The sequence below is a fragment of the Porphyromonas endodontalis ATCC 35406 genome (assembly GCF_000174815.1).
Lineage (GTDB): Bacteria > Bacteroidota > Bacteroidia > Bacteroidales > Porphyromonadaceae > Porphyromonas > Porphyromonas endodontalis.
In genome coordinates this window covers 1-57,671 of the sequence record NZ_ACNN01000018.1, presented here as the reverse complement: position 1 = coordinate 57,671, position 57,671 = coordinate 1, and the positions used below count along the sequence as shown (strand labels likewise).

43 protein-coding genes and 2 pseudogenes (1 of these 45 running past the window's edge) are annotated in these 57,671 nt (G+C 48.3%); 19 read left to right on the top strand and 26 right to left on the bottom strand.

Translation table 11 applies throughout. The features are described 5' to 3' along the window. Both POREN0001_RS04280 and POREN0001_RS09675 read right to left on the bottom strand, forming a co-directional pair. Positions 1–208, bottom strand: the 5' portion of a protein-coding gene (locus POREN0001_RS04280; protein WP_004333378.1) for a DUF3784 domain-containing protein. The gene continues 92 nt to the left of window position 1, outside the view; 208 of the gene's 300 nt are visible here — the first part of the coding sequence; it begins with the start codon at positions 206–208; its stop codon lies beyond the left edge, outside the window. 61 nt (positions 209–269) lie between these two features. Beyond that, positions 270–620, bottom strand: a pseudogene (locus tag POREN0001_RS09675) (helix-turn-helix domain-containing protein); the annotation flags it as partial. Between the two features lie 344 nt (positions 621–964). On the opposite strand from POREN0001_RS09675, the gene POREN0001_RS04270 reads away from it, so the two are divergent. The 14 genes from POREN0001_RS04270 (at position 965) to POREN0001_RS04205 (ending at position 21,959) form a co-directional block, all read left to right on the top strand. Then, a complete protein-coding gene (locus POREN0001_RS04270) occupies positions 965–1,360 on the top strand; it encodes a T9SS type A sorting domain-containing protein (protein ID WP_004333422.1) in 396 nt (131 codons plus the stop codon). A gap of 144 nt (positions 1,361–1,504) precedes the next feature. Beyond that, complete coding sequence (locus tag POREN0001_RS04265; protein WP_004333411.1) at positions 1,505–2,437, top strand: dimethylarginine dimethylaminohydrolase family protein; 933 nt, start codon at positions 1,505–1,507, stop codon at positions 2,435–2,437. Between the two features lie 31 nt (positions 2,438–2,468). Continuing rightward, positions 2,469–3,860, top strand: coding sequence for a DNA repair protein RadA (gene radA, locus POREN0001_RS04260; protein WP_004333395.1), 1,392 nt, complete (start codon positions 2,469–2,471; stop codon positions 3,858–3,860). A 4-nt stretch (positions 3,861–3,864) separates the two neighbouring features. After that, positions 3,865–4,737 (top strand): 5'-nucleotidase, lipoprotein e(P4) family, encoded by an 873-nt coding sequence (locus POREN0001_RS04255; protein WP_083797836.1) that lies wholly within the window; start codon positions 3,865–3,867, stop codon positions 4,735–4,737. A gap of 51 nt (positions 4,738–4,788) precedes the next feature. Next, positions 4,789–7,488: a DNA gyrase/topoisomerase IV subunit A gene (locus POREN0001_RS04250; protein WP_004333377.1), complete on the top strand. Its 2,700-nt coding sequence runs from the start codon at positions 4,789–4,791 to the stop codon at positions 7,486–7,488. Between the two features lie 21 nt (positions 7,489–7,509). Beyond that, a complete protein-coding gene (locus tag POREN0001_RS04245) occupies positions 7,510–8,379 on the top strand; it encodes a hypothetical protein (protein ID WP_004333453.1) in 870 nt (289 codons plus the stop codon). Between the two features lie 29 nt (positions 8,380–8,408). Continuing rightward, complete coding sequence (locus tag POREN0001_RS04240) at positions 8,409–9,470, top strand: S41 family peptidase (protein WP_040580711.1); 1,062 nt, start codon at positions 8,409–8,411, stop codon at positions 9,468–9,470. A gap of 25 nt (positions 9,471–9,495) precedes the next feature. After that, positions 9,496–11,439 carry an NAD(+) synthase gene (locus POREN0001_RS04235; protein ID WP_004333414.1) on the top strand — a complete coding sequence of 648 codons (1,944 nt, stop codon included), beginning with the start codon at positions 9,496–9,498 and terminating at the stop codon, positions 11,437–11,439. Between the two features lie 436 nt (positions 11,440–11,875). Continuing rightward, positions 11,876–13,837: a DNA topoisomerase (ATP-hydrolyzing) subunit B gene (gene gyrB / locus POREN0001_RS04230; protein ID WP_004333436.1), complete on the top strand. Its 1,962-nt coding sequence runs from the start codon at positions 11,876–11,878 to the stop codon at positions 13,835–13,837. After that, the gene (locus tag POREN0001_RS04225) at positions 13,818–15,617 is read left to right on the top strand and encodes a membrane dipeptidase (protein ID WP_169307829.1); all 1,800 of its coding nucleotides are present in this window, start codon (positions 13,818–13,820) and stop codon (positions 15,615–15,617) included. Before gyrB ends, POREN0001_RS04225 begins: the two co-directional genes overlap by 20 nt. 74 nt (positions 15,618–15,691) lie before the next feature. Next, positions 15,692–17,734: an ATP-dependent zinc metalloprotease FtsH gene (gene ftsH / locus POREN0001_RS04220; RefSeq protein ID WP_004333404.1), complete on the top strand. Its 2,043-nt coding sequence runs from the start codon at positions 15,692–15,694 to the stop codon at positions 17,732–17,734. A gap of 111 nt (positions 17,735–17,845) precedes the next feature. Beyond that, the gene (locus tag POREN0001_RS09025) at positions 17,846–18,769 is read left to right on the top strand and encodes a phosphatidate cytidylyltransferase (RefSeq protein WP_004333409.1); all 924 of its coding nucleotides are present in this window, start codon (positions 17,846–17,848) and stop codon (positions 18,767–18,769) included. Then, on the top strand, positions 18,770–20,641 hold the full coding sequence (locus POREN0001_RS04210; protein ID WP_004333425.1) for an ABC transporter ATP-binding protein: 1,872 nt from the start codon (positions 18,770–18,772) through the stop codon (positions 20,639–20,641). A gap of 22 nt (positions 20,642–20,663) precedes the next feature. Continuing rightward, positions 20,664–21,959: a 3-phosphoshikimate 1-carboxyvinyltransferase gene (locus POREN0001_RS04205; protein ID WP_004333420.1), complete on the top strand. Its 1,296-nt coding sequence runs from the start codon at positions 20,664–20,666 to the stop codon at positions 21,957–21,959. A 102-nt stretch (positions 21,960–22,061) separates the two neighbouring features. Here POREN0001_RS04205 and POREN0001_RS04200 read toward each other — a convergent pair whose 3' ends face one another. The 10 genes and pseudogenes from POREN0001_RS04200 to POREN0001_RS09670 form a co-directional block, all read right to left on the bottom strand. Then, complete coding sequence (locus POREN0001_RS04200; protein WP_004333412.1) at positions 22,062–23,441, bottom strand: tryptophanase TnaA; 1,380 nt, start codon at positions 23,439–23,441, stop codon at positions 22,062–22,064. Between the two features lie 12 nt (positions 23,442–23,453). Then, positions 23,454–23,966 (bottom strand): HU family DNA-binding protein, encoded by a 513-nt coding sequence (locus POREN0001_RS04195; RefSeq protein ID WP_004333380.1) that lies wholly within the window; start codon positions 23,964–23,966, stop codon positions 23,454–23,456. 351 nt (positions 23,967–24,317) lie between these two features. Then, positions 24,318–26,771 (bottom strand): replication restart helicase PriA, encoded by a 2,454-nt coding sequence (priA, locus tag POREN0001_RS04185; protein WP_004333457.1) that lies wholly within the window; start codon positions 26,769–26,771, stop codon positions 24,318–24,320. Between the two features lie 6 nt (positions 26,772–26,777). Then, positions 26,778–28,247 (bottom strand): NADPH-dependent glutamate synthase, encoded by a 1,470-nt coding sequence (gene gltA / locus POREN0001_RS04180; RefSeq protein WP_004333442.1) that lies wholly within the window; start codon positions 28,245–28,247, stop codon positions 26,778–26,780. A 19-nt stretch (positions 28,248–28,266) separates the two neighbouring features. Then, entirely contained in the window at positions 28,267–29,061 is a 795-nt protein-coding gene (locus tag POREN0001_RS04175) for a sulfide/dihydroorotate dehydrogenase-like FAD/NAD-binding protein (protein WP_004333448.1), read from the bottom strand. Between the two features lie 39 nt (positions 29,062–29,100). Beyond that, complete coding sequence (locus tag POREN0001_RS04170) at positions 29,101–29,964, bottom strand: DNA/RNA non-specific endonuclease (RefSeq protein ID WP_004333388.1); 864 nt, start codon at positions 29,962–29,964, stop codon at positions 29,101–29,103. 171 nt (positions 29,965–30,135) lie between these two features. Continuing rightward, positions 30,136–31,074, bottom strand: a complete 939-nt coding sequence (gene nadA, locus POREN0001_RS04165; protein ID WP_004333401.1) for a quinolinate synthase NadA — start codon at positions 31,072–31,074, stop codon at positions 30,136–30,138. Positions 31,075–31,103: 29 nt separating this feature from the next. Beyond that, positions 31,104–31,949: a carboxylating nicotinate-nucleotide diphosphorylase gene (nadC, locus tag POREN0001_RS04160; protein ID WP_004333430.1), complete on the bottom strand. Its 846-nt coding sequence runs from the start codon at positions 31,947–31,949 to the stop codon at positions 31,104–31,106. Further along, on the bottom strand, positions 31,946–33,559 hold the full coding sequence (gene nadB, locus POREN0001_RS04155; RefSeq protein ID WP_004333440.1) for an L-aspartate oxidase: 1,614 nt from the start codon (positions 33,557–33,559) through the stop codon (positions 31,946–31,948). Before nadB ends, nadC begins: the two co-directional genes overlap by 4 nt. A gap of 95 nt (positions 33,560–33,654) precedes the next feature. Then, a pseudogene (locus POREN0001_RS09670) lies at positions 33,655–33,819 on the bottom strand (IS30 family transposase); the annotation flags it as partial. Between POREN0001_RS09670 and POREN0001_RS04150 the strand changes: the two are divergent. The 5 genes from POREN0001_RS04150 to POREN0001_RS04130 all read left to right on the top strand — a co-directional run bounded on the left by POREN0001_RS04150 (position 33,812) and on the right by POREN0001_RS04130 (position 41,981). Then, complete coding sequence (locus tag POREN0001_RS04150; protein ID WP_040580685.1) at positions 33,812–34,072, top strand: hypothetical protein; 261 nt, start codon at positions 33,812–33,814, stop codon at positions 34,070–34,072. The pseudogene POREN0001_RS09670 and the gene POREN0001_RS04150 overlap by 8 nt on opposite strands. Before the next feature lie 210 nt (positions 34,073–34,282). Beyond that, the gene (locus POREN0001_RS04145; RefSeq protein ID WP_040580704.1) at positions 34,283–34,969 is read left to right on the top strand and encodes a M48 family metallopeptidase; all 687 of its coding nucleotides are present in this window, start codon (positions 34,283–34,285) and stop codon (positions 34,967–34,969) included. 1 nt (position 34,970) lies between these two features. Further along, positions 34,971–38,213, top strand: coding sequence for a type I restriction endonuclease subunit R (locus tag POREN0001_RS04140; protein WP_115321347.1), 3,243 nt, complete (start codon positions 34,971–34,973; stop codon positions 38,211–38,213). Between the two features lie 21 nt (positions 38,214–38,234). Continuing rightward, positions 38,235–40,706 carry a type I restriction-modification system subunit M gene (locus POREN0001_RS04135; RefSeq protein ID WP_004333415.1) on the top strand — a complete coding sequence of 824 codons (2,472 nt, stop codon included), beginning with the start codon at positions 38,235–38,237 and terminating at the stop codon, positions 40,704–40,706. 12 nt (positions 40,707–40,718) lie between these two features. Next, positions 40,719–41,981, top strand: coding sequence for a restriction endonuclease subunit S (locus POREN0001_RS04130; protein ID WP_004333456.1), 1,263 nt, complete (start codon positions 40,719–40,721; stop codon positions 41,979–41,981). 338 nt (positions 41,982–42,319) lie between these two features. On the opposite strand, the gene POREN0001_RS04125 is transcribed toward POREN0001_RS04130, so the two are convergent. The 14 genes from POREN0001_RS04125 to thrS form a co-directional block, all read right to left on the bottom strand. Continuing rightward, complete coding sequence (locus tag POREN0001_RS04125; protein WP_004333437.1) at positions 42,320–43,126, bottom strand: hypothetical protein; 807 nt, start codon at positions 43,124–43,126, stop codon at positions 42,320–42,322. A 53-nt stretch (positions 43,127–43,179) separates the two neighbouring features. Next, the gene (mnmE, locus tag POREN0001_RS04120; RefSeq protein WP_004333439.1) at positions 43,180–44,586 is read right to left on the bottom strand and encodes a tRNA uridine-5-carboxymethylaminomethyl(34) synthesis GTPase MnmE; all 1,407 of its coding nucleotides are present in this window, start codon (positions 44,584–44,586) and stop codon (positions 43,180–43,182) included. Further along, positions 44,583–45,071: a 2-amino-4-hydroxy-6-hydroxymethyldihydropteridine diphosphokinase gene (gene folK / locus POREN0001_RS04115; RefSeq protein ID WP_004333451.1), complete on the bottom strand. Its 489-nt coding sequence runs from the start codon at positions 45,069–45,071 to the stop codon at positions 44,583–44,585. The genes mnmE and folK overlap by 4 nt, the downstream gene beginning before the upstream one ends. 18 nt (positions 45,072–45,089) lie before the next feature. After that, positions 45,090–46,139, bottom strand: a complete 1,050-nt coding sequence (gene queA / locus POREN0001_RS04110) for a tRNA preQ1(34) S-adenosylmethionine ribosyltransferase-isomerase QueA (protein WP_004333381.1) — start codon at positions 46,137–46,139, stop codon at positions 45,090–45,092. Between the two features lie 87 nt (positions 46,140–46,226). Then, positions 46,227–47,012: a tRNA pseudouridine(55) synthase TruB gene (gene truB, locus POREN0001_RS04105; RefSeq protein WP_004333417.1), complete on the bottom strand. Its 786-nt coding sequence runs from the start codon at positions 47,010–47,012 to the stop codon at positions 46,227–46,229. A gap of 18 nt (positions 47,013–47,030) precedes the next feature. Then, positions 47,031–47,873, bottom strand: coding sequence for an undecaprenyl-diphosphate phosphatase (locus POREN0001_RS04100; RefSeq protein WP_004333374.1), 843 nt, complete (start codon positions 47,871–47,873; stop codon positions 47,031–47,033). After that, positions 47,870–48,115, bottom strand: coding sequence for a DUF3098 domain-containing protein (locus POREN0001_RS04095; protein WP_004333434.1), 246 nt, complete (start codon positions 48,113–48,115; stop codon positions 47,870–47,872). The genes POREN0001_RS04100 and POREN0001_RS04095 overlap by 4 nt, the downstream gene beginning before the upstream one ends. A gap of 124 nt (positions 48,116–48,239) precedes the next feature. After that, positions 48,240–49,112, bottom strand: coding sequence for a cell division protein FtsX (locus tag POREN0001_RS04090; RefSeq protein WP_004333455.1), 873 nt, complete (start codon positions 49,110–49,112; stop codon positions 48,240–48,242). A 327-nt stretch (positions 49,113–49,439) separates the two neighbouring features. Next, a complete protein-coding gene (gene htpG, locus POREN0001_RS04085; protein WP_004333379.1) occupies positions 49,440–51,509 on the bottom strand; it encodes a molecular chaperone HtpG in 2,070 nt (689 codons plus the stop codon). Positions 51,510–51,546: 37 nt separating this feature from the next. After that, positions 51,547–53,724 carry an ATP-dependent Clp protease ATP-binding subunit gene (locus POREN0001_RS04080; protein ID WP_224208844.1) on the bottom strand — a complete coding sequence of 726 codons (2,178 nt, stop codon included), beginning with the start codon at positions 53,722–53,724 and terminating at the stop codon, positions 51,547–51,549. Positions 53,725–54,045: 321 nt separating this feature from the next. Further along, the gene (gene rplT, locus POREN0001_RS04075) at positions 54,046–54,390 is read right to left on the bottom strand and encodes a 50S ribosomal protein L20 (protein ID WP_004333375.1); all 345 of its coding nucleotides are present in this window, start codon (positions 54,388–54,390) and stop codon (positions 54,046–54,048) included. A gap of 142 nt (positions 54,391–54,532) precedes the next feature. Then, entirely contained in the window at positions 54,533–54,730 is a 198-nt protein-coding gene (rpmI, locus tag POREN0001_RS04070) for a 50S ribosomal protein L35 (RefSeq protein WP_040580681.1), read from the bottom strand. Between the two features lie 134 nt (positions 54,731–54,864). After that, the gene (gene infC / locus POREN0001_RS04065) at positions 54,865–55,476 is read right to left on the bottom strand and encodes a translation initiation factor IF-3 (RefSeq protein ID WP_004333444.1); all 612 of its coding nucleotides are present in this window, start codon (positions 55,474–55,476) and stop codon (positions 54,865–54,867) included. A 114-nt stretch (positions 55,477–55,590) separates the two neighbouring features. Beyond that, complete coding sequence (gene thrS, locus POREN0001_RS04060; RefSeq protein ID WP_040580680.1) at positions 55,591–57,543, bottom strand: threonine--tRNA ligase; 1,953 nt, start codon at positions 57,541–57,543, stop codon at positions 55,591–55,593. Positions 57,544–57,671 lie beyond the last annotated feature (128 nt).

Sequence of the window (57,671 nt, the reverse complement as noted above, 5' to 3'; positions counted from 1 at the left end):
TAGCCCCCTCGGGCAGAAGACCAAAGAGCATCGTAACTATTCCCCATATTGCCAACCCTCCTGCGGCATATGTTTTGAGGCGTTTCTCATCAATCTTTGCACGCTCTTTCTTAGACATGGTATTATAGCCGGCAAGTAGCATAGGGAAGCGGTATATAACTGGGGATAATATTAGCACAATCAAACCTAGGATAAAGAATGTATTCATAATGCTTGTCCTCTTTTGTCTTTTTGCGAAGGTACATTATTTTTACGAATAAAATTGTCTAATAACAAAAATGTGCAGTTTTGCTCACAATGGGAATTCCCTCCAATCGAAAGCGTCCTACAATTTGCTCGGGCGACCATTGTTGCTGCCGGATAATTTGTTCGACATCGTGTCGCATCTTCGAGTTGAATTTGCGCGGATAATAGCGCCATTCCTTGCGTTCCGAGGCATATATCTCCGCCTGCCGAAAGGAATATCTTCCGCGAGGGGTTTGATTCCTTCGGATCTCTCTAGAGACAGTACTAGTGGCCACTCCAATGGCTCCTGCCATGAAAGAATAGGACTTACTTTACTTCAGAAGTCGATCAATTGTGTATCTTTGCTCTCGGCTCAAGTGGTTGTATTTTTTCATATTCAACGCAAATATAAACTTTTTGAGTCCAACCACCCTGGGGCTAGCCCCGGGGTGGTTTTTGTTTATCTAAGCGTTGCACTTACAACTGGAAAATACAAGAAAAAGCAAGTAGGGGTAGAGCCTATGAGTGGATGTTTTTGTCCGTGATTTTTGAAGAATAGAAGGGCTGGATTTGGAAAGATCTCAGGTAGAAACAAATCTGTTTTTAGCCTCTACTTTTCTTTTTACTAGCTGGAGATTGCTGTATTACTTCCGCTTATGGGATTGAAGAGACTCCTCAAATGTGGTGGAGTGTGTGAGGAAAATTGTATATTTGCAAGAGATATAGTAAATGCAGAAGTATGAGCAAACAGACTACTCCATCTTTTTGTAGAACGTTGATTGGCTGCCTATTTGCGGCTTTTACTTTGGTTGCATCCTCTCAAATGATGGCTGCTGCCGACTTGTCGGAGCCTATTGCCCAAGAGCAAAAACTAGTCGTGGATTTTGATGCTCCGGACGATGACTTTGCATTGGTACGTGCCTTTAGCACTTCGTCTGATCTTGTGATAGAGCTGCCGACTCCCAATGTACAGCTAGTAACTATTTACGATATAACGGGTCGAGTATGGTACAAGGCCTCCCCACAAGGTGAGGGGGTACTGCGTATTGGTCATGACCAGCTCCCTTCGGGCTTACTACTTGTAGAGGTTATCAGCAAGGAGGGGCATCGCAAGACCTTTAAGGTGAAGTTGTAAGATACTCCTATTGCGGAGCGTAATAAACTCACCTAGAGCCTAGGGTGGTATCCTACCTATTTCTCCTCGGTGAGGTGCGGATGGGGTCTACTCTAGAGGTACATACACCCGCCAAATAATTACGGCTACATATTTGTAAACAATATGGATATGACAGCACAACTGACCCCACACGCGGCCAACGAAACTGCTACATTGCGTACAGTGGTACTTGGGTTGCCGGATTCTCCCGGAGCTACTCCCTCTCTTGAGGAGGCCTATGATGCAACAAGTTATCGCAGTGTGGAGTTGGGTATTTATCCCCAAGAAAAAGACATAAAAAGGGAGATGGATGCATTACTCTCCGTTTTGGAGAGGTATCAAGTGGAGGTACTTCGCCCTACGTTCATCCCCAACTACAACCAAATATTTGCGCGAGACGTTGCCTTTACCATAGAGGACCGTTTCTTTGTTGCCAATATGATAGAGGATCGGATGCGAGAGGTAGAGGCTTTTCGTTCCATCTTCGATCGCATTGCTCCCGGGCACTTGGTAGAGATGCTAGAGGAGGTACACGCTGAGGGCGGAGATGTACTTTTGTACAATGATTATCTATTCATCGGAACCTGTGGGGAGGATGAATTTGATCGATATAAGACAGCACGTACGAATCGTGCCGGTATAGAGTTTTTCAAAAAGCAATTCCCTAATAAAAAGGTCGTCCCGTTGCATTTGAGAAAACACGACACAGACCCAACTCAATCTATTCTGCACCTCGATTGCACTTTTCAACCGGTTGCCGAAGGGAAAGCCGTAGTTTATCCCGGAGGCTTTGTGCGAGAGGAAGAGTACCAACTTATCGAGCGCATTTTTGGTCGTGAGAATCTTTTTGTTGTAACTCAAGAGGAGGCTATGAGTCTTTCGACGAATCTGTTTTCTCTTTCTCCTCGGGCTATTATTTCGGAAGAACGCTTTGAGCGTTTGAATCATCACTTGGCAACCGAATGGAATATGGTGGTAGAGGCGATTCCCTATCACGAAATTTCTAAGGAGGGAGGGCTGCTGAGGTGTTCTACTTGTCCCATTGTTCGTGATTAAATAGCTCTAGATCCTATCCCTCTCGAGAGCTATGGCTGTACGCGTCAAGGTTTCATTTGTTTGTAGTGAATGCGGAGCTTCTTACCCCAAGTGGCAAGGGCAGTGTACAGTTTGTAAGGAGTGGAATACGCTAAAAGAAGAGGTCGAGCGTCCCTCTTTGCCTAAGGGAGGGAGCGTAGTGGAGCGTATTACGGGGTATAAACCATCCGTTGCGCGACCTCTGCATAGCATAGAAGCCTCCGAAGAGGCTCGCTGGGATCTGTTGGATGGCGAGTTCAATCGCGTATTGGGCGGGGGGCTGGTTCGAGGTTCTTTTACTCTACTAGGGGGAGAACCCGGCATTGGTAAGTCTACCTTGCTCTTGCAGACGATGCTTCGGCTCCAGACCCTTCGTATCCTCTATGTCTCCGGGGAAGAGAGTGAGCAGCAGCTCAAAATGCGCGCAGACCGCCTCAGCCGCGAAAAGAGTAACTGCTTGATTTACTGTTCGACTTCCATAGAGGAAATTTTGGCAACAGCTCAAGAAGTACATCCGGATTTACTCGTTATTGACTCCATTCAGACGGTGGCAACGTCATCGTCGGAGAGTAGCCCCGGTACGCCATCTCAGATCAAAGAGTGCGCAAATCTCCTCCTCCAGTATGCCAAGACACAGGGCGTCTCGATTATTGTTGTTGGGCATATCACAAAGGATGGTTCTATTGCAGGCCCAAAAGTTTTAGAGCATACCGTAGATACCGTATTGCAGTTTGAGGGAGACAAGCACTTCCTCTATAGGATACTGCGAGCCAGCAAGAATCGTTTTGGTAGTACCCACGAAATAGGAATTTACGAGATGCGCAACGAGGGGCTTATGGCCGTGGAGAATCCTTCGGAACATCTAGTCTCAAAAGATATGGAGGCTCTTAGCGGAAGAGCCGTGGCTGTTGCTTTGGAGGGAGCCCGCCCCCTACTTATAGAAACTCAAGCTCTCGTCAGCAGTGCCATCTATGCCAATCCGCAGCGGAGTGCTACAGGATTCGACCTCAGGCGGCTCAATATGTTGCTTGCGGTACTGGAGAAGCGCGCCGGATTCAAGCTCATTAAGCAAGATGTCTTCTTAAATATCGCAGGAGGTATACGCATCAATGACCCGGCTGTAGACCTGGCTGTATTGTCCGCCGTGCTTTCTTCGGGATTGGATCGAGCCATACCCTCTACTTTTTGCATCGCAGGAGAGGTGGGGCTATCTGGGGAGATTCGAGCCGTTCAGCGTATCGAACAACGCATCGCGGAGGCAGAGCGTATAGGATTCAAGGATATTATTATTCCGAGAAGCAATGACTCCTATCGTCTACATCCTCCCGGGAGAGCGATTCGTATTCACCTTTGCAGTGGAGTGGAGGAGGCTTTTCGTATTCTATTTTCATCAACTAATCAATAGCAGTATGCGTCGTCATATTTCTCTATTTTCACTCACTGTACTTTCTCTCTTGCTCTGTGGTTGCATCGTTTCTAATGTCTCAAGGCATTGTGAGCCTACCACACAAGGTGCCGTCATGATAGGAGGTAAGCTCTACACTTCTGCATGGATTCAGCACTCGGCAGAGTACAAAGCGCTTTGCCAGCAAGCCTATAATATTGCAACGGATCGGGTACTCGAAGCAACTCGTTCGCCTCTAGCTCCCGGGGCTAAGCCTTGGGCCGTTGTTACAGATATTGACGAAACCATTTTAGATAACACTCCCAATGCTGTGCATCTAGCTCTTCGAGGAAAAGAGTTTACGTCCGAATCTTGGAATAAATGGTGCGAGTTGGCCGAGGCCGATACCCTAATGGGAGCTTTGGATTTCTTTTGTTTGGCTCAGGATCGAGGTGTGGAGATTTTTTATGTCTCCAATAGAGATCCCGAGAGTAGGGTTGCAACCCTTGCTAATCTACAGAAGTTTGGGTTCCCTCAAGCCGATGAAGAGCATCTTCTCTTGCGTGAGCAGACGTCCGATAAGAGCTCTCGCCGTGAAAAAATCCTCTCTAAATACAATATTTTACTCCTCTTGGGGGACAATTTAGGAGACTTCGATCATATTTTTGATCGCTTGAATGCTAAAGATCGAAGGGAGGCTGTCCAAAAATTCAAGAGCGAGTTTGGCAAGAAATTTATCGTATTGCCCAATCCTAATTATGGTACTTGGGAGCGAGTCCTCTTGCATGAAGCCTCCTCGAATGCGGAGAAAGAGCATCTTTTGATGCATCAACAACACCTCCTGATGCACCAAGAACACCTTTTGATTCATTCCCTACACTCCCAAAGCGGAGAGTAATTCTTTAGTCATACCCTTTGGTAATTCTATACAAAGACCTTTTGCAAACAGATGAGCGACTCCTTAGAAGATCTAGAGAACTCCTCCCAATCTCACGAAGTGAGTTTGTCTGAGAATAACGATTCTACACCCCCTCAAGAGGGAAGTGAGGTTACTCGCCCCCAGCCTACTGATGTGGTGCGATTGCATTCGTTGCCACAGATGTATCGGACTTGGTTTTTAGACTATGCTTCGTATGTGATCCTAGAGCGTGCTGTACCTCATATTGAGGACGGACTCAAGCCCGTACAGCGTCGTATCTTGTATGCTATGCAGCTCTTTGAGAATGGGCATCTTCACAAAGTGGCGAAGATCGTGGGACAAACTATGGCGTTTCATCCCCACGGAGATGCTTCGATCAACGATGCTCTCGTGCAATTGGGGCAGAAGGGATTTTTGATAGATACCCAAGGAAACTGGGGGAATACACTCACAGGTGACGAAGCTGCTGCAGGACGATACATCGAGGCCAAGCTATCATCCTTAGCCTTAGAGGTTCTTTTTGATTCTAAACTCACGGAATGGAAGCGCACGTACGATGGTACTGCGGATGAGCCGGTAGCCCTCCCTGTTCGCTTCCCTCTCCTCTTGGCGCAAGGGGCTGAGGGTATTGCCGTCGGGCTTTCTTCAAGGATCTATCCTCACAATCCCAAAGAGCTACTCGAAGCTGCCATTGCTTACCTCCGAGGAGAAAGCTTTGAGTTGTACCCGGACTTCCCTACGGGCGGTCTTCTCGACGTGGATAAGTACAACGATGGTCACCGAGGTGGAGCCTTGAAGTGCAGAGCCAAGATTGAGAAAATAGACGATCGTGTCCTCAGCATTACGGAGCTTCCCTTTGGGAAAACAACCACTTCTCTTATCGAGTCTATCCTAAAGGCAAATGAAAAGGGGAAGATAAAGATCAAGCATATTGATGATATGACCGCAGCAACAGCAGATATTCGTATTCAGCTACCTGCAGGCGTATCTACTGACAAAACAATAGATGGACTTTATGCTTTTACCGATTGCGAAGTAGGGCTTTCGCCCAATGCCTGTGTAATCAAGGAGGGGACCCCTGTATTTTTGGGCGTCTCGGATCTCCTCAAATATAGTGCCGATAGAACAAAGGAACTACTTGTCGCTCAGCTCAATTATCGCCTAGGCGAGGTGCAAGATGCCCTTGTAACGGCTAGCTTAGAGCGTATTTTCATCGAGAATCGTATCTATAAGGACAAGCCTTTTGAAGAAGCAGCTTGTGAAGCTGATGCCCTAGATCATGTGCGTAAGCGCATCGAAGCCATGGAAGATCTTGTCTTTGTGCGTCCTATTACAGAGGCTGATCTTAAGCGTCTTCTCGAGATCAAGATGGCTCGAATACTGCGTTTTAATATCGAAAAACACGAGGAGCGTATTGCTCAATTGATGCGCGATGCGCGAACGATAGAGAAGCATCTAGCTCATAGTACTCAATACACCATCGATTACTACACTCGCCTCCTCAAGGAGTTTGGAGCAGGCTGGACGAGAAAAACCACCATAGCTCGTTTTGGTACGATTGAGGCGACCAAGGTAATAGAAGCCACAGAAAAACTTTACTTCGATAGAGAGGGTGGGTTTGCAGGAACAGGTCTCAAGAATGCCGAATTTGTGGCTGAGTGCTCCCTGCTCGATGAGATGATTGTTATCTTCAGGAATGGTACATATCGGATCTCGAAGATAGAGGAAAAGAAGTTCATCGGAAGGGGAGAGGTACTCTACATTAATCGCTTCCGTCGCAACGATAACCGCACTATCTATAATATAATTTATCGCCAGGGAAAGAGAGGTCCTTGGTTGATAAAACGATGCAGCATCACCGGGATTAGCCGAGACAAAGACTATAATCTTATCAGTGATGAGGAAGGTTCTCGTATTACTTACTTCTCTGCCAACCCTAACGGAGAGGCAGAAACCGTGCGGATTGCCCTCAAACCGCAACCTCGAATGCGTGTGCTGACCTTCGAAAAGAGCTTTAGTGAGGTGCCCATCCGTGGGCGAGGCGCAAAAGGAAATCTAGTGACTCGTGCAGAAGTACAGCGCATTACGCTAAAGCAACGAGGGGCATCTACTCTTGGGGGGCGCAAGATTTGGTTCGACCGAGACGTGATGCGGATAAATTACAATGGGCAGGGCGAGTTTATCGGCGAGTTCGAAGCCGAAGACAGACTCCTTGTTTTTGCTAAAGACGGAAGTGTCTACACCACCGATTTTGGGGAGTCGAACCACTTCCCCGGAGGCACAACCCGAGTTGAGAAATTCGATGCCAATAAGGTGTGGTCTGTTGTGTATTTTGATAAAGAGCAGGACTATTACTATCTCAAACGCTGCCAGATAGAAGACTCAAAGAAGCCAATTTTACTCCAAGGGGAGGGCAATGATCTCGTTGCTTATAGTGATGTGCCCTATGCTCGGTTCGCTTTGATTTTTGGAGGGCGAGACGAGGATCGACCCAGTGAAGAGATTGAGGCTGTAGACTTTATCGGGGTAAAGAGCATCAGGGCTAAGGGCAAGCGTCTGACCACTAGAGAGGTGGCCAAAATAGAAGAATTGCCTCCTCTACGAGAGCCGGAACCTACTTCGGATACCTCATTAGAGAGCGATGAATACGATTTTTCTATGTCCCAAGAAGAGGAGATGGAGGAAGAGGGCTTGAAACAGACCTCTCTCTTCGACCACGAACTCGAATAATCACTTTGTTTTCTTCCCTAGATGAGACTTTGTTATATCACTGCCGTTTTGCTACTCCTTAGAGTACTATCTCTTCCCCTTTCTGTAGCTCAGGAGCAAGATAGCTCTGCACTGCCCATAAGCACTTATACGGCTATCACTGTCGGATTGGGGGGAATGTACAATACCGATCAGTTTTTGTCCCCTCTTCCCTATGGGGGGAGTGCTTATGAGATTGGGGTACATACAGAGACCCCTTTGGGTACTAAACCTTGTATGATCATGGTAGATGGTACTTTTGATTACTCTGTAACCCTCAATCCGGCGCGCAATGCCAGTATGACCTACTACCGAGCCGAAGTGCACCCTCAGCTGATGTACCTATGGCGTTTGCCTCTCGATATAAGATTCTCTTTGGGGCCTGGGCTTCGTTTGGGAGGAGGCGGAAGACTTCACTCTCGCAATGGCAATAATCCCGGATCCATAGACGCAAAAGGGGATCTTACGGTGAGTGCTCTTGTGGCATATCACTTGCCTAGTGAGCATTGGCCCATTGCCATACGGCTAGGAACTACCTGTGGATTGTTAGGCTTCGCCAATAGTATCGGCTATGGTCAGAGCTACTATGAACAAGAGTTTTTGGCTGGGGGTGTGATCAAATCTTTTTCCTTTACAGCTCCCCATAATACCTTTTATTGTACTTCCCAAATGCGTGTTGATATTCCTCTTTGGAATGTGTGTACATTGCAGTTGGGGTATCGTTTGCAGTACGATTACACCCATCTCAAAGGGTTAGAACGTAGGCATATTCAGCATATAGGCATGCTGGGATTCAGTTTTGAGACCCTATCTTTTGTGGGTAGGAAGGCTGCCCGAGGGGCTTCTCATCGTCCATTCCTTTTTGGTAATTGATGCTAACTTTTATTCCCTTTCTTCGGTATATGAAACGAGTTCTGAGTTTTTTCTTTCTCTCTCTACTAGCTCTTAGCTGTACTACCAAGGGGCATTATACCTCCTCACCCATAGCCAATTATAGAGCTCTTTGGGAGGTGCTTGATAAGGGGTATTGTTACTTCGACGAGAAGCTCCCGCAAGACTCTTCTTGGTATGATATGTATAATAAATATCTGCCTCTTATAGCTAACGATATGGGGCAAGACTCTCTGTTTGATGTGATGGGGATGCTCCTCTCTGAGCTAAAGGATGGGCATGTGAATATCATTGCGCCGTTCGATGTTAGTCGCTACTCACGTTGGCGCAGCGATTATCCTCCCCATCTAGATGCCTCCATTCGCAGTCGTTATTTGGGAGGATCCTACCGGATTGCAGGGGGGCTTTACTACACTCCCATATCTTATCTAGACCATGCAAAGGATAGCATTGGCTACATTGTCTACACTAGTTTCTCCAATTCTCTTTCGGAGTCGGGTATATCTTCTGCTTTTGCTCGCCTAGCGCGGTGTAAAGCCCTAATCATAGATATTAGGGGCAATGGGGGAGGATATGTTTCCTATTCCACACTTTTTTCTTCTCACTTTACGGATAAGCGTGTACTGACAGGCTATATGCGCCATAAGACCGGCCCCGGGCACAGAGAGTTTTCTGCCCCTGTCCCTGTCTATCTTGATACTCTAAAGATGGGGATAAAGTGGTTGCGCCCTGTCGTTGTCTTGACCAATAGGGGAGTGTATAGTGCTGCCAACGATTTTACCATGAATATGAAAAATCTACCACTGGTTACCATCATGGGGGATCAAACCGGCGGAGGTGGTGGGTTGCCTCGTAGTAGCGAGTTGCCTAATGGGTGGGCCGTGCGTTACTCGGCCTCTATGATGACCGATGCCGATGATCGGCAGGTAGAGCACGGTATTCTCCCTCACTACAAGGTGGCACTAACGCCCGAGGATGTGGCCGATGGGAAGGATACATTGATAGAAGAGGCGATTGCCTACCTCAATCGTACTACAAAGGAATACCGCTTGACGGGTGTATACAAGAAGTGATAATAACTAAGCAATAACAATAGATATGAAGCAAGGATATGTAAAGGTGGCAGCTGCCGTACCTTACGTTAAGGTGGCAGATTGTTACTACAACGTGGAGCGCATCAGCGAGATGGTGCATCAGGCGGATGCTCAAGGGGTGGAGATTGTCACCTTCCCCGAGTTGTCCGTTACGGGGTATACATGTGGGGACCTTTTTTTGCAACCTTTCCTCCTAGACGAGGCCAATGCAGCTCTTTGCCAATTGGTGCGAGACACGGCCGATACCCGTACGCTTGTAATTGTGGGGATGCCCGTGCGAGTGGAAGAAAAACTCTTCAATAGTGCCGTGGTTTTCCAGCAAGGTCATATCTTGGGTGCTATACCCAAGACCTATCTTCCCAACTATAGGGAGTTCCAGGAGAAGCGTTGGTTCTCCCCTAGTGATGTGCTCCAATATAAGACCGTAAGGATAGGCGAGCATACTGTACCCATAGGTCGTAATATCCTTTTCCGATCGGGGAGAGTGGGAATTGGTATTGAGATATGCGAGGATATGTGGACGCCTTACACCCCCGGGACTCGCCTCAGTCTCTATGGTGCACACATTATTTTCAACCTATCGGCAAGCAATGAGAATGCCGGTAAGCACAACTATTTGCGCTCCATTATCAGCGGATTGTCTTCCCAAGGGTTGTGTGGTTACGTCTATGTTTCGTGTGGATATGGAGAGAGCTCTACTGACCTCGTTTATACAGGCAAGGCATTCATTTCTGAGATCGGGAAGATTGTAAAGGAGATGAAACGCTTCGAGTATTGCGAGCGAATGATCGTGAGCGATATAGACGTATCTCACGTACAGACGGAGCGTCTTCTCAATAGTAGTTTCAAGTCGGCTGTCTCCCATTTTACACAAGAAGAGCTAACGGAAATTCCTTTCGCCCTCAGGAGCGAAGAAGAGTCCGCTCCCGTAGATCGTCCCATTGAGCGCAATCCCTTTATGCCCACTGGTGTAGACCCCGACGAGCGTTGCGAAGAGATGTTCCAAATACAAGTTTGTGGGTTGGTACAGAGGTTGCGTCACATGAAGGCAGAGCATGCTGTAATTGGGATCTCCGGAGGTCTTGATTCTACGTTGGCTCTACTTGTTACAGTAAGAGCTTTTGACATACTCGGATTACCCCATAGTAATATAATTGGGGTTACGATGCCCGGCTTTGGCACTTCGACCCGTACCCGAGAGAATGCGCACAAGATGATGAGGCATTTGGGTGTTACGCTGCAAGAAATTGATATTACGGAGGCATGTATGCAACACTTCGCTGCCATTGGGCATGACCCCGAAGTGCATGATACCACCTACGAAAATGTGCAGGCTCGCGAGCGTACCCAACTGCTAATGGATATCGCCAATCGCTACAATGCCCCTGTGATTGGTACGGGAGACCTCTCCGAGATTGCCCTCGGTTGGTGTACCTACAATGGGGATCATATGTCGATGTACTCGGTCAATGCAACCGTTGCCAAAACCTCTGTTGCGCTCATTATCGATTGGCATGCTCGAGTGCTTTCGCACGGAGATGAGGTGTTGAAAAAGACGCTTCTTGATGTGGTAGATACCCCCATTAGCCCCGAGTTGATACCGGGAGTTAATGGAGACGAGCCGCATCAGAAGACGCAGGAGGCAATTGGCCCCTACGAGTTGCACGACTTCTTTATCTACCACTTCCTCTTCAAGAAAAATCAGCCAAGTAAGATATTCTATCTTGCACGTGTAGCGTTTGAGGGCATCTATCCTCCCTCGGTGATTAAGCGTTATATGCTGCTTTTCTTCCGTCGCTTCTTTAGTCAGCAGTACAAACGTAATTGTATGCCCGATGGACCTAAGGTGGGAGCGGTAAGTCTCTCTCCTCGAGGGGAATGGCGTATGCCTAGCGATGCTGTTAGCTCGATGTGGATTAGAGAGATTGAGCAGCTCCCCGAGGATTAATCCTCCACACCCTATCACCCCGAGAGTAACTCGCCTTTTTGAGTTTGCTCTCGCCGAGTGGTGAGTTTACTCCGCAGCCTATTCTCAAAAGGGAAATAGGCTGCGGATTTTCTTTTTCTTGGGTAGTAAATTTTCTTTTTTCAGCCAGTTTCCCCCTCTGTTTCTGGCTAGATTCTTTAGCGTTTTAGGCCTGTTTTCTCCATGGAGCTTGAGGGGGATGGATATACTCCTCCTTTGGAGGTAGGGGATGTATTGAGTAGCTGTGGTGCCATGTTTTGTGGCGCGTAGAATAGGAGCGAATGCGGGATTTTTCACTTGTAATCATTTGCCAGAATAGTAATATTTCGCTATCTTTGTAGGGATATTGATGGGTGTGCCTATGCGTAAGAAATAGGGTATAGAGCACCTTTTTTGAAGAAGAAAGCAAGAGAGCACTATGAGCGACGAAAATAATAAGTCAACGGAGCAGCAAGAGTATTCTGCCGGTAGTATTCAGGTCCTTGAAGGGTTGGAGGCCGTGCGCAAACGCCCTGCCATGTACATTGGCGACATCAGTGAGAAAGGGTTGCATCACCTTGTTTATGAGGTGGTAGACAACTCCATTGACGAAGCTCTCGCAGGGTATTGTACGGATGTTAAGGTAACGATCCTTGAGGACAATTCGATCTCTGTAGAGGATAACGGCCGTGGTATCCCTGTGGATATCCATCCCAAAGAAGGACGTAGTGCCCTAGAGGTGGTAATGACCGTATTGCATGCCGGGGGTAAGTTTGACAAAGGTTCCTACAAGGTGTCGGGCGGTCTCCATGGAGTAGGGGTCTCTTGCGTAAATGCTCTATCTACGCATCTTAGAGCCGATGTTTACCGAGATGGTAAGCATTTTGTACAAGAGTTTTCTAAGGGCAAGCCGCTCTACTCTGTAAAAGAGGAGGGAGAAAGCGACCGCACAGGTACTACGGTTACCTTTACTCCGGATAATTCCATTTTTACGGTTTCTATCTATCAGTTTAAGATCTTAGCGCACCGCTTGCGAGAGTTGGCCTTCTTGAATGCCGGCCTTCGCCTTTCCCTTACCGATTTGCGAGAGCGTGATGAGGAAGGAAATCCCTTGACGGAGGTTTTCTATTCGGAGGATGGTCTCAAGGAGTTTGTGCGTTTCATTGATCAGAGTAAGGTCAATTTGCTAGACGATGTTATTCATATCAAGAATGACAAAGGAGAGGTGCCCATTGAGGTGGCAATGACCTATAACCAAGACTATCAGGAGAATGTATACTCCTATGTTAATGATATTAATACCATAGAGGGAGGGACACATCTAACCGGTTTCCGCCGTGCCCTCACTCGTACTCTCAAGCAATACGCTACAGATTCTAAGATGCTTGAGAAGGTAAAAGTAAACGTGGAGGGCGACGACTTTCGCGAGGGGCTTACGGCCGTAATCAGCATTAAGGTGGCAGAGCCTCAGTTTGAGGGACAAACAAAAACTAAGTTGGGCAATAGCGAGGTAATCGGTATTGTAGAGAGTGCTGTAAGCGAAGCTCTTGCTATCTACCTAGAGGAGCACCCTCAGCAGGCTAAGGCAATTGTTGATAAGGTAGTGCTTGCCGCTCAGGCTCGTCATGCCGCAGCGAATGCTCGTAAATTGGTGCTTCGCAAAAGCCCGCTAGCCGCAGGCGGTCTACCTGGTAAGCTCTCGGACTGTACAAGCAAAGACCCTGCCAAGTGTGAGATATTCCTAGTGGAAGGGGACTCGGCAGGTGGAACGGCAAAGCAAGGTCGTGACCGTATGTACCAAGCTATCCTACCCTTGCGAGGGAAGATCCTCAATGTGGAGAAAGCCATGCAGCATAAAGTACTCGATAGTCAAGAGATTCGCAATATATATACTGCTCTTGGGGTTACGATTGGTACAGAAGAGGATAGCAAAGCTCTCAACCTATCGAAACTTCGTTACCACAAGATCATTATTATGACCGACGCCGATGTGGACGGCAGTCATATCGCTACTTTGATCCTAACCTTCTTCTTTCGCAATATGCGCTCCCTCATAGATAATGGATATGTCTATTTGGCTACTCCTCCTCTTTACCTCTGTCGTAAGGGTAAGGAGCAGGCTTATTGCTGGACGGAGCAGCAGCGTAGGGCTTTTATTGATAAGTATGCCGATGGCAACGAGAGTCGCGTGCATGTACAGCGTTACAAAGGTCTTGGGGAGATGATGGAAGAGCAACTTTGGGAAACAACCATGAATCCCGACAATCGCATTCTAAAGCAGATCACCATAGAGAGTGCGGCGAGTGCAGACCGCACGTTCTCGATGCTCATGGGAGAGGATGTACCTCCTCGTCGAGAGTTTATCGAAGATAACGCTACCTATGCTCGCATCGACGCTTAGTTCATCTTCTTGGACTGACCTATCTCCTATGCTTCGCTCCTTGTACGAGACGGCTGATAGTAGTCCGTCTCTCAGGGAGCGAAAGCCTTTGATTGGGCTAACTTGTCACCATACGGAGGCAGGTAACTCTGTAAATGAAGCTTATTCTGAGGCTATATTGCAGGCAGGAGGGCTCCCCGTATTGCTGCCAACAGAGCATACAACAGAGCATGTGGGAGAGCTGCTCGACTCCTTAGATGGCTTATTGCTTACGGGGGGAGGCGATATTCACTCTCCCTTTATGGGAAGGGAACTCACGCGTGAGGTCGGATCAATAGATGTCTGGCGCGATCGTTTTGAGTTAGTTTTGATATTAGAGGCTTCACGTCGTAATATCCCTATTCTTGGGATCTGTCGAGGCTTACAAATATACAATGTAGCAATGGGGGGAACCCTAATCCAAGATATTGCTACAGAGTACCCCAAACCATCTATTGGGCATGATCCTAAGATGGATAAAGAGGTGGGGTGTCATACTATTCGCCTTGCAGAAGGGGACAACCCATTAGTGCAGGTCTTGGGTGTTGTACCCGGCGACGAGCTGATGGTGAATAGTCTGCACCATCAAGCTTTGGGCGAATTGGCCACAGGCTTGCGAGCTTTGGCTCACTCCTCGGATGGGATAGTAGAGGCTGCTACAGCCCTCCCTCACAAAAATTTCTTGGGGGTGCAGTGGCATCCTGAGCATCTTGTACGTCAGCCCGAGGGGGCGTGTATGCGTGGCCTATTCACTTACTTAGTGCAAGAAGCTCGCCTTTACGCTCAAGCCAAAGCACTCCACCAATCGACTATTGTGCTTGATTCGCACACCGATACACCCATGTTTTTTACCCCAGATACAGATCCATCGCATTGGGGAGATACCCTGGTTGATTTGCAAAAAATGAGGGTGGGTAAGGTGGCTTCTACGATTATGGCAGCCTATTTGCCTCAGGGAGAATGTACTGAGGAGGGGCATACGAGAGCACAGCAGTATGCGCTCCAAAAGCTCGAGGAAATACATAAGTATGGTTCGGCTCATCCCTCTTTGGCCAGAGTAGTTAGTTCTTTAGAAGAGATCACATCTTGCCATAAACAAGGGCTTGGCAGCCTAGTCCCCGCTATAGAGAATGGGTATGCGATAGGTCGAGACCTATCTATTATTCAGCGTTTTAGAGACTTAGGAGTTTGCTATATCACGCTGTGCCATAATGGAGATAACGAGATTTGCGACTCCGCACGGCATAGCGAGCACCGCCATCATGGGCTGAGTGTCTTTGGTCGAGAGGTGGTGCTAGAAATGAATCGTCTCGGTATTTTGGTGGATATTTCGCATGCAGCTCCCGAGACTGTGGCGGATGTCTTGGCACTATCTTCGCAGCCTATTATTGCAAGTCACTCATCGTGCTACGCCCTTTGCCCCCATCCTCGCAACCTTAGCGACGAGCATATCAAGGCAATTGCTGCGGCCGGTGGTGTAGTACAGGTCTGTCTCTATGCAGGGTTTATTGCAGAAAAAGAAGAGGAGGCAACGGTACAGAGAGCTGTCGATCACATTGAGCATATTATAGAGATTGCAGGAGTACAAGCCGTAGGTATAGGTTCCGATTTTGATGGAGACGGCAGACTTATAGGGTGCCAAGGAAGTCATGATCTAATCAACTTGACGCTTGAACTATTGCGCCGAGGGCATACAGAAGAAGAGTTACGTGCCATTTTGGGAGGCAACTTCCTCAGAGTGTTGGCGTCCGTAGGGCGTTAAACATATTGGCATGGTATTTGTTTTACTGAGTGAGTATGCTAGGTGCAACGAATAAAAACGAGAGATAACGAAAGATGGCAAAAGGAAATAATAAGCGCAAAATGGGGTTTAACCCCTTGTGGATATATCTCTTGGTAGCAATTTCGCTACTTGGGATTTTCTTTATGCGCTCATCCGATAGCAGCAAAGAATTGAGTTGGAATGAGTTCCAACGAGTTGCTAAAGAAGAAGTTTTTGAGAGTATTACGGTACATCGAGAAGGGAATAAAGTAGAGGCTGTTGTGAAGAAAGACAAACTGTCTCTAGTCTATACGAAGCAAGAACTCGTTGCTTTGCGGAAGTCCTATCTTCCCGGTTTCCAGCAAAACGATCGGTATATTGTATCAACCCAGATACCCTCTGTTGATAACTTTGCGGACTTCTATGAGAAGGCAGGGCTCAAGGCAGAGGTGAAATATGCAAGCCGAGGATTCAGTTTAACCTCCTTCCTTCTCAATTGGTTCCCGATGATTATCCTCATCGTCTTTTGGGTCGTGATCATGCGCAGAATGAATGCCGGAGGCAAAGGTGGCGCCGGTGGAGGTGGTATTTTCAACGTGGGTAAGGCAAAAGCCCAGCTCTACGATAAGACAAATATCGATGTAACCTTCAAAGATGTAGCTGGGCTACACGAGGCAAAGCAAGAGATCGAAGAGATTGTGCATTTCCTCAAAGACCCGAGTAAATACACAGCTCTAGGAGGTAAGATCCCTAAGGGTGCCCTTTTGGTTGGCCCCCCGGGAACCGGGAAAACTTTGCTCGCCAAAGCAGTGGCCGGAGAGGCGCACGTGCCCTTCTTCTCCATGTCGGGTTCCGACTTTGTGGAGATGTTTGTGGGAGTGGGGGCTAGCCGTGTGCGCGACCTCTTTGCTCAGGCTAAGAGCAAGGCTCCTTGTATTGTTTTTATCGACGAAATTGATGCCGTGGGGAGAGCTCGTGGGCGCAATACCAATATGGGCGGTAATGATGAACGGGAGAGCACGCTCAACCAATTACTTACCGAGATGGACGGGTTTGGTTCGAATAGTGGAGTGATTGTCTTGGCAGCTACCAACCGAGTAGATGTACTCGATAGCGCCTTGCTCCGTGCAGGACGCTTCGATAGACAAATCTCTGTAGACCTCCCCGATATAAACGACCGTAAGGAGATCTTCGCCGTCCACATGCGTAGTTTGCGATTAGACCGAGATTGTGATATAGAGCAATTGGCTCGCCAAACTCCGGGCTTCTCGGGTGCCGATATTGCCAATGTGTGCAACGAAGCCGCCCTTATTGCAGCGAGACACGAAAAGAGCGTCATCACAAAAGAAGACTTCATGAGCGCTGTCGATCGTATTATCGGTGGCTTAGAGAAAAAGAATCGTATTGTAACGGAAGAGGAGCGATTGAGTATTGCCATCCATGAGGCTGGTCATGCTACTATCAGCTGGCACCTCCAATATGGCAATCCTTTGGTCAAAGTTACCATTGTACCCCGAGGGAAAGCCCTTGGTGCAGCTTGGTATATGCCGGAGGAGAGACAGATTACACATACTCAAGTGTTGCTTGATGAGATTTGTAGTCTCTTGGGCGGACGTGCTGCCGAAGAGCTCTTTTTGGGACGCATCTCTACGGGTGCTGCCAACGACTTGGAGCGTGTAACACGTATCGCCTACGCCATGGTTGTGTACTATGGTATGAGCGAGAAACTACCGAATATAAACTATCATGAGCAGGGTGGGGATTACTCATTCCAGAAGCCATATAGTGATAATACAGCAGAAGTAATTGACCAAGAAGTCTCTCGCATCATTGCAGAGCAATACGAGAGAGCTAAGCAGTTGCTTCGAGAAAAAACAGAGGGGCATCATCGTCTCTATCAGCAGCTACTGGAGCGTGAGGTCATCTACACTGAGGATGTAGAAGCAATCTTTGGCAAACGCCTTTGGGCTTCTCGTTCGGACGAATTGTTGCTCGCTGCAAAATCCACAGAGTCTCCGTCTGAGGCCCCTGAGGGGGAGAAAGCAACCGAAGGTGGAGGTGAACATCCCTCCGAAGGAGAAGAAACAGACGCTGTTCCGCCTCCTTTTCATCCCTAATTAGCATCTCTAAAAAGTCGATAGTGAGTTCTTTTCAGCCTTGTTGGAGCTTACTATCGGCTTTGATTATGAATAAGTAAATATATCGTACCGCTCAATAGACCTCTATATATGGCTCTTGATAAGAAAAATCTCCTCATCCGATCCCTTTCCGGATTGGTCTATGTCGCTCTCATCGTCTCTTCCCTTTTGTGGGAGAATCCCCTGTTGCGCATCTTGCTCTTTTCCTTCTTTACAGGAGCAATGATTGTAGAGTACAATTTGCTGACTAAGGTCAATCGTCTCCATCCCTTCCGCACGACTTTGGATGTGATTGCCTCGGTATGTGCCGTACTTTCCCCCTATTGTTTTTTAGATTCTGACCTCTATCTTGTTGGGGTTGCTCTCATCTTCTTCTATCTTTTCTACATCTTCTACATAGTGGCTCGTACCATCTTTTCAGATTTGGAGAAGGGGGCAGTTCGTTCGATAGGGAATGTGTTAGTAGGGCAGCTGTATATAACGTTGCCCATGGTACTGACCTCCTTATTTAGTAACCTCATGGGAGGTACCGTGATTCTATTCCTTTTCGTTATCCTATGGGTGAATGATACAGGGGCGTATCTAGTGGGTTCTCTCTTCGGGAAGCACAAATTGTATCCTGCTGTTTCGCCCAAAAAGAGCGTTGAGGGGCTCGTCGGAGGTTTGGTGCTCTCTATCCTCGTAGGGGCTTTATTCGGGTATTTTTCTACGGGAATGGCCGATTGTTGTTTTGATAGTTTCGGCTTCTCACCCTTGAGTCGTACGGATATAATAGTAGGTGGAGGTGATCGCCTGATGGAAGCATTGTCAAAAGCCATATTTTCATTGCTTATTGTTGTGTTGGGTACCTTGGGAGATCTTTTTGAGTCCGTACTCAAGCGTCAGGCCAAAGTAAAGGATTCCGGCAACATCATTCCCGGGCATGGCGGAGTACTAGATCGCCTAGATAGTTATCTCTTTGCTAGCTATATTCTCCTTTTCTTCTCTCTCTCGTCTCTGTTTGTGCTGTTCTAAATGGTATCTTATCGCTCCGTAATCCGACGATATGTAGCTCCCTATAAGGGGTATTTGGGGGGGAGTATCTCTGCAAATGTACTAGCAACGTTACTCAATCTCCTTACTTTTTCGCTCATCATGCCCATTCTTCGTATCCTGTTTGGGATGGAGGAGGGTGAGCATACGTATCAGCCCTTGAGCGAGATTTCTTTTGAGGGCTTCTCTACCATCTCTGCATGGGGTAATGCCCTAATGAATAACTTCAGTTACTATGTAGAGCAACTGATTTACCAGTACGGAGCGAGTACTACACTACTTATTTTATGCCTCTATTTGGTGGGGATGACCCTTGCCAAGGTAGGGGTTAATTATTTGGGACTTTGGTTGTTGGTCCCTGTGCGTACGGGGGTCGTACGTGACTTGCGTAATCTTCTTAACGACAAGATAACCGCTTTCCCCATGTCTTTTATGAGCGATGAACATAAGGGGGATATACTTGCTCGCATATCGGGGGATGTAACGGATGTTGAGTCTACGATTGTGGACTCTCTAGAAATGATCATCAAGAATCCGATACTTCTCTTGATCTACATATTGGCTCTATTCTTACTCAGCTGGCAGCTTACTTTGTTTGTTATAGTTGTACTGCCTCCCGCAGGGTATATTATGGGGCTTATTGGTAAGAAGCTCAAGCGTCAGAGCTTGGAGAGTCAGAATCGCTGGGGGGCCCTTATGTCTCAAGTAGAGGAGACGCTCGGGGGCCTTCGCATTGTCAAGGCTTTTGGTGCCGAGGAGAAGATTCGCACTCGATTTAGGACTTCTAACGAGGAATATAGGAGGCTTGTCTCGAGTGTTTACCGCCGTCAGCAATTGGCACACCCCGTGAGTGAATTCTTGGGAACCGCCACTATTGCCATCATTTTGTGGTATGGAGGAAGCCTCATTTTGGGTGGAAGCAGTATTATCTCTGCCCCCGTTTTCATATACTACCTTATTGTCTTTTACAACATCATTAACCCGGCTAAAGATTTTAGCAAGGCTGTTTATTCTGTACAGAAAGGACTTGCCTCCATGGAGCGTATTGAGCGTATCTTGGAGGTGGACAACCCAATAAAAGACCCCAAAGAGCCTAAGGAACTCCGCTTTGAGAGGGAGATTCGCTTTGAGAATGTCTCTTTCGGGTACGATGCTCGTACGCGAGTGCTCTCCAATCTCAATCTGACCATTAAGAAAGGGCAGACGGTTGCTTTGGTGGGAAGCTCGGGATCGGGGAAAAGTACGTTGGTTGATTTGATCCCTCGCTTTTGGGATGTCACGGAGGGGTGTATCTCCATAGATGGTACCGACCTTCGGGAGGTTGCTGTGCGCGATTTACGTGCACTTATTGGCAACGTTAATCAGGAGCCTATTCTCTTTAACGACACTATTTATAACAACATAGCGTTTGCCCCTCTCAGCGTGACGCAGGAGGAGGTGGAGCATGCAGCCACTATTGCCAATGCACACGGCTTTATCTCTCGTCTCCCCGAGGGCTATCAAACCAACATTGGAGATCGAGGGAATAAACTTAGTGGGGGCGAACGCCAGCGCCTCAGCATTGCTCGCGCCATACTCAAAAACCCTCCAATTCTTATTTTAGACGAGGCAACATCTGCTCTAGACAACGAAAGCGAGCGGCTTGTGCAGGACGCCATCGAACATCTTTTGCGCGACCGTACCACAATCGTAATCGCACACAGACTCTCTACTATTGTGGATGCTGATGTTATCTGTGTGCTAGACCACGGTACTATTGTGGAGCAAGGCTCCCATGCCGACTTGCTGGCTCTCAATGGAGCCTACGCCAAACTGTACAGACTACAGGTGGCGCGTGAGGAGCTAATTCCCTAGCTTATTCTTTCTTTTTCAGACGATGATGGAACAGCTCAGGCACCTCCCCATAGCTAAGAGTAATGCTAATCGTTTGCTGGTCATGGCCTATCTCGCAGGGGAATTCCCTCGCGTTCGGGAGACTCTCCTTTCACAAGGGGATTGGGAAGACTGTCCGGACGATGTGCGTATTATGTGTCGCGTGCTCCAAGAGATGGGGGCGACGTCGGGGGCAGAGACTTCATCAGATACTCCCTTTACCCTTCTTGATGTGGGAGCTGCCGGTACGGTACTTCGCTTTGTAACGGCGTTGGCTGCTGTGGGGACCGAGAGGCCTTTGCAGATAACAGGAACAACGCGCCTAAAGAACCGTCCTCTACGCCCTTTGCTGGACGAGCTCAAGGCTTTGGGTGCGGACATTCGAGGGGAGTGGAGCGAGGAGAATGCCCACGATCCCCTTACTATATATCCTCCGTCCCGACCATTACGTGGGGGGACGCTTTCGAGTACATTCGATAGGCAGAGTAGTCAGTTTATCAGTGCTTTGTTGATGATTGCCCCCTACTTTTCCGCTCCCTTTACCATCCCCGAGCTCCCGAGGCGAGGCAATAGTTACCCTTATATAGACTTGACTCTCGCTATGATGAGAGAAGCCGGGGCGGATTGGAGCTATACAGAAACAGGGGTTGTGGTAAAGCCCGGAGGCTACAGTGGCGATAGGTTGCTAGAGATGGCTCGCGTTCCGGAGATGGATTGGAGTGCCGCGTCGTACGCTTTCGGCTGGAGTGCTGTGGCACATCGTCCTGTTTTCTTACCTTCTCTTCGGGCGTCCGATAGGCAGGGGGACAAGGCTATCGTTGGCTTTATGCGCCCTTTGGGAGTTGAGGCTCGGTTCCTAGAGGGGGGAGGCGTAGAGCTTATCCCTACCGATGTGCCCCGTTTGGCGTGTTACACTCCGGAGGGGCTTAACGAGGTGCCGGATCTTGTCCCCACACTGGTGGTGACGGCTCTCATGCGCCGGCAGCCTTTTCTGATGAAAGGGGTAGCCTCTTTGCGTCTTAAGGAGAGCGATCGTCTTCGGCAGCTTGTGGAGACAGCGGCCCTCTTCGGATTTCGTTTACATGAGAGCGACGACGCGTTGGCTTGGGATGGTACATTCTCTCCTGTGGAGGCGCAGCGTACTATCCTCGTGGATACGGCGGAGGACCATCGGATGGCTATGGCGTGGTCCATTGCGAGCATCCTTTACCCCCAAGTGCAGTACACGGATGCTTCGGTCGTATCGAAGAGCTACCCGGGCTTTTGGCGAGAGTCCATCTTCGCAGCCCTTCCGCATTGACTTCGGACTTATCTCCTAGAGAGATAGAAAAGGCCCCCGATAGGAGATGAACTATCGAGGGCTTTTTACTTTCGGAGGCAGATCCTCCAGAATGGGTTGCTGTTACTTTGCCGGAGCTAGCTCTATGGTAAAGTGACGCATCACGGGGAGCTCTTCTGTGATTACGTACCCCCTTGTAATGCTTTCTCGCCTATCGAACACATTCTTCACGGCGGCCGCGATTACATCCATGTGATTATTGGTGTAGGTACGGCGTGGAATGGCAAGACGCAGCAACTCCAGACGCGGATAGCGATTCTCGCGTGTGATGGGGTCTCGGTCGGCTAGGATGGATCCGATCTCTACCCCACGTATGCCTGCCTCCAGGTAGAGCTCGATACCTAAGGTCTGCGCGATAAATTCTTCTTTGGGCACGTGCGTAAGGATCTTCTTAGCGTCGAGGAAGATGGCGTGCCCTCCTGCCGGACGCTGGTAGGGGATGCCGTATTCGTCGAGCTTGCGCCCTAGGTAGGCGACCTGTTCGATGCGTGTTTCGAGCGTATCGAACTCAGTACCTTCGTCCAGCCCCTGAGCCAAGGCGTTCATGTCACGTCCGGAGAGACCTCCGTAGGTGATGAAACCTTCATTCATAACGCAGAACATCTGGCAGCGACGCCATAGCTCTTTGTCTCGGAAGGCGAGGAATCCGCCCATGTTCACAATGGCATCTTTCTTGCTGGACATGGTCATGATATCGCCGTAGCTGAGCATCTCGCGCACGATCTCCTTGATGGATTTATCCTGATAGCCCTCTTCGCGAGTCTTGATGAAGTAGGCATTTTCTGCGAATCGTGCGCCGTCTATCTGCACGAGGATGCCGTATTTGTGACACAGTTCGCTGGTCTCGCGGATGTTCTTCATCGAAACGGGTTGCCCTCCGGCCGTGTTGTTGGTTACGGTGAGCACGCAGCAGGGGATGCGATCTTTGGGAGTTTCCTTTAGTACCTTCTCGAGTTTTTCGAGGTCCATTTCGCCCTTGAAGGGAATTTCCAGTTGCGTATCTGCCGCTGCGTCTATAGTGCAATCTACGGCTGCTGCCTTACGGAATTCGATATGTCCCTTGGTGGTATCGAAGTGCGAATTACCAGGCACTACGTCACCTGCCTTTACGATGGTGGAGTAGAGTACATTCTCGGCAGCGCGCCCTTGGTGGGTGGGGAGGAAGTATTCGAACCCGAGGATCTCTTGGATGGCTTTTCGCATTTTGTAGTACGAGGTCGCACCTGCGTAGCTCTCGTCTCCCAGCATCATGGCGCTCCATTGTTTGTCGCTCATGGCGCCGGTGCCGGAGTCGGTTAGGAGGTCGATAAATACCTGTTCGCTGTGGAGGTTGAAGAGGTTGTATTTGGCCTCGCGTATCCACGTTTCGCGTTCTTGTCGTGTGCTCTTGCGGAGCTGTTCTACCATCTTGATGCGGTAGTTTTCAGAAAAGGGAATTTCCATGAATTCTACTGATTAAAATGAATTTAGAGTGATTTTGCCGGGAGTTACTCGTTCCCTTCGCCGGGATTGGGCGTGGGAGTTGTACCACCGGGGTTGGGAGTTGTGCCACCAGGTGTGGGGATTGTACCACCGGGGATGGGCTTCTTTTTGGAGCCCTTTTTTGAGGGCATCTTTGACCCGTACTCGGGGTGTGTAAATTACCTTGAGTTTGTCGATCATCTCCATTGTGACGCCTTCGGCGGTCTCAGCTCCGGTGCCTGTTTTGGTGGTGAGACTGGGGCGGAAGGTCCCTAGGTCGCCACAATCAACGCTTTTTCCTTCGCGCAATTGCTCAACGAGTACCTTGCCGGCACGGTCGAAGACGGCTTTAACATCTGCCGATGAGATGGTGGTTTCGTCCGCTACCTTGTCTATAAATTCCTCAAAGGTCACATCCGAGGACAAATAAATGGCGGGAAACCAGCGTTTTTTCTTCTCGTCTTTTCCAAATCCAACTTGGCGTTCTACGGCTTTAATCTTGATCATGCTAATTGGTTATTAATAAGTAAGTTATAAATGTTTCGCTCTTGCTCAGATTCTCTTCCGAACGAAAATAAATTTTCTTCCGAACGAAAAATAATTTTCTTCCGCACAAAAATCCAGGGGTGTGCGCACGCCCTCCCAAAGGAGTGCCGACCCATCTTTTTCTCCCCGCGCATTGGCGCGTCGGGTCGTCTTCATTCCTCCCCCTGGGAGAGGGAATCCAAACTTCTCATGTAGGGCACTGCGTTGCATTTTCTTGGCTTTTCTTCCTTCGAATACAATTTGAGCACAAGTATAATAAATGTTTTCAAAATGTACAAGGATTCGGTCGAAAATCTGACACAGAGCCACCTTTTAGAGGGGATCTACGTCGAAGAGGATACGAGAGCGTCGGGCAGAAAGCGAGGTACGCTCCACCTGATGGAGGATGCTTTTTAAGGCTTCGCGAATCTGCTTTGCCGAGTAGTTGGGAGCCAACTTGAGGGTAATCTGCCGAATGTACATGAGTCGTACGCGAGATACATAGGGCTTGATGGAGGCGGATACGTGAGCTAGTCCGGGGTAGCTCCCGAAGTGCCGGGAGAGGAGCGTTGCCGTCTCTATTGCATCTTCTTCCCTCGTGCTTTTAACTACTACCTGAATGATCCGCTCGTAGGGAGGGAAGCCGAAAAATGTGCGCTCCTGTAGTACCAACTCCGCGTACTTCTCTCTCAGTTCGCGAGAGGGCATGTCGAGATACTGGAAGAGAGGACGCTGCGTATCACTTGTTTGTAGGAGCATGAGGGCTTCGGGGTACTTCACAGCCAAGCGGTAGAGGAGGGCGAAGACTAATTCGTCCGTACGGAAGTCGGGTAGGGCGAGCATGGCATCAAGTTGGGGTACCGCAACTAGTCCTACCCCCTGAATCGGGGCAAAGTGTGTGAGCATTTGGGTACCCACGTAGAGGGAGGCCTTCCCCTCCGCTAGCGCACTTCGGATGTGGCTTCGCTTTTCCTTGCCGGAGGTCGTATCGGCGTCAATGCGTACGATCTCCTCCTCGGGGTAGAGCGTGGCTAGTTCGTCCTCAATGCGTTCCGAACCGTAGCCTACCTTCTTCAGCTCCTCCCGATCCGCTCCACAGTGTGGACATTGCGGCGGTAGTGATAGATTGTAACCGCAGTAGTGGCAGGTGAGCCGATTCTCCATCTGATGGTAGGTGAGGCTTACATCGCAATGTAGGCAACGGATGCTTTTGCCACACTTCTGGCACAAGATATAGGGTGCGTATCCGCGTCGAGCACTTACCAAAACTACCTTCTCACCCTTTTTTAGCGTCTCGGATATGGCCTCTCGAAGGGGGAGGCTCAGTAACGTCCCCGTCTTGAGGCGGCGAGTCGTGCGCTCGTAGTCCAAATCGATGGTGCGAAAGGTGGCTAGGGTAAACGACTCCTGAGACGCTGTAGCGGCATACTTGTCGTTGGCGACGTTGTGGTACGTCTCCATGGAGGGAGTTACGGAGGTGAGAAGTAGGGGAATCTTGCCCTTTGTAGCTCTGTAGGCGAGTAGGTCTCGGGCATTGAAGCGAGGTGCCGGCTCCTGTTGCTTGTAGAGAGGATCCTGCTCCTCAGCTACGATGATGAGTTCGACCCCCTCCAATGGAAGTAGAGCCGCCATGCGACTTCCCACGACGATAAGAGGGGCGTCGCTCTCTGTTAGGCGATAGCGTAGGGAGGCTCGTTCGCGATCGGATAGGCTGCTGGTGTAGAGGTAGAGAGGCGTCTCTACGGGGAGCTTTAGTTGGGAGCAAAGCGAGGGGAGGTCGCCCTCTAATCCGCTACTCTGGGGGAGTAAAAGGAGCACGCGTCCTCCTCGTGCTAGCACGGCGGCCGAGTAGGCTCCAATTCGCTCCAGTTCATCGCTGTACGTTGCAGCGGTGTAGTAGTTGGGACGATCGCTCTCCAAAGGTGGAAGATTCGGGTCTATTTGATACTCAGGAGGGCGGTCGGTAGAGGCATATTGCCGAAAGGAGCGTTCCAGCACCCCTTCGGAGAGGAGGTAACGCAGGGCGTTTTGTCGGTTGCTATCCCCTGCGATCAGTTCTTTTTCGCGGACGGAGCCGGAAAGGGAATGCTCCTGATCGGGGAGAAGCTCCACAAAGCGGTAGAGCAATCGCATCCGAGCAGGTCTTCGCTTATAGGCATCCAAGAGCAGGTTCAGAGCATCGTCCGATTGGTACTTGGGGTTTAGGTAGAGCCATCGCTCCCCGATTCTTTTTTCTACTCCCCGTACTCGCTCCTTTAGGGAGAGGACGCCGTGGGCTACGAGCTGGTCGAAAATGGAGAGTTTATTGCGCCCCGGGATGTATTGCAATAGGGTTTCGAAGTGGATCCCTTTGCCTGTGATTGAGCGGAGATTCTCAACTACTTCGCTCTCAGTGCGCCCGAGGGAGGCGTCGGAGTCGGCTTGCTCGAAATCAATAAGTACCTCCGTTCGGCTCTCGGGTAGGAGTGTGGCAGGCAGAGCCGCGTGCAGCAGATCTCCCGGCGTTGCCATGTAGTAATGGGCAGCCCAGAGCCATGAGTCGATCTCTTCTTGGGAAATAATGGGAGCGTCGTCCGGTAGGTATCCTAAGGACTTTACCTTGTGCGTCTCCACTCCCAACGGAAGCGTGGGAGAGAGGCTCGCTATGATACCTACGTAGATGCGCTTCGCCCCGAATTGTACGACGCAGCGCATACCTACTCGCACTTTCGCCTCAAGCTCTTGGGGCACTCGGTAGTGGTAAAAGTCGCTTAGGCTTAGTGGGAGCAGTACGCCGGCGTACAACATAGTGGTTTAGTTACCGGAGAGGTAGCGGTGCATATTGGCTGCAGCTCGCCGACCGTCGCCCATGGCTAGGATGACCGTTGCGCCCCCTCGTACGATGTCGCCTCCGGCATACACATCCGGCAAGTCGGTCGCTCCGAGTTCGTTCACAACGATGGTACCCTTGGGAGTTACATTGAGTCCCGAGAAGGTATTAGGGATAAGAGGATTGGGCGATACCCCGATGCTGACGACAACTACCTCTACAGGGATCTCCTCAATGGCTCCCTCTATAGGTATCGGCTTACGGCGCCCTGATGGATCGGGTTCTCCTAGCTCCATCTTCTGTAGGCGCATCTTGGCAACGTGTCCCCTCTCATCGGCAAGATATTCGATAGGGTTGTGCAGCGTAAGGAACTCTACCCCTTCTTCCTTGGCGTGGGCTATCTCCTCTAGGCGCGCCGGCATCTCCTCTTCGCTACGGCGGTACACAATCATGGCGCGCTCAGCCCCTAGTCGTTTGGCTGTACGTACACTATCCATAGCGGTATTCCCGCCTCCTATCACGGCTACGTGCTGTCCGCGGAAAACAGGAGTCTCGCTATCAGGATCTCCTGCGTTCATCAGGTTCACACGCGTTAAGTATTCGTTAGAAGACATTACGCCGATGAGGTTTTCCCCAGGGATGTTCATGAAGTTGGGCAACCCCGCTCCTGAGCCGACGAATAGCCCCGAGAATCCCATCTCGTGCAAGTCGTCGTACGAGAGGGTAGCCCCTATTATAGTATTGGTCTCAAAGGAGACACCCATTTGTTTGAGCAGCTCTATCTCCGCATCTACCACCTTATTGGGCAGACGATACTCGGGGATACCATACTTTAGTACGCCCCCAATTTCGTGCAGAGCTTCGAATACCACCACTTCGTACCCTAGCTTTGCCATATCTCCGGCAAAGGACAATCCGGCAGGGCCGCTCCCCACAACAGCAATCTTTTTGCCCGTGGGAGGGGCTAAAGTTGGCATCTCAACGGCGTTGTGCTCTCGAGCCCAATCTGCGGCGAATCGCTCTAGGTAACCGATGGCAACAGCCGGTTTCTTCATCGTTTGGTATACGCACCGACTTTCGCATTGGCGCTCTTGAGGGCAGACACGACCACAAACGGCAGGCAAACTGGTTGTCTCTCGTAGCGTGGAAGCTGCGGCAGCAAAATTCCCTCGCTCTATTTCCTTTATAAAAGAGGGGATATGGATGCCGACGGGGCACCCCTCCATGCAGGTTGGTTTAGCACAGTCTAGACAGCGACGAGCCTCCACAAGGGCTTGCTCCTCGGTTAACCCTTGGTTTACCTCTTCTGTGAGTGTAGTGATGCGGTACTGGGGGTCTAGTTCGGGCATTTGGGCACGAGCTATGGCGGTTCGCTCTTTGGGGGAGTGGCTCTTGCGTAGCTCTTCTCGCCAAGCTAGCTTTCGGCGTTCGGCAATTAGTTCATTCATTTCCATTGCAGTAGATATTAGAGGATTATTTACCGACGTCTTTATAGGAATTAAGACGCATCAATAGCTCATCAAAATCTACTTGATGGGCATCAAACTCCGGTCCATCAACGCAAACGAATTTGCGCTTCCCTCCCACCGTTACACGGCAGGCTCCACACATTCCGGTGCCATCCACCATAATGGTATTGAGCGAGGCTATTGTGGGGATTTGGTACTTTGCCGTGAGAGCGGAGACAAATTTCATCATAATGGCAGGGCCGATGGTTACGCACTTATCTACCTTTTCTCTTAAGATTACTTCCTCTACACCCTCGGTTACGAGTCCTTTCTTTCCTAGAGAACCATCGTCGGTCATAATGAGGACTTCGTCGCTGGCCTGGCGCATCTCCTTCTCTAGGATAATGAGATCTTTGGTGCGGGCTGCAAGTACTACAATTACCCTGTTGCCGGCTGCATGAAAGGCCTCTACAATGGGGAGCAATGGGGCAACGCCAACACCACCTCCGGCACACACAACTGTGCCTACTTTCTCTATCTCGGTAGCCTGCCCAAGGGGACCTACAATGTCGTGTACGTAGTCTCCTTCGTTGAGGGCAATCAATTTCTTGGACGATTGTCCTACACCTTGTACTACCAAAGTAATGGTTCCTTGGTTGAGGTCTGCACTTGCAATGGTTAGTGGAATGCGCTCGCTATGGGCATCGGCGCGCACTATTACAAAGTTGCCTGCACGCCTAGCTTTGGCAATACGCGGAGCCTCAATACGCAGCATAGCTACGTTTGGGGAGAAGTATTTCTTCTTTACAATCAAATTCATTTCTCTTTTTCTTTCGGAAAATGTATAGTGGGGAATGGGTTACAAACCAGGCCAGAGATCTGAGCAATCTTTGGGGTCTATAGCCTCTACCTTTTGTTCGATATTGTCTTCGAGATTTGGGAAAAAGTCGAAGTCCGTTTTACTCTCAAGTTCATCTATGGAGCACGCTAGAGGAGCTAATCCGCCCTTTAGTTGTTTGCTGCTTTCGTGACTAATCCAGAAGCCGAGAGCTCTCCACTCTCCCCCCTTTTCTACAAGGATTGCCATCCAATAGTTGCGTGGTACAGCGATTTTACCACCCGAGAGGGAGGGGTAGATGCCTTCGGGAGTGAGAGTGCCCCCCTTGGCAATATACATTTTATCGGTTAGAGCTTCGTTACGAGCCCACTTCTGTACTACCTCCTCAAGTTGCCGCCAAGCTACTTGGTTAAAAGCCGCTTTCTGAGGGCTCATATTGGAGTAGTAGAATGTTTGTCGGTTGGCTTCTTCTGAGAATACACGGTCGTGGGATGCTACCAAGTGCCCTCGGTCGTATCCTTCGAATGAGGATTTATTTACTTCGTACTGAGCCGGAATAAAGGGATCCCATGCCCAGGCATTGGTACGCTTTACATTGGTTTGTTTCGTGTAGTTATCGAAGCTAAAGCAAACCCAAAGGGCATGATGTAACTTGATATCGTACTCAAGAGAATAGTTTACCCGAGTGCCGTTGTTTACTCGATGTGTTATGAAAAAATCCCCTTCACGTCCACGCACTTTGGGGCATTCTAGTAGAGAGGCATCTCCCGTGCCATCGGGGATATAGGGAGGTTGTGGCTTTTGCCTTGATTGACAGCCCCAGAGACCACTTCCTAGTAGCAGGGCTGTGATGCATCCTAAGATGAGTTTACTGGATTGTTTCATACTAGTTTGTTTGTTTTAGATAGGGAGATGCTTTTATGAGTTCCTTTTGTTGTGGTAGTTTCCCTCCTGCAAAGGTACCAATTAACGCTAAAACCTTATATCAGCCCTGTACCAAAGCCCCTATTTATAAAATATAGCCCCCTCCCATAGGGGGAGAGGGGGTGTTTCCGGTTACTTTACAGCTAGCATTCGTTGGATGGGGAGCAAGGCTCGCTCTCGCACCTCGGGAGCAATTGTCACTACATGCTTCTCGTCGCGTAGGGCATCGCGTAGGTCAGTGAGTGTAGTGAGTTTCATATATTCGCAGTAGTGCTCTCGGGTGATGGGGATGAACTCAAGATGGGGATATTGGTGTACGAGTTCCGTAATAGCTTCCTTTTCGGTCGCTACTACAAATTGTTTTTTCTCGCTTTGAGCCGGATGCTTTAGGATGCCCGAGGTAGAGCCTACAAAGCAGCGAGGATGCTCCAAGATGCTCTTGTCTCCACAAGCAACTGACTCCGGATGGATGAGAATATCAGCATTGGGATAACGCTCAAGATACTCGCGGATGAGCTCGCCTGTTATATGTCTATGTACATAGCAATCGCCCTGCCAGAGATCCATATTACGCCCTGTTTTGAGGTTGATGTACTCCCCTAAGTTTTTGTCCGGCCCGAAGAGGATGGGGACATCGAGGGGCAATGTCTCTATCACCTTGAGGGCATTGGCACTCGTTACGCAGTAGTCTGTTTCTGCCTTTACGGCAGCCGATGTATTTACGTAGCTTACAATAAGACCGTTGGGATGGTATTTACGCCAAGTTGCCAGCCCTGCGGCCGTGACACTCTCGGCTAGGGAGCATCCGGCATTCTCTACAGGGATGAGCACTTTCTTCTCAGGAGAGATAATTGCAGCCGTCTCTGCCATAAAGTGGACTCCGCAGAATACAATAACTTTTGCCTCTGTGGTGGCTGCGAGTTGGGATAAAGCCAAGGAGTCGCCTAGTATATCGGCAACAGCCTGCACCTCGGGACGAGCGTAATAATGCGCGAGTATAACAGCATCACGCTCCTTCTTTAGTTGTGCAATCTCTTCTGCAAGTGCCCTAACGTCTTCGTTGTTGTTCATTTTCTATCCCTTTTTGTTGAGCTAAAATCCTATTGTATAAAGTTCATGCTAATGTCGAGAGCCTTTACGGAGTGAGTCAGAGCCCCCACACTGATGTAGTCTACCCCCAATGCTGCAACCTCTCGGATGCGCTCGAGAGTCATATTGCCTGAGGCCTCCACTGCGCAGCGGTGATTGATCAAACGGACTGCCTCCAGCATAGCTTCGTTGTTCATATTGTCTAACATAATAATGTCTGCGCCGGCAGAGAGTGCCTCTTCCACCTCCTTGAGGCAGGTTGTCTCTACCTCTACCTTAACGGAGAGGGGAAGTTGGGAGTGTACCATCTCTACTGCCTTTGTGATGCTCCCCACGGCCTTGATGTGGTTGTCTTTGAGCATAATCATATCGTACAAGCCCATACGATGATTGCGCCCACCGCCGTGTCTAACGGCCATTTTATCGAGAAGTCGTAGCCCGGGAGCTGTCTTGCGCGTATCCAGGATATGCGTACTGGTGCCTTCGCAAGCGGTCACATAACGGTGCGTTTCGGTAGCGATGCCAGACATCCGTTGCATAAAGTTTAGGAGGAGCCGCTCAGCTGTAAGGAGGGTAGCATAAGAGGCGGTGATAGCCATAATCTTATCTCCCTTCTGTACGGAGTCTCCGTCATTTACGAAGAGTTGTACCTTGTTGCTCCCACGCTTGTCGAGTACTCGTTGGGCTATCTCAATACCTGAGATAATACCGGGGGCTTTGGCTGTGAGGAGTGCTGTTGCCTCGGTTACATCAGGGAAGATAGATTCTGTGGTAAGGTCGCCTTGAGCAATATCTTCATCAAAGGCAAGATCGATAAGACGATCTATTTTTTCTAATTCGTCGTGAGTTGCTTTCATAGAGAAACCGGGCTGGGAGTAAACGTAAATACTTGTTTTATACTCTCTTGAGTAATGATGGAATGATATGCTTTGTCGTTGGGGAGTGTCTCGGGGTAGTCACTGCGGAAGTGCCCACCTCGGCTCTCTTTCCGTTCAAGAGCAGCTTTCACCAAACAACGAGCTAGGTGTAGTCTTTGGGAAACAACGAGGGCAGATAAGAGATGTTGCGCAGGAGATGAGATTCCCGAGATAAGCCTATCGAGCTCCTCTAAAGCGATAGAGAGAGAGGCTTCGGTACGTACAATTCCTACGTATTTCATGAGCAATTTCCCGAGTTGTAGCATGTAGCCCTTTCCTTCTTGCTCTCTCCACTCTTGCTCTTGAGCTACCGAAGAGAGGGGGAATTGCCGGTGGAGTAATGGAGACTCTGGAGGAAGAGATTGAGGATTGGGGTGCTGATGGATGTGCTCTGCAATGCGTTTACCAAAAACAAGACACTCAACAAGGGAATTAGAAGCTAGGCGATTGGCACCCATCACTCCCGTAGAGGCGACCTCTCCCACGGCGTAGAGTTGTCGTACAGAAGTAGCCCCATTGAGATCCGTTGCCACCCCTCCCACAGTATAATGGGCTGCAGGAGCTACGGGTATCTCTTGTGTGAGATCCAACCCTATATCGGCACAATGTTGGGCGATGGTAGGGAAGCGATGGCGTATGTGCTCGGCATCAAGGTGACGCAAGGAGAGGGTAACACTATCCCCTCCCTCGGCTTCTATTTGATGGAAGATTTCGCGTGCCACTACATCTCGGGGCGCAAGCTCTGCCAGCGGATGCTTTGCCAGCATAAAGCGTTCCCCCGATTGATTGTAGAGGTGCGCTCCTTCCCCTCGTACTGCCTCGCTGATGAGAAAAGAGGCCTGCCCCGGCACGTATAGAGCCGTTGGGTGGAATTGTACAAATTCGAGATCTCGCAGCGTGGCTCCTGCCGCTAGTGCCATCCCCAATCCGTCTCCTAGAGCCGTAGGCGGGTTGGTTGTGGGGTGGTAGAGTGCTCCGGCACCACCGGTAGCTAGAATGGTTGCATGTGCGGTTATTGTTTCCGTCTGATGCGACTTTTGATCGTAGGTGTAAAGTCCGAAGCATTGCCCTTGTGTTACAACTAACCCTAGTGCAAAGTGGTGATCTAGGATCTTTATATTGGCTGTTTTGCGCACTTGCTCCGTCATAAAGGAGGTGACCATTCGGCCTGTGGCATCTCCTCCGGCATGCAGAATCCGTCTGTGGTGGTGTCCGCCTTCTAACCCTAATGCCAAATGACCATCTTCGGTATCGAAGTGCATCCCTAAGTCGATCAATTCTTCGATACGTTGCGGAGCTTCTTCTGTTAGGATTCGTACAGCGGCCTCGGAGCACAGTCCTCGCCCTGCCTCAATGGTATCTTCGAAATGATTTTTAGGGGTGTCGTTGGCTTCTGTTACGGCAGCCATCCCCCCTTGAGCGAAATAGGAATTACTCTCCTCTAGGGTAGTGCAGGTAACAAGAGCTACAGAGCCTTTGGAGGACAATAAGTGTGCGGTATATAAGCCTGCAAGCCCCCCTCCTACTACTACATAGTCGAACTGCATCATATAGCGTCTCTTCTCTCTTCCAATTGAACGTTGGGGCAAAGGTACTCTTTTATTTATGATAAAATCAGGGAAAGAGGGCAGTGCAGATTCCAGTATCAAGTGCAATGGTATGACAAAAGTAATGCAAGGACTTCATTCGGGGATTTAAAGTCCAAACTTTTCCTAGGTCTGTTGTTTAGCAGCATCCTGATATTTCGTATTTGTTTGTCATCAACATCTTTGAACGAAGTTCCTTTGGGTATGTATTGCCAAATGAAACGCATTCGCCTATCTCATGATACGGGTTGGGAGGCTCGTTATGGTATTTACCTCGATGATGGTTGGTACTATGTCTATCGTAGCGAGATACTTCTCAATCGCTTCCTTATTGAACCGGCGACAGAGAATACTTATTGCATCTCGCGAGTGCAATACTGTCGCAACCACCCGCAGGGAAAAACGTATCAAGCTCTCATCGAAGCTCTTTGGGAGGATGGCCTGGATATGTCTGATTGTTCTCAATATGACGCTTGATGTACAGATGTGAAGGTTGTAGTCTATCTTCTCGCCTTTGACGCCTTTCTAGTCTGGTGTATAGGATTCTTTTTCTTTGAAACCCTTTAGAGATGTGCGGATTTTCTCCGCTAGATTGGGATAGCTTCGCTAAATTTGTAGAACAATTCGAGATTGACTTACTTGATTGTTTGTGAGTATAAAGGAGTCTTGATTGCAGAAGGTACAAATATGAAACTAAACGATATCGATATTGAGGTAGAGCAAAAGCCTATAAAGAACCTCCATTTGGCGGTCTACCCACCGGATGGGAGGGTACATGTATCTGCACCAGAAAGCTATTCAGAAGAGCAGATTCGTTTGTTTATTCTCAAGAAATGGGTTTGGATCATTCAGAAACGTAAAGACGTAACATCCTATACTGTACAGGATGAGCGCGAATACGTATCCGGAGAAGCACGTTATTACAAAGGAGGCTTATATCGCCTTAAAGTAATAAGAGACAACAGTTGTACCCACCACGTAGGGTTAGAGGGAGACTATATCAAAGTGTATGTCCATGAGCGCACTACCAAAGAGAATATTGCCAATGTTCTCTGGGCTTGGTATAAGGAGCAGCTTACTCCAGTCCTTGAGCAATATGTCGCAAAATGGGAGAACATTCTTGATGTCAAAGCCTCAGAATGGACGATTCTTCAAATGCCGTCTAGCTGGGGCAAGAGTCATAAAGCTACCGGTAAGATCAAATTTAATCTCCAGTTGGCAAAGAAACCTTTGAACTGTATTGAGTATGTTGTTGCTCATGAGTTGATTCACCTTATAGAGCAGAACCATACCGATAAATTCCATCACATCCTTGGGATGTATCTCCCAGAGTGGAGAAAGATTAAAGAACAATTGAATGAATTCCCTCTATAATATGGCTAACTATCAAGAACAAAGGGAGCGAGACTATCAGAGTACTCTTGTAAAGAGGTTCCAAAAAGAATTGGGATATACCTACCTTGGCAACTGGCAATATGCTCAAGGAGCTGCAGTTAATGATCAAGGGAAGGCAAATTTTCCGATCCTTGATGATGAGGTACGAGCTTTCTTGACGAAGCAAGGGCGTACAGAGTTGCAAATAGAGGATGTATTAACTCAATTAAAGAGCAAGGCGCGTCTTGCCGATCCGAAGAAGAATAGCCTAACCCAGTGTAATAATGAGTTATACGATACGCTCATAATGGGTGTAAAATCGCTGTCCACCCTAGAAGGCACTCATGAAGATGTGATGCTATTCGACTTTGATAATATTAGCAATAATCATTTTGCCATTGTCGAAGAGGTAAGCTATATCGATCCTCTATTGGGCAAGAACAAGCGTCCGGATATTGTTGTCTATGTGAATGGTATTGCTCTTGCTGTCATCGAATTGAAGCGCAGTCTTGTCAATTACGAGGAGGGAATCAAGCAACATCTGAGCAACGAACTTGATTTTATCCCTTCTTTCTTCACTACGGTACAGTTCACCATTGCATCTAACGATGGTGTGGACTTCTGTTATGGAACGATCGGCACACCTCTGGCCTTCTGGTGTAAGTGGAAGAGAGACACAACTAAGGTGGGCGATACCCTCTCTGAGCAGGAAGCTTACTCCATGTTCTTCAACAAAGAAAACTTTATGTTCTTCTTCCGTTACGGTGTACTCAACGATGGTGGTGTGAAGAAGGTACTGCGTCCTCATCAGATCTATGCAATCAAAGCAGCTGCAGGCCGAATGCCCAAGAAAGAAAGCGGTGTTATCTGGCATTCGCAGGGATCGGGTAAGAGCCTTACAATGGTGGCGTTGGCGGCTTATATTCGTAGGAACTATCAGAATCCGAGGGTCGTTGTTATCACAGACCGTAAGGAACTTGATATACAACTTGCCAACACCTTCATCAAGGGGGGCAACAAGCTTCATCATGCTTATTCAAGCAGTGACTTGCTCGAAACTCTCAACCAGGGCGAAGAATGGCTTATTTGCTCTTTGATCCATAAGTTTGGTGCTCATACATCTGAGGATGAAGCTGAGAAGGATGAGTCTGGCACCAAGGTTAGTCTTGATGAATACCTCAATGATCTTCAGGCCATTATTGCACAGAAGTATGGGAGCAACTTCAGCGTAAAAGGGGAAAACATTTTTGTCTTTGTGGATGAGTGCCACCGCACACAGAGCGGACGACTACACGAAGCTATGAAGGCTATCATGGGCAAGGAGATTATGCTGATAGGCTTTACGGGCACTCCTCTCTTGAAGAAGGACAAGGGAGATAAGTACAAGGCTATCAAGAACATGTCTGAGCTCACCTTTGGCCCATACATTCATAAATATCTGCACAAGCAAGCCGTTGAAGACAAGGTCATTCTTGACCTTCAATATGAATATCGCAACGTAGAGCAGCAGCTTACTAGTAAGAGTAAGATCGATCAGAAACTGGCAGCCCTTACAGCCGGGCGTGACCTCACACCCGAGCAGCAGAAGATGGTGGAGGAGCGCTGGGCAACTATGGAACGAATCTATTCGACCAAAGAGAGAATAGAGCGTATTGGTTACAGCATACTCGATGACCTCGGCTATGGCTTACTGAAGAATGACTGGTGTAATGCTATGTTGGTGGCGGGTTCTATCTATCAGGCTTATCGCTATTATGAATTCTTCTCAAGAAGTGATCTTAAAGGGCGGTGTTCGGTAGTGACGAGTTATGACCCTGCAGATAGAGATCTTGCCAATGATTCTGCAGACAACAACAAGACTACCGAAGCTAAATACAAATACGACTGGGCCAAACAGTCTTTCCTCGATGCCGGAGTTCGTAATGCAGAGGAATATGAAGAATGGGCAAAGGGCGTCTTTACCAGCCGGCCGGCTCAGATGAAGTTGCTTATCGTGGTTAATAAGCTCTTGACAGGGTTTGATGCTCCATCTGCTACCATCCTATACATCGATAGTGAAATCAAGGATCACACGTTGTTCCAGGCCGTTTGCCGCGTCAATAGACTCGGTGAAGATATTAAGGATAAAAACGGCAATGTGATAGCCAAGACCCACAAAGAATTTGGAAGAATTGTCAGCTTCAAAAATCTCTTCAATAGCATCGAAGAAGCCGTGGTCAAGTTCAATGATGGCTCGGGATTCGAAGGCTTAGATGATGCTGATATTGAGGGCTTGCTCAATAGTGTTGTTGTCAAGTGTAAGGAGAGGTTGCTGGCAGCTACCGAGGCATACAAAGGGTTAAAAAGAATCTGGGAAAACAAGGATTTGACGGATTTGGAAGCCCTTGCAGACTACTATGTCTCTGAGATGGAGGGCGAAGGACTGGCTCAGGATCGTCGCAATGTTATGTACAGCATCACAAGTGGTATGGTCACAGCATACAACAATATGTCTGACTTCTTTGGCAAGTCTGACTTTACTCCCGAGCAGATCAATCAGTTTACAGCATACTCTCGTGAGGCCGGCACCATACAGTGCAAGGTGCGTCAGAAGTCGGGTGATAACTTTGACCCCCGTACACTTGACCCTGATATGCGTCAAATACTCGACCAACATATCCGTGCAGAGGAGGCTGATACCCTGGTAGCTTCGTCTGCAGACTTCTCTTTCCTTGACATGATCGACGATGCTACCGATACGGAGAAAGCTGCCGAGAAGGCAATCAAGACAGCCGGAGGTAATGCCAAAGGCGCATCGGAAATTATTGAAGGAAAGGCGCGCCGTGTAAATACGGACTGGAATAGTGGCGACGAAGAGGAGATGATGTTGTTTAGCGAAAAGCTCCAAGCCCTTCTGGACTACTTGAAGGAGAGCAAGGCCACGGAAATGGAGAGGATAATGGCGCTCATAGATCACATCAAAGCCGTCAAGCATGGCAACAACGCTCTGGCCGGGCTCGACAACAAACGTTGCAAAGCCCTCTGGAACAATCGTCACCTTTGGCATGCCCCTGAGGATAAGGACGAAGTCATTGAGCTAATCAAGAAAATTGATTCTTATATCTTCAAGAATGCTTCTCGAGATTGGAGGTCGCCCGATAGCAATGCAAGTTGTTATTTGCGCGAAGACTTACAAGAGCTTTGCCCAAGCTTGAGCGAGCAAGATATCTATGAGATTTATCGTCTCGCTGCCAGCAATTCATAGTGACAGATCGCAAAATACAATATGGCCATTAAGAAATCGCAACTATATAGAACGCTCTGGGAGTCTTGCAATGCACTGCGTGGCTCTATGGATGCGAGTCAGTACAAAGACTATGTGCTGATCATTCTTTTCGTTAAGTACCTATCGGATAAGGCCGGACAGCCAGGCTTCCGCTTGAATATCCCGGAAGGCTGCAGCTTCAGAGACTTTGTCTCTCTGAAGCAGAATGACAAGATAGGAGAGCTGATGAATATCAAACTGGAGGCTATCAAGGAGATGAATGCCCGTCAGATTGGCGACCTTGCATTGCCCAACTTCAATGACCCTGCAAAACTGGGCATCGGCCGTACTATGGTCGAAACTCTCTCTCGTCTTATTGGGGTCTTTGAGAATGATGCTCTCGACTTCTCCCGCAATAGAGCGGCTGATGATGATCTGCTGGGCGATGCCTATGAGTATCTGATGAAGAACTTTGCGGCTGAGAGCGGTAGGCGCAAAGGTCAATTCTATACCCCTGCCGAGGTGAGCCGAGTTATGGCAAAGGTGCTGCGCATCCATGAGCTTGACCGTGGCGAGCAGACAATCTACGACCCTACTTGTGGATCGGGCTCCCTTTTACTCCGGGCTCTTGCTGAGGCTAGTAATCCTCGTGTTTCTATCTGTGGTCAGGAGAAAGACGGCACTACGGCCGCTCTTGCTAAGATGAATATGCTCCTGCATGGCATCAGCAATTCGGAAATCAAAGTCGGCGATACTCTGGGAGATCCACAATTCAAACAAATGGGGATACTTAGCACCTTTGACGTGTGTGTGGCCAATCCGCCATTCTCTGAGAAGGAATGGTTCTCTCCCGCTTTGGAGAAAGATACATACGAGCGTTGGACTAAAGAGCTTCTCCCGCCGGCTAAGTGTGGAGACTATGCTTTTTTGATGCATCTTATCGCCTCAATGAAGTCGGAAGAGGGGCGGGGCGCTTGTATTCTGCCTCATGGCGTATTGTTTCGTGGTAATGCGGAGTATACGATTCGCAAAGACATCATCCGAAAGCGTTATATAAAAGGTATTATCGGCCTGCCTGCCAATCTTTTCTTTGGTACAGGTATCCCGGCCTCTATCATTGTTATTGATAAGAAGGATAGGGATAGCCGTAAGGGCATCTTCTTCATCGATGCCAAGGAGGGGTATATGAAGGATGGTGCTAAGAACCGCCTCCGCGAGCAAGACATCAAGCGTATTGTGGATGCATGGGAGGCGCAGCAGCCCATCCCTCACTACTGCCGTATGGTGGAGTGGAGCGAAATCGAAAGCAAAAAGAACGATTACAACCTGAATATCCCTCGCTACATACAGCCCCGGGATACTGAGATACAGCATGACATCGAAGCCCATCTTCATGGAGGGCTCCCTGCTCACGATATAGAGCTTATGGAGCCCTATTGGGCTGCGTGTCCCTCTCTTCGGGGCCAGATTTTTGAGGAGAATAACAACGGTTACTACTCTCTGAAGCCTACAAAGGAGGAGATTAGCAGTACTATTGACCATGACCCTTCATACAAGAGCCAAGGCGAAGCCTTCTCTTCGGTCCTTACAGAATGGAGGGAAGAGATAAAGCCTAGACTATTGGCGGTCGACCAAGGGGCACATCCGAAAGAGCTCATTGCCGATTGGTCCGCCTCCCTACTGAGCAAGGTGAAGGGGCACAGTGGCCTGGTGGATGCGTATGATACTTATGATATATTGCTCAACTATTGGGCAGAGTCTATGCAAGACGACTGCTATATGGTCTCTAATGATGGGTGGACTTATCCCGAGGTTAAAGCCGTAAAGCGCAAGAAAATAACGGATAAGAAGGCTGATACCATCAAGGTGAAGGAGTCGCCCTGTATGTATGACGAGATTGTCTGCGACCTACTACCGGTGCATATCCTGCTCGACGAGTATTTCACGGCAGAGACTGCTGCATTTAGCAACCTTATGATACAGATTGATGGCAAGCAGTCTGCTATGAATGAGCTCGTAGAGCAGCACATCGATGTCTTTTCCTTTGGCGAGGACGATGAGGAGGAGGGCGAAGAGAAGGCTTTTAATGTAAAGGCGGCAGAGGTTAAGGGGGCTATTAAGAATGCAAAGCAGGAGGGCACGAGCGATACCGATGTAAAGATACTGAAGCAGTGGCTCTCCCTCTCTGTGGAGAAAGAGGCTCTCAGCAAGGATCTGAAGCTGAAGCGTAGCAAACTGACCGAGGCCGTGGTGGCTAAGTATGCAGAGCTCTCCGAGGAGGAGATCAAGAGGCTCGTTGTCGAGAAGAAGTGGCTTGCAACTATTGTGGGGGCTTGTGAGGCACTGATGCAGTCCGTTACCCACCGCATAGCAACCGAGGTAACAGCCCTTGTTGAGCGTTACGAAAATACGATGTCTGAGCTACATCAGGATGTGGCGAACTATGAGCACGAAGTCAATGACTACCTAAAGGAAATGGGATTCACTCCCTGATTCATTCGAAGCATGAAAGAAACAAGATTCAAGGATACAGAGATTGGACAGATCCCCGAGGAGTGGATTTTTTCAAAGTTTGGAGATGTTTTGAGGACATTCTCTTCTGGAGCAACTCCATATAGAGGTATACCGGGCAACTTTATTGGTAATATTAAATGGATAACAAGTGGAGAACTTAATTACAAACCAATCAATGATACTCTTGAACATATCTCCGAAGAGGCCGTAAAGAATACGAATCTTACTATTCATCAAGCTGGAACCTTTTTGATGGCAATAACGGGACTGGAAGCCGTAGGAACACGAGGAAAATGTGCATTTGTTGGGAACCCTTCTACTACAAATCAGTCATGCCTTGCCATAAATGGAACTAATAAGATGATTACAAGCTATTTATTTTGGTTCTACCGAAAATACAGTGACTTATTGGCTTTTAAATATTGTCAAGGAACGAAGCAGCAGAGTTATACCGCATCTATTGTAAGAAATCTTCCGATCTTCCATCCAAAAGACATAAAAGAGCAGTCACGTATTGCGTCTGCCCTTACGAGCGTTGATAACTTGATATCGTCTCTTGATAAGTTAATAGAGAAAAAGAAGAATATCAAGCAAGGCACCATGCAGCAGCTCCTAACTGGCAAAAAGCGCCTCAAAGGCTTCTCCGACCCTTGGGTGGAAAGGAAGATGGGTAGAATGGGGAGTACATTTAGTGGGTTGACAGGAAAGACAAAAGAAGATTTTGGTATTGGAAACGCTAAGTATATAACCTTTTTGAATGTCCTGAGTAATCCAATTTTGAAGAGAGAACTTTTTGAGGAGGTTCTTGTAAGGGAAGGGGAGAAACAAAACAGTTGTCATAAAGGAGATCTTTTCTTTAATACAACATCAGAAACTCCTGAAGAGGTGGGTATTTGTGCAATGCTTGATACCGAGATGGAATCACTTTATCTTAATAGTTTCTGCTTCGGGTATAGGTTGAATGATGATAGAGTTGTTCCCGAGTATTTTGCTTATTACTTTAGATCCAATGAGGGACGAAAGTTGATGACTCTCCTCGCTCAAGGAGTAACGAGATATAACATGTCAAAATCCGCATTCATCAATGCAAAGTTATTGATGCCATCAACTGTTTTAGAGCAAAAGGCGATTGTTAATGTCCTAAAGGGATTTGAAAAGGAAATTGAAGCCCTTGAGGTAAAGAAAGCTAAGTTTGAGCAGATAAAGCAAGGCATGATGCAGCAACTACTCACTGGGAAGATTCGATTGATATGACGAGACTGCGTGGGTTTAATGGGTAGACTCCGCCCCGTTGGGGTACTGGCTGATTTCTTTTTATTTTTAGGGCAATAAGAGGGTGGAGTACTGTCTGAAAAGTTTTTCATTTTAGCCCTAAATCCTACAAAATCTCAGGCTGTACCTCTTCAGCATTTCAGCTAACTTTCCCAGCCCTCTCCCCCAAGGGAGGTCACTAACGCACAGAAAGGGTAAAAAGAAAGGTGCCCATCAATGAGCGCCTTTTCTTTTAGAGATGCTTGATTATCTGCTAATCAGCAATTATTTGTCGATGCAGAATAAAAGTCATTGTCAACGCATCTTTTTTAGAGAGGTTGTTACGAACACTTACCAGGTTGCGTACCCTTTTCTATCATTTCAATGAGATTAATAATAGCATCTTTATGTGGAGCCACTTTACGACTCTGAGGATGTAATGATCGAATAATATATTTCTCTTTAAGTTTATATACTTGGATTTTTATCTCTGGATTCTCTTTGTCCCAGGGCACTTCACAGAACGGTAAGGGTTCCTTACCATCACCGTCAGAAAGAAGCGAAGAGATAAAAGGATCTGTCCACCAACTAATCCTTGTCTTGTTATCTCGCTTCATGCCATCTGTCAAGAAAACAATATACTTAGGAGACCAAAAGTCCAATTCACTTTTGAGAACTTCGATGTTGTTGTTTGAAGTTTTTTTGAATAACTTGTAGCTTGGATTACCTTGTGCGTTTGGTGCAACTTTGCAAATATTACTCCATGCGACAAAGTTAAACCACTCTTGACCATAAAAATGCGTTGAAACGCCTTTTATTATATTCCAAAATTGGGATCTATTTGTGTTATAACCGTCTTCAGAAGAGGACCATTGGTTCTCAACCCACTGCATTTGATCGTCCCTATTCCATCCTCTTTCGTTGCTATTGTCGTCATTACTGAAGAAAATATCATCATCCCAGGTCCCATGGGACCAACCATTTGTAGCTCGTCCGTAGAAAATAATTCCATCGTTTTCCTTAATAGGGAACTTGTCACCCCATTGCATCAAGAATGGGCAAAGATTTTCGTCTGCATTACAATCTTTTCGGAGATTGACATATAAGGGAAGTAGTCTCTCCTTTAGCTTATCAAGATTGTGTTCCATAATTATCTGTATTTATTGTATAGTTGCCTATTCCTGAGTTATGCTTCGGATTCCTATTTGCCGATGCAGAAGTGAGCGAATATGGAGTGGAGCACCTCCTCTCCGGTGATGGTGTGACCCGTTATTTCGCCGAGTGCCTCGAGCACGCAACGGAGGTCCAGAGTGATAAAGTCGACCGATACGTTGGCATCCAGAGCCTCCAGCACAGTCCGAAGATGGGTGGCTGCCTTCTCTAGGGCGTGCAGGTGCCGTTCGTTTGTAATCAACGTTTCCTCTTCGGTATTGCCTTCTTGTATCCCGCTTTTCTTGAGGAGTAGCTCTTGTAACTCTTCGAGTCCACGCCCCTCTTTTGCCGATAGTAGGACGGGCGTCTGCCGGAATGCTGCGCTAACCTCTGCGGCTAACGCCTCCCGCTCTTCCTCGGTCAGAAGGTCAATTTTATTGAGAAGGACGAGTCGATTCTCGGGGGATAGCGGCAGAGAGGCGAGTTGCTCTAGAGACGAATTTACCCCTTCCTTCTGTACACGTAATGCATCCAGGAGGATAAGGCTGAGGGCGGCATCTTCTGCCTTTTGTAGTGCTCGCTTTATTCCCAGCTGCTCGATAGGGTCTTGGGTGTGGCGCAGGCCTGCTGTATCTATGATGCGGAATAGCACTCCCTTTATCACGAGTTTCTCTTCGATGCTATCGCGAGTGGTGCCCTCTATATCGCTTACAATGGCGCGATCCTCTCCCAGTAGGGCATTGAGTAGGGTGCTCTTGCCCGTATTCGGTTGCCCAAGAATGGCGATAGGGATGCCCTCTTTGAGGTGTTTCCCCTGGGTAAAACTGCCAATGAGTTGTCCGATGCGCTGCTGGATGGCGGTGGCAAGAGAGCGCAAGGCCTCGCGATCGGCAAACTCTACATCCTCTTCACTGAAGTCCAATTCAAGCTCGAGTAGCGAGGCAAACTCGAGTAACTGATCGTGCAGGGAGCCCAATTCCTGACTTAATTTCCCCCTTAATTGCTGCAAGGCAAGGCGGTGTTGGGCGGCACTCTCGGCTGCGATCACATCCGCAACGGCTTCCGCTTCGGCTAGGTCTCGACGACCATTGAGGTAGCTCCTGAGGGTGTATTCTCCCGGTTGTGCCGGGCGGCATCCCTCTGCCACAAGCCAGCGCAGGAGCGTTTGTACAATGTAGGGGGAGGCGTGGCAGGATATTTCCACGAGATCCTCACCCGTATAGGAGTTGGGTGCCTGGTAATAGGTCACCACCACTTCGTCTAGGATCTCTCCCGAGCGGCTTATCGTTCCGTAGTAGGCATGGCGGGGAGTCCAACTATCTCTATGGGGAGAGAAAATCTGTTGGAGGCAGGGGAGAGCCTGACTGCCCGATACACGGATGAGGGCAATGCCGCCACCACGACCCGAGGCAAGGGCGCAAATGGTGGATTCGTCGGTGAGATGATCTAGATTCATGAGGCTTGGGAGAGAAGAGAGGCAATAGGTTGCTGTGCTAGGGGATGCACGAGCGTGGGGGCAATAGAGGCCAAGGACTCTAGCACAAAGAGGCGCTTGAGCATCTGAGGGTGGGGGATTTGGAGCCGATCGCCTTGGTCTATGATCTCTTGATTGTACAGGAGAATATCAATATCAATGGGGCGATCTTGGTAGGCTTCGTGGGGGAGATGCTTGTGCCTACGCCCCAGAGCTTGCTCTATGGATTGCGTCTGAGAGAGCAGTTCGTTAGGCGAGAGAGGCGTGTATACAGCCACCGCTGTATTGAGAAAAGGGTGTGGCGAACTAAAGCCCCAAGGCTCGGTTTCTATGTAACGAGCAATGGACGCAATAGTGCCTATTTCGTCCCTTATCTTACGGATAGCAAGCGATAGCAACTCCCATCTCTCGCCTTGATTGCTCCCGAGAGATAGGTAAACCAAACTGAGCGGAGCCGACTTCTTCATCAAAGAACCCCCTCCGTTTTAGATAATAAGCATGGCATCGCCATAGGCTCCGAAGCGGTACTTCTCTTGCTTTGCCACTTCGTAGGCGTTCATAATGTTTTGGTACCCTGCCACAGCAGCTGCGTTCATGAGGAGAAGTGATTGCGGCATATGGAAGTTGGTTATGAGCGACGTTACAAATTCGATAGGGTAGGGAGGATAGATGTACTTATTGGTCCAGCCATCGAATTCCTTTACATATCCATCGGTGCTTACGGCGGTTTCGAGAGCACGAAGTACGGAAGTACCCACTGCTACGATATGCTTCCCTTCGTCACGGGCTTTGCGAGTAATTTCGCAGCATTCGGGCCCGATAAACATCTGTTCGTTGTTCTTTTTGTGCTTGGATAGGTCTTCGATGTCTTGATTTTCGAAGTTGCCCAATCCGTTGTGTAGGGTGAGGTAAGCAAGACGGCAATCCGCAATTTCTAAGCGTTTGAGTAGCTCACGACTAAAATGCAACCCTGCTGCAGGAGCAATAACAGCCCCTTCTTCGCTGGCGTATATGGTTTGGAAGCGTTCCAAATCCTCTTCGGTTGCATCTCGCTCCATGTACTTGGGTAGAGGAGCTTCGCCCAAAGCGTAGAGGTACGACTTGAACTCTTCGTGAGAGCCATCGTAGAGGAATCTGAGGGTACGTCCGCCATTGATTGTATTGTCGATAACCTCAGCCATGAGACCATCATCGGGCCCAAAATAGAGTTTATTCCCTATACGTATCTTACGAGCAGGGTCTACAAGTACATCCCATAGCTTGATTTGGGGATTGAGTTCTCTCAAGAGAAACACCTCTATCTTGGCATTGGTCTTCTCTTTCTTGCCATAGAGGCGAGCCGGTATTACTTTCGTATTGTTGAAGACGAAGGTGTCACCCTTTCCGAAGTATTTGAGGATGTCTTTGAAAATACCATGTTCGATAGAGCCATCTTTGCGATGTAAAATCATAAGACGGGACTCGTCTCGGTGCTCTACCGGATGTGAGGCGATTAATTCCTGGGGAAGATCGAAGCCGAACTCAGAAAGTTTCATAGCTATCTTAGTATTTAATCATTATCAATATAGGGGGAGCAGAGGGGAAATTAGCCTTTCTACTCCTTTTAGTTTTAGAGGCGGATGCTACTTCGAAGTAGGGGGGACAATGGGGTCGAATCCCTCTTCGTTTAGTTCTGCATGGGCTAGAAAATCGGGCAACTCTTCCAGTGTGAGACTATCCTCTACCCGTACATTGCCCAGCTGCGTGCGCCGTAGAGCGGTGAGGTAGGCTCCACTTTGGAGCCTCTCCCCGAGGTCTCTAGCGAGAGAGCGGATGTAAGTGCCCTTGCCACAACTCACTCGTAGAGTTGCATAGGGAGGCTCGAAACTTACGACCTCTAGCTCGTGAATCGTAATGGGTTTGCCCTCCAGTTGGCAATCCTTTCCTTTACGTGCAAGGTCGTATGCACGTTTGCCCCCAACGGAGACGGCTGAAAATATAGGGGGCACTTGCAGCGTTGTTCCGAGGAACTCCTGTAGAGCCTCCTCCAGCATGCCCTGAGTTATATGCTCATAGGGGTAGTGGGCATCTTCGGGGTGCTCTAGATCGAACGATGGGGTAGTGGCTCCAAATTTGAGGGTGGCCACATACTCTTTTCTGTTGAGCATTAGTTGCTCTATTTGTTTGGTGGCTCGCCCCGTACAGAGGAGGAGCAATCCGGTTGCCTTGGGATCTAATGTGCCTGTATGCCCTACCTTGATTTTCTTGAGTCCAACGGTTTGCTTCACCATGATGCGGAAGCGATTTACCACATCGAACGAAGTCCAATCGAGGGGTTTGTCTACGGCAATGATACTACCCATCCTGAGGGTAAGGGGTGCGATCGGTTTTCCATCTTGCGTCCGAGTATGCAGTACGATTTCGCTCATCTTTGCACTATGCCCTCCTTAATCAATCGTAAGTTCTACCCCACAAGCTAGTAGGGTGAGGATGAGAATCCCCACGACAATACGATAGTATCCGAATACCTTAAAGCCATAGCGTGTGAGGAAGTTGATGAAGAATCGTATAGCTACAAGAGCGAGAAGGAAGGCTACTACATTGCCAATAAGCAGGGTTTGCCAGTTCTCTGCAAAGATCGCTGAGCCAAAGCCTTTGTAGAGTTTATAGGCTTTGAGTAGGGTAGCGCCAAACATAGTGGGGACGGCCAAGAAGAAAGAAAATTCGGCAGCCGTTCTGCGACTCAGACCCTGTTGCTGCCCTCCTACGATAGTTGCCATGGAGCGAGATACCCCCGGTATCATGGCAATACATTGGAAAAATCCGATCCAAAGAGCATTCCCAAAGGTTATCTTCTCCCCTTGAGATTTGCTGAATATGCGGTCTACAAAGACCATGAGTACGCCACCAAGGAGCAGCATCGTTGCTACTACCCAAACGCTGCCCAGTAGGGCGTCGATTTGCTTTTCTAGAAGTAGCCCTAGCACTGCAGCAGGGAGGCATCCCACGGCGAGTTTGAGGTAGAAGAGGAAGAAGTCTTTCCAACGAGTGGATTTATCTCCGCTTGCGCCCATCTGTTGCGCCCCGGGAACGAAGAACCTACGCCAGTAGAGAACAACTACGGATAGTATGGCTCCGAATTGAATCATAACCGTAAAGGCACGGCTATAATCGGTACTCTGCATCCCAAGGAGCCCTTGGGTGAAGATCATATGCCCCGTAGAGGAGATCGGTAAAAACTCTGTAAGCCCCTCTATAATGGCAAGGACAATAGACTCTAAAATAGTCATTGGCGAGGTGTTTCTTCGGATTTATCTTTCTTTTTCTTGTCTTGCCTCATGATGGCGTAGATCATAAGTACAAACCCTATAAGGCATACTGCAGGTGCTATTACAATGCGACGAGCAGAGAATATAGCCGGGTTAAAGCTGATGCCGTCCTCAGAACCTCCTCCCATCATTAGGATAAAGCCTATAGCCACGAGGGCTACAGATGCGAGCATCAGCACGTAATTCTTCTTGCCAAAAATCATATATTGTATGGATTGATATTTAGGGAGATGCTTTTCTCTTTCGGATAACTTGCCCTCTCTCTTACGAGGAGTTGTGCGGATCGAATGAGAGAAGCTACTCCCTTATATTTTGTTGATTTCTTCTTTAGCTTAACACCATGCGGCCACCATCCATTCGGATGTAACGGCGGGTGGCAAAGAGTGCCGTGATAAGGGATAGGAGCATCCCGAGAAGGGGAAGAGCAACCATCACAACGGCACAATGTAGGTTAGAGATATAGCTTGTGGCTTGCTGCATGTAACGATCTGCCCCCCAGAGAGAAGCAAGCAGCAGAGCTACTGCGATACAGCCCCCCCACAATCCATTCATCAAGCTATAGAGCAAAAAGGGACGGCATATAAAACCAAACTTTGCTCCTACCAACGTCATAGAACGAATCAAAAAACGTTTGGTGTAGATCATGAGGTGGGTAGTATTGTTTACCTGTACAATAGCCATCAGGAGTAAAAGCCCTATCAAAAGTAAAAGGAGGTAGGATACTTTGGTCATCCTCTTGTCTACCGTAGAGAACATGTCTAGGCGATAGGAGAGCTGATCCACTCCATTTATCGATGCTATGTAGGCATCAACCAAAGGTAGGCTGTCGGGGTCTGTATATTCAGCTTTGAGGTGTAATTCGATAGAGGGGAGTAGGGGGTTGTGCCCAAGTACCAGTTCCGGATTTTCTCCTAACTCCTCTTCCAGCTCTTTAGCTGCCTCTGCCGGAGATATGTAGCGTACCTCTTTGATATATTTATGTTGAGCTAATTCTTGGCTCAAGGCTTCTGCCTTCTCGCCCTCCATCTCCTTATCAAGATTGATGGTGAACGTCAGCCCCTCGCGCATTTCGCGCTCCATCCCCTTTTGTATTGACTCAAGAACACCAACCCAACCTAGGATAAAGAGGGGGATGGCAATACTTATGATCGCAATAAATCGAGTGTGAAATGAATACTTCCTCTTCTTGGGATGTGACATATAACTAGGCTTTTCTTACTCCGTCTGTCTCTATTTCTGTTTGGTAAATTTGCTCCTACATGAGACTGAGTTTCTGTAAACAAACGCTCATTTTAGTGCATAACTTCACCGCCTACAAAGTTACTATCTTTTCGTGATTCAGGCAATTTTGCTCCCTTGTTACCGCTCCGATGGAGCTTCCTTAGGTTCGTAGTGCTTTATTTGCGTATGGCTAGCCGATCCAAAAAAAATCTCCGGAGGGAAAGAAATAGGTTCGATTTCCTTCTCCTCCGGAGGTAATGCTTAGGTATTGCTACCTCTAGTGTTTTGTGTTTAATCGATTGATCCTTATTGCTTTATTAGGCTATAAGAGCGTGTCATAAAGTCGTGTAGACGCTCGCCAGAGAGCAAGCCACGACTAAGAAGAGCAAGGTCCCAAAGTTGAGCAAGCTGTGGGGCTCCCTCTGCAAATGACTTAATAAGGGAGGTGAGTTGCTCGCTCTTTTCGTCGATTTCTTTCGTGATATTGCTTCGGCGAGTGCGCAGATCCTCAGCGATATCCTCCTCTTTCTTATCTCCGATCTCCTTCACTACTTCGGCACGTTCGTCGTTGAGTTTCTTCAAATCCTCTTGGAGAGAGTGGAGAGAGTCCTTCGAGCTACTCTTTAGCTCCGTGAGAAGCGAGCGTACGATAGGATGAGAAGCATTGACCACGAGGGTAAATGAATCGGGCAAAGTGCCGTAGAAAGCCATTCCTTGTTGGAATTTGCTCATATCCTTCATACGCCTGATCCATTCTCCTTGGATGAGCTCAACCGGTAAGGCTGTAGCGGAGGCTGCCTCTTTCGCCGTTACCTGTACGTGGAAGGTACGTCCCTCTTCTTGCGGAGCCGTTTGAGTGAATAACTTATTGATAAGCTCTTCATCTTGCTGCTCGAGAGGCTCGTTGTTTGTCTCCTCTTTTACGATGAGTCGGTCTATGGTGTCGCTATCCACACGAGCAAAATGTACCTTCTCTTGCTTCTGTTCCAGCATATTCATGAGGGGGAGCGCAAGAGGTCCATCCATCACAATTACGCTGTAGCCCTTGTCGGTAGCCGCACGCATAGATAGGAATTGCTCCTCTTTATTCGTTGTGTAGAGTATGCAGAGATTCCCGTCTTTGTCGGTTTGTTGGCTTTCGATCAGCGTGCGATATTCATCGAAGGTGAAGTATTTGTTGTCGCAATCTTGGAAGAGCATAGAGGGGAAGAGACGCTCATATGCTTTATCGTCGGTGAGCATCCCGTAATGCACGAATAGCCCGATAGAATTCCATTTTTCCTCATACCCCTTGCGGTCGTTCTGGAACAATTCTGCCAATTTATCGGATACCTTTTTGCTGATGTGCCGTGCGATCTTTTGAGCATTGGCATCATTTTGCAAATAGGAACGGCTTACGTTTAGAGGAATATCGGGAGAGTCTATTACCCCTTCGAGTAGCGTGAGCCACTCGGGTACGATGTCTTCTACATGGTCGGTAACGAAGACCTGATTGCAGAACAGCTTAATTCTATTCTTTTGTAGCTCTACATTTGGTTTAATATCAGGGAAAAAGAGTATCCCTTTTAGGGTGAAAGGGTAGTCTACATTTAGGTGAATCCAAAAGAGAGGTTCGTCAGAAGTGGGGTAGAGTGAGCGGTAAAATTCTTTATAATCCTCCTCTTTGAGGTCGTTGGGAGTACGCACCCAGAGAGGGTTGGTATCGTTGATTTGATTATCCTCATCGGTGGGTACTATCTTGCCATCTTTCCATTCTTCCTTTTTACCAAATAGGATGGGGATGGGAAGGAAGCGGCAATACTTATCGAGTAGAGCTCCTATTTTTTCTTTTTCTAGGAAGGCAAGGCTATCTTCGTCTACGTGAAGAGTGATGGTGGTACCACGATCGGTACGACTAGAAGGAGTCAAAGTATATTCCGGAGAACCATCACAAGACCAATGAACAGCTTCTGCTCCAGGTTTATAGGAAAGCGTATCAATCTCTACAGTATGTGCTACCATAAAGGCCGAATAGAACCCTAGACCAAAGTGCCCGATGATGGCGGCTTCGCTCCCTTCGTACTTCTTCAGAAACTCCTCAGCCCCACTGAAGGCAATCTGATTGATGTAGCGGTCAATTTCGTCTTGGGTCATACCTACTCCCCGATCCGTGATGGTAATGGTCTTGGCTTCCTTATCTAAATCAACGCGCACGGAGAGATCTCCTAATTCGCCTACACTATTGTCGGTACGTGCAATAGTGGTGAGTTTGGTAGTGGCATCTACGGCATTCGATACCAATTCTCTTAAAAAGATATCATGCTCACTATAGAGAAACTTTTTGATGATGGGGAATATATTCTCACTTGTTACCCCAATTTGACCTGTTGTTGCCATGTTATTTTGACGACTGATTGTTTGTTGATTTTCTAGATTATTGAGTAACCTTTACGGGTTCGAGTACCTTCTGTCGTGAGGGTACTGTAGCTTTTAGAGATCCATCCTCCAATACGAACTCTACACAGTCTCCTTGTGAGATTGCACCATCAAGTATCAGATCTGTGAATTTGTCTTCGATCTCTGTTTGTAGGAGACGCTTCAGAGGGCGTACTCCATAGAGAGGGTCAAAGCCTTTTTTTGCAAGCCAGCGCTTAGCCTCCATGGATATCTCAAAGTTATAATGCTCTCGTGCTACGCGTTGTTGCAAGACGGCAAGTTCGTTTTCGACGATGCGCAGAAGAGCCTCCTCGCTGAGGTGAGAGAAATGAATTACGGCATCGAGGCGGTTGAGGAACTCTGGACTAAAAGTACGTTTGAGTTCCTTATCAATGATGTTTTGTGTGTACTCCGAAGCAGATTCGGGCGTCATCTCAGATTCTGCTCGGAATCCCAATGCAGATCGGAACTCTGAGACCCGACGGCTTCCCACATTCCCCGTCATGATGATTACAGTATTCTTGAAGTCGACCTTACGTCCGAGGCTGTCTGTTAATGCCCCTTCGTCCAAAACTTGGAGCAGCATGTTGAATACTTCGGGATGTGCTTTCTCTACTTCGTCGAGCAGGACAACGGAATAGGGTTTCCGTCTTACTTTCTCTGTTAGTTGTCCCCCCTCCTCATAACCTACATACCCCGGAGGGGCACCTACTAGACGGGAGGTGGTAAACTTCTCGGAGTATTCGCTCATGTCCAAGCGGATAAGAGCATCCTCATCCCCAAACAATTGCTCTGCGAGTTTTTTTGCAAGGAATGTTTTCCCAATCCCGGTGGATCCCAAAAATAGGAAACTCCCGATGGGTCGCTTTTCATTGCGTAGACCTAGCCGATTTCGTTGGATGGCTCGCGATACTTTGTCAATAGCTTCGTCTTGTCCGATAACAATGCTACTGAGGGTATCCTTTAGTGCCTTTAGTCGTTCCGTTTCTGCCTTGGCAATACGCTCTGCAGGGACGCCTGTGATGAGAGCTACGGTCTGAGCAATGTGATCTGAAGTGATTGTCGATTCCGATCCTTTTTCTCCATCTTCGGAAGAGAGCTGCTCCATGCGAGCAAGCATATCGCGCTCCTTTTCGCGCCAAGAGGCGGCAAGTTCGTAATTGGATGCCTTAACGGCCGCTATCCTTTGTTCCTTATAGTATTGGCATCTCTCCTCTAGCTCTTTTGCTTTTTCGGAGGGTTCGCTATTATTTGCATGCATTCGAGCCCCGGCTTCGTCTATTGCGTCTATTGCCTTATCGGGGAAATATCGATCGGAAATATAACGATCTGTAAGTTCTACAGCACTCTGTAGAGCCTCATCCGTATAGTGTACTCTGTGGTATTTTTCGTAGATACTTTTGATATTTCTCAGGATGTTGAGGGTCTCTTCGGGGGTGGTGGGGTTGACAATAATCTTTTGGAAACGTCTCTCTAGTGCCCCATCTTTCTCAATGCTCTTGCTATACTCAGCAAGTGTAGTTGCCCCGATGCAGCGAATCTCTCCTCGGGAGAGTGCCGGTTTGAGGATATTGGCCATATCCATACTCCCTTGGGTAGAGCCTGCCCCTATTATGGTGTGGATCTCGTCAATGAACAGGATAATTTCAGGATGCTCTTTGAGCTCCTTTACGACGGATTTTAATCGCTCCTCAAACTGACCTCTGTACGAAGTGCCTGCCACCAACAGTGCTGTATCTAAGGAGATGATGCGCTTGTCGTGTAGAATATGAGGAGTTGTTCGGTCGTGAATGCGTTGGGCTAACCCTTCTACAATAGCACTTTTGCCCACCCCTGGCTCTCCGATTAGTACCGGATTGCTTTTCTTGAGGCGGCATAGGATCTGAATAAGCCGCTCCACTTCCTGCTCTCGCCCAATCATAGGATCTAATTTGCCCATTTGTGCCAGCCTTGTTAGGTCTGTACCAAATGTTGATAGGGCCTTCAGTTGTGGGTCTTTGTGCCTCTCTCTCTCGGACGATGAGGCCGAAGAGGATTTGCCTGCACCCTCGTTATTATTATCAGGTAGAGACTCCTCAAAGTCTTCTTGACTAATACCATCCACGAGCTTTGTGTCTCCTTGGTATGGATCCATCCCTTTGAGGAGGTTTGTTTGCTCTATATTATTGTAGTCCATAATGCACTTCATTCTCATTATTTGCTTCAGACTCTTGCGAAGTACAAGAGCTGTCTCGGAGGAAAATACTCTCGAGTGTATCTAATTATAGGGAGAATATACAAACACTGTGCCAAAAGACAACCTGTCATCCCCTCAGAGGTTGAGGTATAGATACCAAGAAGGGCAACCAACTCAAGATTTGAGTGGTTGCCCTTCTTGCTAATGCAAATCCGAAAGATCCTCTCTTGTTACCTTTTTCCCCTCTATCTCGCCATTTCAAGATGGCTACAAGAGTAGGGTACTATGCGTACCGAGGGGAGAGAATCTCCGTTATAGAGTTTATTTTACCTTCTCTACGATAGCTTTGAAAGCTGCAGGATTATTCATAGCGAGGTCAGCTAGGACCTTGCGATTAATTTCGATGCCCTTGCTGTGAAGTGCACCCATGAGACGAGAGTAAGACATCCCTTCCATGCGAGCTGCAGCATTGATACGCTGGATCCAAAGTGCGCGGAAGTTGCGCTTTTTGTTCTTACGATCGCGGTAAGCATAGGTAAGTCCCTTTTCCCAAGTATTCTTGGCAACGGTCCAAACATTGCGGCGAGCACCATAGTAACCGCGAGTTAGTTTAAGTATTCTCTTGCGCTTTGCGCGAGATGCTACATGATTTACTGATCTTGGCATAATAATTCGTTTTTGATGGGCAGCGGCTCTTGGCAGTCAATGCTACCGGCGAACTCTTTGTCGGGCTTGCCCCTCGGTGAAACTTTGTTTTTGTGAAAAACTTCTGATCGGATGTGGTTAATTGATACAGGAGAAGTTGTTATTAACGCATAACGAGCATCTCTCTTACGCTGGCAACGTTGGCCTTTTCTACCAACCCACTATACGTAAGATTACGTTTGCGCTTTTTGCTCTTCTTCGTGAGAATGTGGCTCTTAAAAGCATGTTTTCTCTTGATCTTCCCAGATCCGGTGATCGCGAAGCGTTTCTTTGCTCCCGATACAGTCTTTTGTTTAGGCATTTTCTTTTCTAATTTATTCGTGAAACTTATAGTACTATTTCCTGCAACCATGGGGCACGCCTATGCCCTTCTGTTTACAGCCTTCTCCCTCTCTCTTAAAAGGAGATCGAAGTGAAATAGTACTCTCTCTTTTGTTACTTGCTGTCTGAATCTGCTGCTTGGGCCTCCACTTGAGGCTTGGGCTGTTGTTTCTTTGGTGCTGTCCCTTTTTTGGGGGCGAGCATCATAAACATTCGTTTTCCTTCGAGCGAAGGCATGCTCTCCACTGTTGCTATATCTTCCAAATCGGTAGCAAAGCGAAGTAGGAGTACCTCCCCTTGGTCTTTGAAAAGGATAGAGCGACCTCGGAAGAATACATACGCCTTTACCTTAGAACCTTCCCCGATAAAGCTACGAGCATGTTTGAGCTTAAAGTTGTAGTCGTGGTCATCTGTTTGGGGACCGAAGCGGATCTCCTTGATCACAACCTTCACAGAATTGCTCTTCTGCTCCTTGAGCTTTTTCTTCTTTTGATAGATAAACTTCTGGTAGTCAATCACCCGACAAACGGGAGGATTGGCCTCTGCAGCAATTTCTACGAGGTCGAGACCAGCACGATCTGCTATGCGTAGAGCCTCTTGTATGGGATAGATCCCTTGGTTCACATTATCCCCCGTGAGACGAACCTCACGCGCTGTAATGGCTTCGTTAATACGATGTTGATCTCTACTGTTGTGATTGCTACTATGCTTCTTGTTGTCGTTCACTATCCTTTTTCTTGAGGGGTTGAGGGTTCTAAATATTCTATCTCTTTTCTTCTATTCTACAAAGATGATTCTGATGAGTACACTACGCTCAAAACCTGTGTAAGGCTCTATTTATCAGCGATCTCGCTGCCAAGCATTCATTTCATCATCCACCTCTTGGCAGATTTTCTCCGCAAAGGTAGATAATTTTACGGAACCTTGGTCTCCTTCTCCCTGCTTTCTTACAGAAACCGTTTCGTTTTCGCTCTCTTGTGCTCCCACGATTAGGAGGTAAGGAATGCGCTTGAGTTCGTTGTCTCGTATCTTTCTACCGATCTTCTCGTTACGGTCGTCTACCGTTGCGGTTATGTCGTGATTGGCCAAGAAGTCCCTTACTTTATAAGCGTATTCATTGAAGTTCTCTCCAATAGGAAGTACGACAACCTGATCCGGAGTTAACCAAAGGGGGAAGCGGCCTGCAGTGTGTTCGATAAGAACAGCAACGAAGCGCTCCATGGAGCCGAAAGGTGCTCTGTGGATCATCACGGGGCGATGCTTTTGATTGTCTTCGCCCGTGTATTCGAGGTCAAATCGCTCCGGCAAGTTGTAATCGACTTGGATTGTACCCAATTGCCAGCGACGGCCAATGGCATCTTTGACCATAAAGTCAAGTTTGGGCCCGTAGAAAGCGGCTTCTCCATACTCAACTACAGCGGGCAGTCCCTTCTCTTGGCATGCTTCTATAATAGCCTGTTCTGCACGATCCCAATTCTCATCGCTCCCGATATATTTCTCGCGATTATTTTTGTCGCGGAGTGATATTTGAGCTTCGAAGTTCTCAAATTTGAGTGCCTTGAATATGATGAATATAATATCCATCACCTTGAGGAACTCGTCTTTTACCTGCTCGGGCGTACAGAAGATGTGCGCATCGTCTTGGGTAAAGCCACGCACACGGGTTAGACCATGTAGCTCTCCACTCTGCTCATAACGATATACCGTTCCAAACTCCGCGAGACGTACGGGCAAATCGCGGTATGAGTGAGGTTTGATGCGGTAGATCTCGCAGTGGTGGGGGCAGTTCATGGGCTTGAGCATGAACTCTTCACCCTCCTGAGGGGTAGTGATGGGGCGGAATGAGTCTGCTCCATACTTAGCGTAGTGCCCGGAGGTTTTGTAGAGCTCAATGTTCCCGATATGGGGGGTCATTACCTGCTGGTAGCCAAAGTCTTTTTGGATTTTCTTGAGAAAATCTTCGAGACGGAGACGGAGGCGTGTACCACGAGGGAGCCAAAGGGGAAGCCCTGCACCTACAGTTTGAGAGAAAGCGAATAGCTCTAGCTCCTTGCCAATCTTGCGGTGGTCACGCTTTTTGGCTTCTTCGAGTACGGCAAGGTACTCATCAAGCATCTTCTTTTTGGGGAAGGTGATACCATAGATACGCGTTAATTGCTTACGCTTCTCATCGCCTCGCCAGTATGCCCCTGCTACACTGAGCAATTTTACGGCCTTGATATAGCCCGTATTGGGGAGGTGAGGCCCTCGGCACAAGTCGGTAAAGCTACCTTGAGAGTAGGTGGTAATGGTACCATCCTCTAGGTCGTTGATTAACTCTACTTTGTAGGTTTGTCCCTCGTTTGCAAAGCGTTTGAGAGCCTCCTGCTTACTGATAGAGCAACGAGTCAAAGGTTGTTTCTCTTTGGCAAATTCGAGCATCTTCTCCTCGATTTTGGCCAAATCACTCTCTTTGAGTATGGTGTCGCCTGTGTCTATATCGTAGTAAAACCCATTCTCAATGGCGGGACCGATCCCAAACTGAGCGTGAGGGTATAAGGCTTGGATTGCCTCTGCCATAAGGTGAGCAGATGTGTGCCAATAGGCGTGCTTACCACCGTCGTCTTCCCATTTGAGGAGTTTTACGTTTGCATCTTGCATGAGGGGCGTGGATAGATCGACAATCTTTCCGTCCACCTCTGCTGCCAAAACATCTTGAGCGAGACGAGTACTGATCTCTTCTGCTATCTGATACGGAGTTACACCCTCTTGGCATTCGCGTTGCGACCCATCGGGTAGCGTTATCTTTATCATAGTCTTTTCTTTTCGTCCTCTTTTGCTCTTGTACCTCTGCCACCGACCTTTAAGGGTAAGTGTCATATGGTCTTTTATAGAGCAATTCCATGCAAAGTTACAACTTTATACCCAATCAGCCATTTTTT

Bases quoted from the DNA above. Each gene is read 5' to 3' on its own strand.
- POREN0001_RS04270 (WP_004333422.1), top strand. From the start codon at position 965: ATGAGCAAACAGACTACTCCATCTTTTTGTAGAACGTTGATTGGCTGC.
- POREN0001_RS04265 (WP_004333411.1), top strand. From the start codon at position 1,505: ATGGATATGACAGCACAACTGACCCCACACGCGGCCAACGAAACTGCT.
- radA (WP_004333395.1), top strand. From the start codon at position 2,469: ATGGCTGTACGCGTCAAGGTTTCATTTGTTTGTAGTGAATGCGGAGCT.
- POREN0001_RS04255 (WP_083797836.1), top strand. From the start codon at position 3,865: ATGCGTCGTCATATTTCTCTATTTTCACTCACTGTACTTTCTCTCTTG.
- POREN0001_RS04250 (WP_004333377.1), top strand. From the start codon at position 4,789: ATGAGCGACTCCTTAGAAGATCTAGAGAACTCCTCCCAATCTCACGAA.
- POREN0001_RS04245 (WP_004333453.1), top strand. From the start codon at position 7,510: ATGAGACTTTGTTATATCACTGCCGTTTTGCTACTCCTTAGAGTACTA.
- POREN0001_RS04240 (WP_040580711.1), top strand. From the start codon at position 8,409: ATGAAACGAGTTCTGAGTTTTTTCTTTCTCTCTCTACTAGCTCTTAGC.
- POREN0001_RS04235 (WP_004333414.1), top strand. From the start codon at position 9,496: ATGAAGCAAGGATATGTAAAGGTGGCAGCTGCCGTACCTTACGTTAAG.
- gyrB (WP_004333436.1), top strand. From the start codon at position 11,876: ATGAGCGACGAAAATAATAAGTCAACGGAGCAGCAAGAGTATTCTGCC.
- POREN0001_RS04225 (WP_169307829.1), top strand. From the start codon at position 13,818: ATGCTCGCATCGACGCTTAGTTCATCTTCTTGGACTGACCTATCTCCT.
- ftsH (WP_004333404.1), top strand. From the start codon at position 15,692: ATGGCAAAAGGAAATAATAAGCGCAAAATGGGGTTTAACCCCTTGTGG.
- POREN0001_RS09025 (WP_004333409.1), top strand. From the start codon at position 17,846: ATGGCTCTTGATAAGAAAAATCTCCTCATCCGATCCCTTTCCGGATTG.
- POREN0001_RS04210 (WP_004333425.1), top strand. From the start codon at position 18,770: ATGGTATCTTATCGCTCCGTAATCCGACGATATGTAGCTCCCTATAAG.
- POREN0001_RS04205 (WP_004333420.1), top strand. From the start codon at position 20,664: ATGATGGAACAGCTCAGGCACCTCCCCATAGCTAAGAGTAATGCTAAT.
- POREN0001_RS04200 (WP_004333412.1), bottom strand. From the start codon at position 23,441: ATGGAAATTCCCTTTTCTGAAAACTACCGCATCAAGATGGTAGAACAG.
- POREN0001_RS04195 (WP_004333380.1), bottom strand. From the start codon at position 23,966: ATGATCAAGATTAAAGCCGTAGAACGCCAAGTTGGATTTGGAAAAGAC.
- priA (WP_004333457.1), bottom strand. From the start codon at position 26,771: ATGTTGTACGCCGGCGTACTGCTCCCACTAAGCCTAAGCGACTTTTAC.
- gltA (WP_004333442.1), bottom strand. From the start codon at position 28,247: ATGGAAATGAATGAACTAATTGCCGAACGCCGAAAGCTAGCTTGGCGA.
- POREN0001_RS04175 (WP_004333448.1), bottom strand. From the start codon at position 29,061: ATGAATTTGATTGTAAAGAAGAAATACTTCTCCCCAAACGTAGCTATG.
- POREN0001_RS04170 (WP_004333388.1), bottom strand. From the start codon at position 29,964: ATGAAACAATCCAGTAAACTCATCTTAGGATGCATCACAGCCCTGCTA.
- nadA (WP_004333401.1), bottom strand. From the start codon at position 31,074: ATGAACAACAACGAAGACGTTAGGGCACTTGCAGAAGAGATTGCACAA.
- nadC (WP_004333430.1), bottom strand. From the start codon at position 31,949: ATGAAAGCAACTCACGACGAATTAGAAAAAATAGATCGTCTTATCGAT.
- nadB (WP_004333440.1), bottom strand. From the start codon at position 33,559: ATGATGCAGTTCGACTATGTAGTAGTAGGAGGGGGGCTTGCAGGCTTA.
- POREN0001_RS04150 (WP_040580685.1), top strand. From the start codon at position 33,812: ATGAAACGCATTCGCCTATCTCATGATACGGGTTGGGAGGCTCGTTAT.
- POREN0001_RS04145 (WP_040580704.1), top strand. From the start codon at position 34,283: ATGAAACTAAACGATATCGATATTGAGGTAGAGCAAAAGCCTATAAAG.
- POREN0001_RS04140 (WP_115321347.1), top strand. From the start codon at position 34,971: ATGGCTAACTATCAAGAACAAAGGGAGCGAGACTATCAGAGTACTCTT.
- POREN0001_RS04135 (WP_004333415.1), top strand. From the start codon at position 38,235: ATGGCCATTAAGAAATCGCAACTATATAGAACGCTCTGGGAGTCTTGC.
- POREN0001_RS04130 (WP_004333456.1), top strand. From the start codon at position 40,719: ATGAAAGAAACAAGATTCAAGGATACAGAGATTGGACAGATCCCCGAG.
- POREN0001_RS04125 (WP_004333437.1), bottom strand. From the start codon at position 43,126: ATGGAACACAATCTTGATAAGCTAAAGGAGAGACTACTTCCCTTATAT.
- mnmE (WP_004333439.1), bottom strand. From the start codon at position 44,586: ATGAATCTAGATCATCTCACCGACGAATCCACCATTTGCGCCCTTGCC.
- folK (WP_004333451.1), bottom strand. From the start codon at position 45,071: ATGAAGAAGTCGGCTCCGCTCAGTTTGGTTTACCTATCTCTCGGGAGC.
- queA (WP_004333381.1), bottom strand. From the start codon at position 46,139: ATGAAACTTTCTGAGTTCGGCTTCGATCTTCCCCAGGAATTAATCGCC.
- truB (WP_004333417.1), bottom strand. From the start codon at position 47,012: ATGAGCGAAATCGTACTGCATACTCGGACGCAAGATGGAAAACCGATC.
- POREN0001_RS04100 (WP_004333374.1), bottom strand. From the start codon at position 47,873: ATGACTATTTTAGAGTCTATTGTCCTTGCCATTATAGAGGGGCTTACA.
- POREN0001_RS04095 (WP_004333434.1), bottom strand. From the start codon at position 48,115: ATGATTTTTGGCAAGAAGAATTACGTGCTGATGCTCGCATCTGTAGCC.
- POREN0001_RS04090 (WP_004333455.1), bottom strand. From the start codon at position 49,112: ATGTCACATCCCAAGAAGAGGAAGTATTCATTTCACACTCGATTTATT.
- htpG (WP_004333379.1), bottom strand. From the start codon at position 51,509: ATGGCAACAACAGGTCAAATTGGGGTAACAAGTGAGAATATATTCCCC.
- POREN0001_RS04080 (WP_224208844.1), bottom strand. From the start codon at position 53,724: ATGGACTACAATAATATAGAGCAAACAAACCTCCTCAAAGGGATGGAT.
- rplT (WP_004333375.1), bottom strand. From the start codon at position 54,390: ATGCCAAGATCAGTAAATCATGTAGCATCTCGCGCAAAGCGCAAGAGA.
- rpmI (WP_040580681.1), bottom strand. From the start codon at position 54,730: ATGCCTAAACAAAAGACTGTATCGGGAGCAAAGAAACGCTTCGCGATC.
- thrS (WP_040580680.1), bottom strand. From the start codon at position 57,543: ATGATAAAGATAACGCTACCCGATGGGTCGCAACGCGAATGCCAAGAG.